The sequence below is a fragment of the Acinetobacter sp. YH12064 genome (assembly GCF_013419735.1).
Lineage (GTDB): Bacteria > Pseudomonadota > Gammaproteobacteria > Pseudomonadales > Moraxellaceae > Acinetobacter > Acinetobacter amyesii.
In genome coordinates this window covers 1-57,671 of record NZ_VOZP01000007.1, presented here as the reverse complement: position 1 = coordinate 57,671, position 57,671 = coordinate 1, and the positions used below count along the sequence as shown (strand labels likewise).

Sequence of the window (57,671 nt, the reverse complement as noted above, 5' to 3'; positions counted from 1 at the left end):
ATGTATCACCGGGTTGAATCGGCGGTTCTGCAAATGCTGCTGCGCTCATTAAACCTGAAATTAAACCTAAACCTAAAATTTTAGAATGCATAATCACTCCGTATATTTTTATCGCAATTTTTCGTATTTTTACCTTGTCATAATTCTTGAGGCGAATTCAATGAAACATACGCAACTGCTTCATGACCTCCTATAAAGAACTGCACAACTGCGACATAAAGTTACATCAACTGCTGCTTTGTTAAACAATATTTGTGTGATTGTTAAGCAAATTAAAAAAGAAAAGTGTACTAAAATTTGCACCCTTGCTAAGCTGCGGAAAAATAGTCCTTTTAGAAGTCATTGTTGTAAGTCATGGTCAAAAAGAAACGCAATTCAGCAAATCCGCTTTCACAGTTATTTGGGCAAAATGGCATAAAAGTGCTGTTGGGTCTGGTGGCAACAGGAAGCTTTGCTATTGCTTTCGGGCAAGAAAAAATTCAACAACTTGTTTCTATGAGCAGCACTTCAAATAGCGCCTGTTTGGACCAATTTTATCGTGAAGTGCCACCTTATTTGGTCCGTGAAAGCCTACATAAAAACAGTTTTCCACTGTGTTTTAATGGCTTTAATGTCATGTATTCAGGGATATCCAAGACACCGCTTTGGGTTGCAGAAGCATTAACCCCCGCACGCCTGAGTCAAAAAATTCCGCGTGAAGATAACTTTCATGAAGAGACTCGCGTGCCGTCTGAATATCGGGCTTTGCTTTCAGACTATAAATCTTCAGGCTATGACCGTGGACACATGGCGCCAAATGCCGATATGCCCAATAAAGCTGCGCAGTTAGACAGTTTTTCTTTGGCCAATATGGTGCCGCAAGCTCCAAAAAATAATCAGCAAGTGTGGCGTGAGTTAGAAGAAGCCACACGGGCGATAGTGACCAAACAAAAGCAAGATGTCTATGTGGTGACGGGGCCGGTATACAGTGCGAAAAAATTAAAAACCATCGGGCAAGGGGTCATCGTGCCGACCGCTACTTATAAGGCGATCTATTTGCCGAAAAAAGGTGTTGCAGGCGTGTACTATGCAGACAATACCTTGCGAGATACGGCACCGACAGTCAAAGTCATGAGTATTTGTGCGCTAGAAGAACTGACTGGAATTAATTTTTTTCCAGAATTAACCGAAGACCAAAAGCGTAATACCTACCGTTTGCCACTCAAAGCCACCCAAGTAAAAGCAAATCAAGATATCGCTTATTTGCATTGGGATGCTGAAAGCCAGTGTGCTGCAGATGTCGCAGAAGACAAGATTTTAAGTTTGAAAAAAGAGTTTAAATCGAGTGGTGGATCTGTGGGCGAGACATCCACGGCAAGTAGTGGAAATGACAACAATCAAGATGCCTTGGTCAAACAATTGATTGAAGAAATTTTGCAATATCTGCTACAAATTTTGAAATAATCAAGCAGATAATAGCGTTGAACTGCGAGCGATGAAGAGGATCATTGCTTGCAGTTGAAATCTTTTTCACGTATTTCTATTGCTGCATCACTACAACAAAAAAGAAGGATATCCAACATGTTTAAAGCATTTGAAAATGACACTGCGTCGCATGCAATTCATGACTTAACACTAGAAAATGGCCAAGATCGAATTAATATTTATGGCAACTTACAGGTGACGAAAGACCAAGCAGGTTTAGCTGCAGCGAAAGCTTTACAGGCATTTTTCAATGATGTGGTGACCACGCTTGAGGCAGAAACCAACTTAGCTGAAAAAATAGCGCAGGGCGGTGAAGACAACGAAGTGGAAAATCCATTTCTTTAATGCTGTGTTATCGGCTGTCGAAGGACGCAATGCTCAATTCGGGATGAATGAAAAAAAGCTCACAGGTTGTGAGCTTTTTTATGGTGTCTTTTTCTATTTATGCGTCTTTTGCCATCAGTTTATAGATGACCGCACCAATCACCGCGCCAATGATTGGGGCTACCCAAAACAGCCAAACTTGTGATAGTGCAGCAGTTTCAGCAAAGAATGCCACACCCATACTACGCGCTGGGTTGACCGAAGTATTGGTGACGGGAATGCTGATCAGATGGATCAATGTGAGCGCAAGACCGATCGCAATTGGGGCAAAGCCAGCAGGGGCGCGTTTATCTGTTGCTCCCATGATCACAATCAGGAAGCCAGCCGTCAGCACAATTTCAATAACTAACGCTGAGAGCATAGAGTATTTGCCAGGAGATAACTCACCATAGCCATTGGTGGCAAAACCGCCGACACCGGTAAATCCGGCCTGACCTTGTACAATGATGAATAGAATAAATGCGGCGAGGGTTGCACCCAGTAATTGAGAAATAATATAGGGAGCCAGTTCTTTTGCTTCAAAACGACCGCCTGCCCACAAGCCGATACTCACTGCAGGGTTAAAATGTCCGCCTGAGATATGACCCAGCGCATAAGCAGCCGTTAATACGGTTAGACCGAAGGCCAGTGCCACGCCAGCGAAGCCAATGCCAAGTTCAGGAAAGGCTGCAGCCAAGACCGCACTACCACAACCACCAAAGACCAGCCAAAAGGTACCGATCAGTTCTGCTAAATATTTATTCATTTAAAACTCCATTTGTTTTTGTCATTTGGAATAGATTTTCAATCTTTCACTCAGCATGAGTGCAATCTAGTTGTGAAGTGTTGTTTTATTCATTTATTGAATATGCATAGATTTAATAGATTTTGCTGAAAATCACAACATTTAAAATGATAACTGTGTCACATTTTTAACTTGCTGCTTCAGTTTGCGATAAGCGCCATTGCTGTGGGGTTAAGTTTCGCCATTGTTTAAACGCACGTTGAAACGCACTCTGTTCTGAATAACCCAGCAGTAACGCAATTTCTTGCAAACTTAAATGCGGGTCTCTTAAAAATTCTTCAGCCATCATGCAGCGGACTTCCTGCATACGTTGCTGATAGGTGCTGCCTTGTTGTTGTAAATGGCGTTGTAATTGTCGGACGGAAAGATTGAGTTGCGTAGCGACATGTTCAATTTGGAACTGATTTTTTTGCAAACCCATTAAGATGGCTTGCTGTAAGCGTTGGTCGATTTGCGTGGTATTCGGCAGTTTTTCTAATAAAGACTGTGCCTGTTGCATCAACAGTTTTTGTAAAGTCTGATCGCCTTGGGAAAAAGGGCGAGACAGTTCTTGAATGGGAACAATAACCTTCGACTTTTCTTGGGAAAATCGAACTTTACAGCGAAAATATTGTTCATACTGAGCGACATTTTTCGGTGCAGGATTATGAAAATGCACTTCGTGTAAATTGATATCTTCAAAACGCATGAATAATTTTAGAAACTGCAGCATTAACGCAATCGCAATTTCATCGGTCAATTGATTGGCCATATTCATGGGTAAATCATTCCAACCGATGGAGAAAAAATCATTTTGAATATCAATCAGCAATGGACTGCCATCGAAGATTAAGCGATGAAAATCATGGTAGCGGAGCAGCGCTTCGCCCAAGTTTTCACAGGACAGGGCAATATACGCAATAATGCCAATATGTTTGGGTTGCACATGTTCAGCAATTTCTAAACCCAGCGCCGGCTTTTGGATCTTTTGATCTAAATCCATCAATAAATCACGCCAAATGGCATAATCAAAACGCTCTAAGTTTTGAACTTTATTCAATTTTTCAGGAATGGCAATGCCTTGAGCTTGATGATAAGCATAGAGCAAATGGCCCAGTCCTCCATAGACCGATCCTGTATAGTCCTTGAGTTGTTGCATATTTTTTTAATTCTAAATTTTGTCGTGTTTTGTCAATAATATTAAAAAAAACGGTCAATATCTAGCCCTTTTCATTACCTATAGTGGAGCTAATAAAAGGAGATATTGGACATGTTAAAAGGTTTTATTGCAGGGTTGGTCGTCGCCAATGCCTTTGAATGGTTCGCACATAAATATGTTTTGCATGGGACACATCGGTCAGGCAAGCCACGTTTTAGTCCAGTACCGAAAAGCATGAAATCACATTGGGAACATCATCGTGAAGTTCGAAAAACAGATTTTTATGATCATGGCTATGTTGAAGGTGTACAGAACTGGCGCACGAAAAATGAAATATTGTCACTGGTGGCAGTTTCAGCCGTATTTGTCCCGCTATTTTATCCCATTTCCAAAGGAATGAGCTTGGCAGTGCTGTATAGTGCTTGCAATTATTATTATATCCATCGTCGCGCACATCTTGAGCCAGAGTGGGCAATGAAAAAGATTCCATGGCACTATGACCATCATATGAACTCAAATCAGGATGCCAATTGGTGTGTGACTAAGCCGTGGTTTGATTATATTTTAGGGACTCGGGTGATCTCATCGGCAAAATTACAGGAACAGAATCCACTGGGTGTGTTACTACCGACAGCGATTGCCAAGCCATTGTCACACTGGGTCAATCGGGTATTTCCTGCAAAGTGGGTGGCTGAGCGTGAAAAGCCTGCTGCACTTCTTGAAACGGTCTAATATGTATGCGCTATGGGTTTTGACAACAAGTGTTGCCATCCAATTGAGCTGTCGCAATTTGTCAATAAATTATGAATCTACTGTCAATCAAATGCACTGCAAATGCCCTATATTTAAATCATCAAAAGGCTTGTACACGACGAGTTGATTGATGAAGTTGCTATGTATATTTTTTCATTTGTTTTAAGTATCAGACCAAGTGCTGTAGTTTTTCTTGGTTTATAGGAGCCGACAAGGCTCCTTTTTTTATGTCTATAGTAAATGAATTGTATGGACGATGCTCTGCTACAACGTCAATGACGTGGCATCAAAGCAACAAGGCAAAAAAAAGAGCGAATCATCGCTCTTCTTCAATCTTCATTGAAAATGAATCAATTAAAGACGCATTTCAATGCCTTGTTCTGCAAGATATTTTTTCGCTTCAGGAATGGTGTGTTGACCAAAGTGGAAAATAGAGGCCGCAAGTACTGCATCTGCTCCACCTTTTAAAATGCCATCGGCCAAATGTTGGAGATTACCGACACCACCAGAAGCAATGGTTGGAATGGTCACACGGTCATTGATATTACGCATCAGTTCAATGTCATAACCCGCTTTGGTACCATCTGCGTCCATTGAGGTTACTAATAATTCACCCGCACCGAAGTCCGCCATTTTTACCGCCCATTCGATGGCATCGATGCCGGTTTCTTTACGACCACCGTGGGTGAAAATTTCCCATTTATTATCGCCGGTTTTTTTCGCATCAATAGCAACCACAATACACTGTGCGCCAAAACGCTGAGAGGCTTCTTGTACAAATTCAGGGTTATAGATGGCAGCAGAGTTAATCGAAACTTTGTCCGCACCCGCATTTAATAACAGGCGGATATCTTCTACTTTACGCACGCCACCACCGACTGTTAATGGCACAAATACAGACTCAGCCATACGCTCTACCGTACGGTAAGTGGTATCACGACCATTTGAGGTTGCGGTAATGTCTAAGAAGGTAATTTCGTCCGCACCTTGTTCGTTATAACGGCGTGCAACTTCAACTGGATCGCCTGCATCACGAATATCAAGAAATTGAACACCTTTCACTACACGACCGTTGTCCACGTCGAGGCAAGGAATAATACGTTTAGCAAGCATAATTTTTTCCAAAAATAACAGCCGATTATGAAACTTCGCGACTTAGATGCTACACCTTAGTAGTCGGAGCGGTTATTCTATCAAAAATATGTAAGTTTTTTCGCAGGTTTTCTATGTCGGTTTATACCACTTTGACTTTAAAGGAAGTTCAGGATTTTGCAGCACCTTATGGACTGGAGGTGATTGACCTGATTCCGATTCAAGGCGGTATTCAAAATACCAACTATTTTATTGTTTGCGAAAATGGCACGCAGTATGTATTAACCGTTTTTGAAGAGATGGACGAGCAAGGTGCAGGGGAGTTGGTGCCTGTCCTCGAACACTTGGGGCAGGCTGGTCTAGCTGTGCCTGTACCGCTGAATCATTCAGGTAAAGCGATTCATAGTTTAAAGGATAAACCTGCACAGATTGCGCCACGCATGCAAGGTCAACATCCCATGCCTGCGAGCTTAGCGCAAGCAGAGGCGATAGCTGTGGCTCAAGCGAAAATGCATGTGGCTTTACAAGACTTCCCTTTGGAACGTGCAGAATATCGTGATCATGCTTATTGGTTACAAGTTTCACGTAATATACGTCCAACATTAAATGAAGCAGATACCACGTTGCTTAACAATTTGTTGGGCTTATATGACATCTTAACGGCGATGTATCCAGACCGTCCTACCGGTTTTATTCATTCTGATCTGTTCCGTGACAATACTCTATTTGAAGGCGATCAACTCAACGGCATTTTAGACTTTTATGAGTTAAATAAAGACGAACTCTTGTTTGATATTGCTATTACTTTAAATGACTTTTGTACTGAATATCCGGATGTACATTTGAATGAAGACAAAGCCATTGCCTTTTTAAATGCCTATGAAAGCGTGCGTCCATTAACCGCAGATGAAAAATCATGCCTAGAGTTATATTTGGCGATGGCGGCGGGTCGCTTCTGGATGATGCGTTTACAGGTGGCACAGAAAAATGCTGCAGAAGGCCGTACAGGTGATGATATTTTGCAGAAAAACCCTGCTGAAATGCGTAATATGCTGATTGAACGATTAAAATTCGTCACTGCATAAATTTTAAAAACAACGAGAGGGAAAAGCATGCGTGATCAAGGACGCTTAGTAGAATGGTTTGATGATAAGGGCTACGGCTTCATTCAACCGAACGATAGCACCAAAGATCGCGTATTTTTGCACATTAAAGACTTTTCCCGTCCCGGCCCACGACCAATCGTGGGCTGCGCGTTGGATTATGCTGTGATCTTAGACGAACGCGGACGCTTTCGTGCACAGCAAGTGCATTATTTAAAAGCCTCACAAACCAAAGCTACACAACGCCCCAATAAAAAAAATGTGGTGCAGATGCCGCGTCAGGCAGAGCCGATGCAAATCTTGTGCATCATTTATATCCTCGCCTTGGCGGGTTTGTCTGTGGCGGGTTTACTCAGTGGCATGGTGCTGCTTTTTGTGAGTATTATCAATGTCCTGACCTATTGGTTCTACGCTCAAGATAAAGAAGCTGCGCAAATGGGGAACCGACGCGTGCCAGAAAATACACTGCATCTTTGGTCTTTTTTAGGTGGGTGGCCGGCGGCATGGCTGGCTCAGCAACGTTTGCGGCATAAAACACAAAAACAACCATTTCGAAAAATATATTTCTGTACTATAGCCTTTAACATATTACTGATTTTATGGCTGATTTCACCATTTAATATCCTGCATATCTAGGGTGAAATGATCCGCAAAATCATCATGACGGAGAGCGAAATGAATTATTCCATTGATAAAGATCCAAACCGCCTGCTCACGATTATTTTGTATATTCTTTATATTGTGGCGATTTTTTCTGCCGGCTTGCTTGCGGTCCTCGCGTTGATTATCAATTACGTCAAACGCAGTGATGTGCGCGGCACGATTTTTGAAAGCCATTTTACTTGGCAGATTCGTACGTTTTGGTGGTATCTCATTTGGAACATCATTGCTTTCGTGCCGTTTATTTTTCTGTTCTTTACTGGCAATAATGCCAATGCCTTTGCGGGGGTGGCACTGGGAGCAAGTACCTTCTGCGTCACGGTGATCGGACTGTCTTGGTTATGGATTGTGTACCGCGCGATTAAAGGTTTAATTCGTGTCAATGACAATCGACCGATGTATGAGTGAATACAGCAGCATAATGACAAGCGACCCATGGGTCGCTTTTATTTTTTCGTTTGACCATTCGATAGGCGGCATAAAAAAAAATGCTCTTTTATAAAGCATTTGCACATAAAAGTGCTTAACTTTGGTTATTTAAGCAAAATTGACTATACATATTTAAGAAATATAACTTACATTTTTAATAAAATAACTTTGCTTATTTAATTTTATTAATTTACATATTTATTTTTATTATTATACATTTTTAATAATACAAATTTACGTTTTTACTAAAATAACTATACATTAATGTATAGTTATTTATTTAAATTATTTTCTGAATTTTTATTTAACATTACAGCAGTTTAGGTATTAGCTATAGAATCGACCACGGCGACGGCGCATACCTAAAACGTGTATTGCGCGTACCAATACCGCATACGAAACAGGATAGCTAAATCGCTGTTCAAATAATGGAACCAGATCACTTATATTTTTAAATTTTGTATTTTTTACAAATACTTGAAATTCATTCCAGTCGCGAATGTGGCCCGGTGCACCACGGTTTTTTGCGGCTTTTGGGAGCAAACTTCCGGTCTCTTCCTCCAGGCGAATCCAAGCATCCAAGGTGACTCGAGAGATGTTAAACTCTTTGCAAACAGCCACTTTGTAATCAGTTTTTTTATACATCAGAATGGCTAATTTTCTAGTTTCTAAATCATACTTTGGCATTTTTTGAATCATCATTAAAATAATGAATGAATATTATATGGCATGTTGATTGCAAAAGAACCTGTAACGCAAATAAATATAGTTCAGGTGACGTGCATGGAAACTTCAGCGTCTGTTTTAAAAAAAATGTCTTTATGGCAAGTGGTGATTATTGGTGTCGCATATATGACGCCAATGGTTGTGTTTGATACTTTTGGCATTGTGTCCGGTATTACAGATGGCCGTGTGCCGCTGGCCTATATTTTGGCTTTATTTGCCATGCTCCTCACCGCATTTAGTTATGCGCGTTTTAGTAAGCATTCGGATAAACCGGGTTCTGCTTATACCTACACTGCAGAATCTTGCGGGCCTCAAACTGGCTTTTTTGTCGGTTGGTGTTCTTTACTGGATTACATCATGCTGCCATTGGTCAATGCGCTTTTGGCAAGTATTTATTTAGAAGCAGTGATTCCAAGCGTGCCGTACTGGGCATGGGTGATTTTGTTTACTAGCTTAGTCACGCTCATCAACTGCTTCCGTATCAATATTTTGGCCAATTTAAGCATGATCTTTGTCTGTGCGCCTGTACTGCTGATGGGCTTTTTTATCTATCTCGTCATTAAAGGTATAGGGAGTGAGCAAGGTTATGCGCATGTCTTGACGCTCGCGCCGCTATTTAATGGTGATACGTCAATTTTGCCACTTATCGCAGGGGCTTCAATCCTGTGCTTTAGCTTCTTAGGTTTTGATGCGGTGACTACCATGTCACATGAAACCAAAGACCCGAAACGCACAATTCCTCGAGCGGTTATCCTAACCACGCTTACGGGCGGTGTGATTTTTATTACAGCATCCTGGTTTGTGCAATTGTATTTTCCAACCAATGTCCGTTTTAACAACCCAGATGAAGCGCTCCCTGAGATCGTCCTGTACGTGGGTGGGGCGCTATTTCAATCAGTATTTTTATGCGCCCAAATTATGAATACATTTGCTTCTGGGCTTGCCACGCATGCCAGCGCATCACGCCTAATTCATATTATGGGACGAGACGGCATTTTTCATAAAGGCACATTTGGTCAAGTGCATAGCAAGTTAGGCACACCTTTATATGCAGTATTGCTGATCGGTCTGATTTCATTGGCAGCCATTCGTTTAGATTTAGCTACAGTGGTGAGCATGATTAGCTTTGGTGCCCTCATTGCCTTTACCGCCGTGAACTTCTCCGTGTTTATGAAGTTTTATGTACGTGATGGTCAACGTCATGGTCTTAAAAATATCTGCCTGAACATGCTGCTGCCGCTACTTTCAGTGGCAGCGATTATGTGCCTTTGGGTGAGCCTAGAACACAACGCCTTGGTTTGCGGAGGTATTTGGCTGGCAGTGGGCGTCGTATTGTTCGCTTATAAAAAGTTAAGAAAACAAAATATTGTGATTGGCAATGCATATTAAGAGGCTGAAGCCTCTATAGCGATCAAACAGAATTGAATTGATAAATAGGAATGTAAAAAAATGAATACAAAGCCAAAATTTGTAGACGATGTTGAATATAAAAACAGTGTAAATGTGCAAAGCGGTAAGGAGTGGAACTGGGTCAATCCTGCTCGCGGCAGTTTTGATTTTCCAGCCAATTATTATGAAAGCTCACTGCAAGAATGGCAGGCTTTTGATGCCCTTAATGCGGATGTTGAGTGTGATGTGGTGGTGATCGGCGGCGGCTTGTTGGGCACATCTACGGCACTGCATTTGGCGGAACAGGGTGTGGACACGGTGCTGGTGGAAAAAAACCGTATTGGCAGTGCTGCATCGGGGCGTAATGGTGGACAGCTAACTCCTGGGTTGGCGCGTTGGGAAGCGGGGGAAATGATTGAACACTTTAGTTATGAGGATGCTAAACGTTTATGGCACTTCACTTCGACTGAGGCCATGTCTTTAATTGACCAAATTGCGCAGAACTATGATTTAGATCTACAACGCAAACATCAGCACATTACCGCAGCCGTACACCCAGGGCATTTGGTGGGTTTAACTGAAGGTGCAGATGCGCGTAAATATTTGGGTGAAGACCATACCCAGATTATGGGCAAGCACGAGTTGTTTGAGCATGTGAAATCGGAAAATTATTATGGCGGTTTACTCGATACTCTCGGCGGGCATATTCATCCCTTGGCATTAAACCGTGGCCTTGCTTATGGTTTTAGCCAGCAAGGTGGCAAAATCTATGAGCAAACCGAAGTGCTGTCGGTGGATGAGCGTGAAGATGGGATTTACGTGACAACCACTGGCGGTGTGATTAAAGCACGTAAGAGCGCCGTGATTGGGGTCCATCATGCCTCATTTAAACTGCTGCAAAGCCATAATCAAACCACCATTCCATTTTATACTTATGTGTGTACCACAGCGCCCTTAGAGCTCGATCTTGCTGAAATTCTGCCGAGTGATGCGCCTGTGTACGATACGCAGTTTCAAATTGATTATTATCGCGGTGTATCTAAAAACCGTTTGCTATTTGGCGGTGAAGGGACGGGCTCTTGCTGGACGCCTGAAAAAACCCATGATTATTTACTGAGCCGAATCAAGCATGTGTTCCCGCAATTGACACAGGTTGAGCTGGACTTTGTTTGGAGTGGCACCACAGATTTAACCATGAATGGCGCAGCCGATAGCCGTAAGTCCGATGGGAAATATCCGATTTATGCGGTACAAGGCTGGAGCGGTCATGGCGTGGCGCAAACCGTGCGTATAGGCAAAGCCATTGCCGATGATTTTTGTGGCAATGCCGATGACTTTAAAATGCTCACCAGTATTCAGCATCAGGACATTTTGTTTGGTCGCGCACTTGCACCAATGGTGATTCCAATGGCGAAAACCGCTTATGGGCTGGGGGCAATGGTCAATCCGGGCAAGATGGTGTCCTTCTAAATTTAAGTCTTTTTTATGAAGGATATCGCTTAAAAGAGCCCTCATTATTGAGGGCGCTTTTGCGTGTTAAGGCATTTCTTCTGTAATTTTGTCTTTATTTTTCTTTAAGAATTTCGGCCGCCATTCACTCACAATCACACCGAGAACCACGCAAAGCCCGCCAATAAGGGCGAGCGGTGTTAAGCGTTCACCAGCAAGTCGCCCAATGATCGCGGCCCAAACCGGTTCACCTGCATAGATGATTGCTGCCTGTGCAGGATCAACCATACGCTGCGCCCAGTTCATCACCAGTTGAATCACGGCGCTGGCAAGCCCCAATCCGCAGAGTACAGCGATTAATGGCCATTCAAATTTTGGCAAAGTGGTTTCACCCACCAGTGGGGCAAAGCAAAAACAGAACAGAGAGGCAAATGCCAACTGTAGAACCGTCACTCTGCGCAGATTGACGCGGGGCGCAAAATAGCTGATCAAGATAATTTCAAAGGCAATGGCAATCGAACCGAGCAGCGTAATGATTTGTCCAAAGTTGAGCTGAATAGCGCCAAAACCATTACCCGTTAAAAAGACCAAACCGACAAAAGCCAAACTTACACCCAGCCATGTCATCACATGTGGTTTATGCCGAAAACACAGCCACATAAAAATCGGAACCAGCGGTACATACAGCGCTGTTAAAAAAGCCGATTCACTGCTGCTGATGCTTTGTAAGCCGACCGTTTGCGTCGCATAGCCGATCGCAATCACCGCGCCAATACTTGCGCCCGCAATGACATCGTATTGAGAAAAATGTCTAAGATATTTGAGCGATAACAGACTCACAGCCAGTGTAGCTGCGGCAAAACGTAGACCGACAAACAGCACTGGACTGCTAAAATTTAAACCGTATTGCACGGTGATAAAACTGGCGCCCCAAATCATGGTAATCAGGATGAGTGCGAGCTGCGGAAACTTGGCTTTCCAAGCAGATTGGACGGTTGGCATGTGTATTTGAATGTTCAAAGAGGAGAAATAAAAAAAGAGGCCCGAAGACCTCTTTTCTGCTCGGGTAAATTACAAGCTTTGTTGATCAAGCAGTAATTGAGCTTCACGAAGGTTCAATGTGCCTTCATAAATTGCACGACCGGTAATCGCACCTAAAATGCCCGGTTGGCCTTTTAAGTTACGCACGTCGTCAAGGTTGGTCACGCCACCCGATGCAATAACAGGTAAGCCTGAATATGTTGCAAGGTTTACGGTTTGTTCAACGTTCACACCTTGCATCATGCCATCACGTGCGATGTCGGTGTAGACGATGCTCGATACGCCGGCATCTGCAAAGCGTTTTGCCAAATCAGTAGCTTTCACGTCTGTGACATTTGCCCAACCATCTGTTGCCACCATGCCGTTCATGGCATCGATACCAACAATGATATGGCCTGCAAATTTTTTGCACGCTTCTTCAACAAATTCAGGCTCTTTTACCGCTTTTGTACCAATGATGACAAACGAGACGCCTGCATCAAGGTAGTGTTCAATGGTTTCAAGAGAGCGGATACCACCACCAATTTGAATTGGTAATTCAGGCTGTGCTTTAGCAATCGCTTCAACCACAGGCTTATGAATCGGTGTACCAGCGAAAGCACCGTTTAAATCTACCAAATGTAAGCGACGCGCGCCTTCATTTACCCAATGCTGTGCAGTTGCCACTGGATCGTCAGAAAATACGGTATCGTCTTCCATACGACCTTGTTTTAAACGGACACATTTGCCATCTTTCAGGTCAATTGCAGGGATGATCAGCATGCTTTCGCTCCTTGCTCAATCAAATTAAGAATGAATTTGTACCTAATCTTATCAAATAAACGGCTATTCACTAAATGCTAATATCAGAATTGATGAATTAAAAAAGCCTGACATAGGTCAGGCTAGTGCAAATAAAGGATTGGATTTTATTGTTGGTCTATAAAAATGCGCTGTGTATTAGCGTTTTTAGTCATTAAACATAAGCGGTTGTTTGTAATAAATCGCTGTTTACGGATTGAAGTAAGCTACCGACATCGTATAAGGCTTGATTGAGGACTGTGGTACTTTCACCGACCACTTGAACGAGATTACCTACCACAGGGAGTTCAGTGGCAATCGATGTAATCGGTACAATGTCATCCAGTAAGGCATCTAAAGTGCCTGAAACATCTTGCACGACACCACCCACACTTGCTAATGGATCATTCAGGACGGCTGTTAATAATTCGGTAGGATCAATACTGGCTACATAGTCGCCCGTTTCAGCCAACAAGCCAGTTAAATTACCCGCAGTTTCGCCTACTGCATCCAATAGACCGCCCAGCAATGGCAAGTCAGAAAGTGCGGCTGTGATTGGTGTAGCAACCCCACTGAGATGATCAACCAAACCTGCAACTTCCGTCACGGTTTGACCGACCACACCAGTTACGCCATTGAGAGTGGTTTGCACCCCACCAAGAAGATCACCCGTCGCCAGTTGATCGGTTACCGAATGTAAGCCTTCGCCTAAGGTGCCGACCAACTGATTTTCAACTGCGAGTACTTTTTCGATGGTCCCACCAATGAGCGGAAGCTCAGTCAGTGCATCCGTTAAGGGCGCTGTTAAGCTACTTACGGTCTCTAATACGCTGTCTACTGTATCCAAAACAGTATTTAAAACCAGTCCAACCGCTTTACTGATCCCTTGTAAAGTCAGGCTGAGTACACCGCTGATTTTTCCTGTAAATAAGTTCAACATGTCAGGTTCTCCAAGCTTTTAAATTATGATGTGTTATGTATTTGGCAGACTTGTTTTAGCAAAAGGAGATTGATGAAAACAAATTATGAAAGTATAGAAAGAATGAGATAAATCATGTAATTCTGCTAGAAAACACAGAGAGATCAAAACCTTAGCTGAATAAAAATATAAATGTATATTAATGTAATTAAAATGAGTTAAATCAAAGATATAAATGTACTTAAAAGGTGCGATTTTATTGTTTTTAGACTGTGTTGTGACTATTTTTAAGGCAATAACGTACTGTTTAAATCTCTAGTGCAAATAAACTGCAAATTCATTGGCACTCTTCAGCCGATCTTTGCACTTGGTCATGCCATAGATTGGGGCAATATCCAGTTACAGAGCAGTTACATCGCTGAATATAAATTAAATCATTAAAATAATTAAGGATTTATAAATTCATGTGCGGACGAATTCTTAGTTTGAGAGAAGTATTGGGAATGGTTTTGGGTAATAAGCCACGTTGTAATAATTCTTCAAAGACCAAAACAGGGGCATAGGCATCGGCAGCGGCATAACGAATTTGCTCCGGACTTAAGCGCTTTTTGGCCCAATTCGAGGTGCTGACCGATTTAGATTTTGGAAAATTCACACGAAAAAGCAGTGCCATGGCATTTTTTAAACCTAAAGGTTGGCTTAAGCCAAAAGAAGCAAAGCACTTGGAGAGTTCCAATACACTATTCAGTTCGATGCCTTTTTTACGAAATAAATGCGCATCATTTTTTAAGCCAAAACCCACTTTAATTTGATCACGATTACTCAAGATCGGTCTTAAAAAATCCCAAGTGCATTCGTTCATTTGAAACAACCATGCCTGTTGCGCCGTCGCGAGTTGGATTAAATGTGGGCCGGTAGAGACCTCACCTTTACGAAAAGTCGGCTTAGATTCAGAGTCGAAACCGAATAAGGCAGTTGTCTGTAATTCATCGGACCAGTGTTGGCATTGTTCGGCATTGTGAATGACATGGATCTGCTCTGGCACTAAATTTTGGAACAATGGAAAATCTTTAATCTGTTCTTTTGTTGGCAAAATAGGTGTCAGTAGAGCATCAGTCATTGTGATTCAATTCAAAGGCTTGTTGTTGCAGCCTAGAGCGTTTAGTAGGGAAATGCAAATACCGAGAAGTGGCGTTGAGCATGAGCCATTGACTCACCTGCCTGTCATAGCGCGTTGCTATGACAGTGACCAATAGGCTTAAAGTCAGTGACGACTTAAAATAGAAAACGCGCAGTAAATAATACATTTACCAAGATCAGTAAGAATAAACCGATAAAGAGAAAGGCGAGGACCACTTCCCATGTTTTGGATGTACGTGGCTCGCCATATTGATTGGCATTTGCAGACCCCGGGATGAGTATCAGCGCAATGCACATGACGATATTGAGCAACGGAATCAACTCTAAGAGTGCAAACCAGCCTGAGAGATTAAAGTCATGCAAACGACGCACTGAAAAAATCATCAAAGGGATCAGCATTAAAATATTTAGGATCAATCCAATCACTTGCGTCATTGGATTTTCAGCATGAGCTATTAGGGCATTGAGGGTATTGGGCATCATGCTGACGATCAGTAGCATCAATATGCTCAGCATGAGGCCATAGAAGACATTCCAACCGATAAAAGACATGCGATTAAAACGACCGTCACGGTTCCAACCAGAGTTTATATTGGGTGAATTATTCATATTAAATGATCTTAAATTATCGTAAAAAGTATAGTTATCATTCATTTTTAGCCGCAAAAAAATTGAGCTAAAAACGACATAAAAATGTGAAAAAGTACAGGATTTGATCCTGAACATAAAAAGCGCGTTGATTATAAAGGTAAAGTACAAAAAAAGCCCACATGTGTGAGCTTGTTTGAGTAGATGTATTGCTGTTTAGAGCGATCTAGGCGGCATTTAATGATTTATCATTATTGTTGTTGAATCGTGGTTTGCTGAGAGCGGATCACATAGTTTTGGTAAGACGGAATCATGATCGCAGCAAGTATCCCGACTATAAACACCACGATATACAAAACAGCCAGCACTGTTTCCCAGCCTTTGGTCGGGCGTGGTTGTCCAAAGCTATTACTACCGCTATTACCCGGTGCAAATAACACATAGAGCGCAAATAATATATTCACTACAGGAACTAAGATCAGCAGTGCAAGCCATCCAGAATGGTCTCGGTCATGTAAACGACGGATTAAGAAAATGACGCTGTAATAAATGACGATGGCATACATGATAAAGAAAATAATCATGAGTGGCGTCGACATTGCACCCTCAGTCAACGCATTTTGCGCACCGGGTATGAGCAGGCCGACTACAACAGCAATTAGCGTAAAAATAATGCCGAGAAGTAGATTCCATGCAAGATATGCGCGCCGGCTAAAGCGGCCACTGGCTTGGGTCGGTGAGTCAGATGTGAATGTATTCAATATTATTCCTAGGCTTTGGTATTTTTATAAGTAGGCAAATTCTAAAATGAATATGTAGAAAATAAAAGGATGAAAAATAAACAGTACAAAAAAGCCCGCAAGGAGCGGGCTTTTTTGCGGTGAAGGAATTTTAAATATCCCATTCCACAAAGTTTTTCAGCAATTGCAGGCCGGCTGTATGACTTTTTTCTGGGTGAAATTGTGTCGCAAACAAGTTTTCCTTGTGAATTGCGGTACAAAATTTCAAACCATAGTCACAGGTTGCAGCGACTATGCTTGAATCTTGCGGCTCTACATAGAAGCTATGTACGAAATAGAAACGAGCATCTTGCTCAATGTTTTTCCACATCGGGTGGATAGGGTCTGCCTGATGCACTTGGTTCCAGCCCATGTGCGGCACTTTTAATCCTTCTACATCAGGGAAGCGTTTAACCGAACCTTCAAAAATACCCAATGCATCTGCACCGCCATTTTCTTCGGAATGCTGCATTAGGGCTTGCATACCGACACAGATCGCAAGCACAGGTTTATTAAATGCCGCTTTACGGACCACTTCATCAATGCCTGCATCATGCATGCCTTGCATACAGTCACGCATTGCTCCCACACCGGGGAACACAATTTTATCTGCTTGTGCAATCAGCTTAGGATCATTGGTGACATCAACAGTTGCGCCCACGTGTTCGAGGGCTTTTGCTGCTGAGTGAAGATTTCCCATGCCATAGTCAAGAAGGGCAATACGGGTCATTACAATGTTCCTTTGGTAGACGCAACAGTATTTTCGGCACGCGGGTCAACTTCACACGCCATACGTAATGCACGGGCAAAGGCTTTAAATACGCTTTCAATTTGGTGGTGGCTGTTTTTACCTTTTAGGTTATCGATGTGCAGCGTCATTAACGCATGGTTCACAAAACCTTGGAAAAATTCAGAGAAAAGATCCACATCAAAAGTCCCGATGCGCGCGCGAGTGAATGGAATATCCATCCACAGACCCGGACGGCCAGATAAATCCACCACAACACGACTCAGTGATTCATCCAGCGGCGCATAGAAGTGACCGTAGCGACGTAAACCTTTTTTATTGCCCAGTGCTTGAGCAAAGGCTTGGCCAAGTGTAATCCCACAGTCTTCTACGGTATGATGATCGTCAATTTCAAGATCGCCATCACAATGAATATCAATATCAAACAGACCATGTCGCTTGATTTGATCAATCATATGATCTAAAAATGGAACACCAGTGTTTAAAGTGCCTTGACCAGTACCATCAAGATTCACACGAACTCGAATTTTGGTTTCGTTGGTGTTTCTTACCACTTCACTGATACGATCTGTCATAGACACGTTCCTCAAATACGTCAAAATGATTGATGTAAAAATATTTTCGCTGTGACGAAAAGTCACCGCATATTAGATTGCTCAGGAGGGTTTATCAATGCCTATTACCGTACATGCCTATACTTCTTTGGAAAATGATGAAGTGCGCAGCCAGCTTGAGCGACTGTATGACACCAGCCCTGAGTTTAGCGACGGTTCCGATGCGATTGAACAACTTGAGCAGAACTTAGCTCAGTATACCTTAGTTTATACTGCAGAATTTAATACAAAATTGATTGGCGCGATTTGGTGTACAGGCCAAGGTGAAAGCAAAACCCTTGAATATATTGTGGTACACCCTGCAAATCGTGGGCGTGGTGTTGCAGAGCGCTTGGTCAGTGAGGCTACCCGTATGGAAGAAGAAAAAGGGGTGAAGACTTTTGAGCCGGGTTGTGGCGCGATACATCGCTGTTTGGCGCACATTGGTAAAATTACTGCGGCTGAATAACTGGTCCCCCAATTGAAAGCAGCCATTGAGCTGCTTTTTTGTTGGATAAATACGTTGTCGTCACAGTAATTTCAGCTGTGGAAATTTAAAAGCACTCAAAAAATAAGCAAATAATGTGAAATATTGATTTAAAAATAAACATTTGCACAAAAAAGTGCAACGGATGCTTGACGCCATGAGACTGAAATTGTTTAATACGCCCCATCGGCGTGATAGCTCAGTAGGTAGAGCAACGGATTGAAAATCCGTGTGTCCCCAGTTCGATCCTGGGTCTCGCCACCATATTCAAAACTGATTTTTCAGTTTATCAATCCCTGATCCCATCAGGGATTTTTTTTGCCTAAAAAATATGCATACGAAAAATATTTTTATAAATATGATTGACTAATTGACTGAGATACGGCTTAATACACCGCATCGGCGTGATAGCTCAGTAGGTAGAGCAACGGATTGAAAATCCGTGTGTCCCCAGTTCGATCCTGGGTCTCGCCACCATATTCGAAAAAACCTCAAACCATTGTTTGAGGTTTTTTTTTGCCTGTTGTTTTTTCGGTTGTTTATCATTTACACAATTTAACTGCTACAATCTACCGAATATAATTTGACTAATAGTTAAAAAAATTTTTAAAAATAAAAGGTATGACAATGCATATGAACAAAATGTTAATGGCTTTAACTGTAATGACAAGTGCTTTATTAACAGCATGTGGTGGTGGAAGCAGTGGGAGTTTTAATTCATCTTATGAAAAAGAATTTACTTTTGGTACTCAAACCTATATTTGCCGCAGTGAAAAAGCAGCAAATGCATGCGGTAGTGCAAGTCGAGATTGTTCAGCGTGTGATCTTAAAACACCGTCTACAAATGTGATCACGGCAATATGTACTCAACCTGTAGCAAATACCCATAAAGTGACAACAGCAGGCTGTGTATTAAAGCTAACAAATGATACCCAGACAGGAATCTGTACATCAGAAGGATTAAGATTATTGTCAGGCAGTAATCGAACTAAAGAAGAAGTGAATCAGGGGGCATTATTTACAAATGGAAGTTTGAAAATCACGCTGGCGAATAACGTGACTGAAACGATTACGTGTAATTAATGCTGATGAAATTCATTGTGCCAATGTTGATTGGACTCGTCTGTTTTGGATTGGGCTATTTAATAGCCCCGTCTAATACTGTATCTGATGATCCTACAGTTATAGAAAGTAATAGAGATCAGACAGGGATTAGGTTTATTCAAAACCTTCAGCAGAATATACCTGAGCAGTCTGAAAATAATATCGAATTACAACAGCAACTTAAAAATCAAATGACTCAGGTGAATGCCGTCATTGATCAGGCGACACCACAACAGTTGGATCAATATTTAAAACAAGCTTTTCCCAGCTATGATTTATCGGCAATAAAAAACAAACGCGAATTTGCGAAGCATCTTGTACGCGAATTTGTTGATGCAACAAATAATCCTCATGAGCCTATGAGTGGACGAGCCGCGGTTATGGCACAGCAAGAATACGGGGTTGAAAATGTACTGCCGCGTGACATTTATGCAGAGCAGCAGTTGTTTGCTCACTTTGATACTTTAGGAAAAACTCCGAATAATGAGCAGGTTTTTGTACGTTGGAGCGATCAATCTACTGGAGAAGTGCTGTTTTTTATGCCTCAACGGATTAGTGCTCAGCGTGAACAGAATTGGGTCAGTTTTAGTCCTGTCGCTGGCTGGAAGCCAGGGCATTATGATGTGAAATATTATCAAATGAATGATCAATTAAGCCCGATTGCACAGACCAGTTTTTATATACAGCACGTGATTGAGTAAATATTTGAAGCTCAAATTTTATCGCTGAAGCTATGACTTAAGTGCTAGTTTCCGACCCTAAAAATTCGATTAAACTGATAAAAAAATAAACAATGAATCTCCGCAATGAAAGACCTTTTCTCTACAGGGAGTGCGCTGTATCAACAATCACGTCCAAGTTATTCTGCTGAAGTCGTCGATAGCATCTTGCAGCATGTTGCCGTGCGTGAACTGGCATGGGACTGTGGTGCAGGTTCAGGTCAATTTACCAAAGGTTTGGCGCCCTATTTTCAACAGGTTTTAGCGACAGATCTGAGTGCCGAACAATTGGCACAAGCACCCAATTTAGACAATGTACGTTATGAGCAAGCTAGCGCAGAACATTGTCCGCTTGCTGACCATTCAGTGGATTTAATCACAGTCGCGCAAGCGATTCATTGGTTCGATTTTGCTGCCTTTTATGCAGAAGTACGACGAGTATTGAAACCCCATGGTCACATCGCCATTGTGGGCTATGGTCTGATTCAATTTGAACATACGAAATTAAACCAACTCTTACAGGATCTGTATTTTGTCACGTTAAAGGGCTATTGGGACGTTGAACGTCGTTACATCGACGAAGAATATCGCAGTATTCCGTTTCCATTTCAGGAGTTAGCGACACCTCAGCTGTTTTTAAATTATAGGTGGAGTGCACAGCAAATTTTGGACTATTTGCAAACGTGGTCTGGGTTAAAACACTACCAAAAACAACATCCAACACATCAACCGTGTGCAGCTTTGCATGACTTCTTTAGCCGCCATCTGCAGCAAGAGTTTGCTTTGTCATTTCCTGTGCTGTTAAGAATCGGGACCGTATAAAAAAGAAAAAGTAGCCGCAATATAGATAGATAAAGGATGAAATCTTAAGTCTAGAATGAGCAACGTGAGGTTTAAATAAGCTGTACTCACGTGCCGTTTGTCGGGCTTAAATCTAGTAAATTGATTAATTGTTGTACAATAATGGCAGTGTAAATTTTTTCAATTTTCTATTTTTAAATCTCTCGGAATGAACATGATGAATCTCCCTAAATCTGTTTCCTTTTTGGTTTTTGTTAGTGCAGCAATGACGGCTATGAGTACTTTGGCTGCGGAAAAAGCCACTACAAAAGCTGAGGATACCGAACAACAAGCTATTCAGATGCCTGCTTTAACCATTATGGCAGAGCGTGAAATGCGTGCAGAGACGGGCATTGTTGAGTATCAAGAGCAGGTGGATCGCCGTAAAGCCTTACAGCAACGGGTGATGCAACTTGAGCGCGATACGCAAAACAAAGGTGTCGATGCAACAATCGTGTCAAATGTAGATGTCTTGCCTGCGACAGCAGTGCCTGATATGTCCAATTTATCACCTTTGATGCAGCAGCATGTTTTAGATATTGCCGCAGGTTTGCAGTCTTCTGACCCACGCAATGGTTTATATATTATGTTGCAACCCTTTGGGATCGACCGTAATGCAACCAATGTGCAAATCAGTCGTGATCAAATCAATCTTGGCAATATTGACCGTCAGTTAAATACCAATCCGATCAAGACCCCATAATCGAATACATCTCTATAGCAAATTGAAGGCGAAAATTCATGTTTTATCCATGAATTTTCGTTTTGATGACGTGCGCAATTTAAGTGTATTGACATTGATGTTTTCAAATAGCCTTCTTAAAAAGCATGGCTATTTTATCGTCAACCTTCAAACTTTTGGTTAAACTGAATAAAAGGGCATTCGGAGCTCATTATGCCGCGTATCTTTGTTGTCTTAGCCAGTGCTACGGTATTGGTCTTTGGATGGATGTTTTATCAATATTCAGTACAGCAAAAAGAAGCTGTGCAACTCTCGACCTATGAAACGGTTTTGCGCGAAAAAACCGAGCAAATTTTTCAGCAAGCTCAGCACTGGGAAGAGCCGATACAACTCAATGTGACAGATGCACGGCTAACGGGTGATTATAAAATCATGTCGGATTTTATTTTGAGCCAAATGCTGCAGCGTGCAGAAGCGCGAAATCAATATATTCGTGATCTTAAAGCACTGAATTGGGATAAATTTCTCGACATCGATCGCTTGTTGCAAGATAAAAAAAACCAATATCAAGAGACTGAGCAAATGCTGCAACAGGTGCATGCTGTGGTCGATGCTTATGAGCAAAAAACTACACAGCAAGAGGAAAATGGTTTAGCTCAGGCCAAACAGTTGGCGGTCAAACAGGTGTTTCGTCAGCAAATTGCCCAGAGTTTAAGAGACAGTCGTGATAGTGATGAGTCGCATGCTTTATTTGAGTTAGAAAAGCAAAGCTTGGCGAAGGCTGATGAGCTCTTTGCTGTGCTGAAAGCCAATAAATGGGAAAAGAAAAATAAATTATTTATGTTCTATGAAGATGCGCCTTTAAAGCAGTTTAATCAGCTTTATACAGAGATGTTAGCGCTCAATGCGCAAATGGATGAGATCCGCCAAAAGAACCGTTCAGAGTTGAAACAAAAGCTTTAACTGACTGTCATCACTCTTTCAAATTTGCACGATAAAGTGGCTTATAGCAGGGTTTTACATCATATAGAGGTCCATGCTCATGCGAACTATTCAGATTTTTGATGATATTCAGCAGGTCTATATCGACTTTATTGCGAACCGCCAATATCCACGTTTGGAAAGTTTAAACAATTGGGGCAAGAACCGTTTTTTCTTCAGTCAGTATTTTCGCATGATTGAAGATTGGCATCTGACTGAACAAATTGTGATTGAATTTAATCAACAATTTTATAGTTTGGATACAGGGACGGCCCCTGACTTTATGGATCAAGATAAATACATGGCTTGGTTGATGGAACAATTACAAATATTAAAATAAGTCCTTTTCATTCAAATTATTCAGCACAGCTTCAAGACATGTTATACAAGTGAAAGCCATCCTTTAGCGGATGGCTTTTTTGTTGCTATCGAGCATCAATTTGGGAGCTGAGTTCCGAACTAGCATGAATAACGCAAAAAACATTGGCTTTAAAAACAGTCTTCGATTGTTTAAATTGCAAATTTAATACAACTATTAATCAATAGTGTGACTTAAATCACTTAAAATACGCCGAAAATTTAAACATAAATTTTTAGCCAGCAGCCCATAACGCATAAGAAGCTGAGCTGTATTGAACTTGCAATCATTCTAACCTTAGACCGATTGGCTTTGAATGAAAGGTTTATCGCCATTTTTAGAGACGATTTTTTTAGCGTATGAAAAAATTAATACTGTTATGGCTTGCCATATGTGCGGTTTCATTGGTGTCGATAGGCTATACCTATGAATTATTCATTAGCCCTGTTTGGGTGGTAAATGTATTCGCGGCCTATGGCATGATTTTAGTGCGGAAGCATTTAAGCCACGATTTACTGATCGTGCTCTATGCTTTTAGTGCGATCTTTGTGGCTTCGCTGATGGTCGATCCCGCCAAAACTTTAGAAGATAAATTTCTCCTGTGTGCGATTTCGGCATTTCAAATTTGGGTATTTATTAAAGCCTATTTGGCACTGAGCCATTTAAAAAAGCGCCGCTTTAAACGAACCCTGATGTTAGCTGTTCCGAGTATCGTGGGTGCTTTTGCAGGCAGTCTGTTGTTCGTGGCATGCTTTCAGATGGACAACCAATACTTTGCCTTTGTTGATTATTTTCTAGAGCAATTTGCAACAAGTTTGGCTGTGGTGTGTTTATTATTTGGTGTTCAGCGCTGGATGAATGTACCGTGGATGGATTATGGCTATCTGATCGTGGCATTGGCCGTGCAATATGTGATCTCAAATGATCAGATCTTCTATGCTTGCATGGTCTTGCCTTTATTGATGTGTTATTACGCGATCAAATACGACCTCAAAACTTTTTGCTGGCTGATTGGCTTAATGACGCTGATCTGTGGCTGGTATGGTGCCATGCCATTGGCTGGGGAATATTGGTCAGATGCACAAGTACATATGCTTTCGCGGATCAGTTCTTATCGTTTGGCATTGGGTATTTATCTGATCATTTTTCTGTTTATTTGTGAGCTGTATGCACGAAATAAAAGCCTTTATTTGGCTTTGCAACGTGTGAGTTTTTGCGATGAGTTGACGGGGCTGAAAAATCGCCATGCCTTTAAAGAACAAATATTTATAGAGGGTGCGGTTGATAAAGGCTGTGTCATTTTGCTCGATGTCGATAATTTTAAAAAAATTAATGATCAATATGGGCACCAAATGGGGGATAGTGTTTTGGTGCATTTGGCAAAAATCTTAAAAAATTGTAGTCCACGCGCGAGTTTTATCAGTCGCTGGGGCGGTGAAGAATTTTTAATTTTGCTCGAAGGTGCAGATTTGGAGCAGGGTAAAATGTTGTGTGAAACAATTTTGGAACGCTGCGAACATGTACCGTTTCGAAAAGATCAATTAAGGCTTGATGTCAGCTTTAGTATGGGCTTGGCCGAGTTTCAACAGTTGAGTTTGTCTAATTACTCCACGACTCTACAGCATGTCGATGCCTGCCTATATCAGGCGAAATCACAAGGGAAAAATCAGTTTGTTTATCAAAAGATTATTCCGTTAGCAGAAAGCAGTATTGCAGTCTAAATGGGCAAAAAAAAAGATGCCGTGAAGGCATCTTTTTTAGCATTTAATCAATGATTAAGCTGCTTTTTTGAACCAAGAAAAGAACCCTTTTTTCTCAGCTTTTGCTGCTTCAGCTTTTTTCTCTGCACATTTTTTAGCGCAGTCTTTTTTCGCTTCAGCTTTTACTTCTTCAGTTTTAGTTTCAACAGCTTCTTTTGCATTAGTTGCTTTTTCTACAGCTGCATCTTTTGCTTCAACAGTTTTTGCAACGACAGCATCTTTAGTTGCTACAGTTTTTGCTACAGTCGCGTCTTTTGCTGCAACAGTGTTCGCAACAACAGCGTCTTTAGCCGCTACAGTTTTTGCTACAGTTGCATCTTTTGCTGCAACTGCAGTTTCTTTAGTTGCTGCTGCTTTTTCTACAACTGCTTTTTTCATGTCAGCATTTTTTGCTTTAGTAGTTTCTTTCACTGTTAAAGTTTTAGTTTGAGTCGCTTTTTCTGCAACAGCCACTTGAGTTTTAGCAGCATCTTTAGTTGCTTGAGCAGTAGCTACAGTTGCAGTTTTCGCTTGTGCAGCTTGAGCTTTTACAGCTTCAACAGCAGTCACAGGTTTTTGTTCTACAGCAGTAGTTGCCATAGCAGAAGTTGTAGCAGCAACTAAAGCAACAGCTAAAGTAGTTTTGATCGCGTTCATAGTCATCACTCTATAAAACTTAGTTAAAATAAGGCATTGTAAATTTTATGCCTTATCAACAGCGCTTAGGTTACACGGCACAGAGTGAGTGATTTGATTGTGTGAATATTCCACCAATGTTACAAACGAATAACATGGTGTTACGGAGAAAAACAAACAAAAACAGCGTGCATTGCACAGCATTCGAAATTTTCAATTCAAAGCTGATTTAAAATCACTGTTAAAGCCGTTATGGTGAATATACATTTCCGCCATTGGTATGGCATAAAAATAACGTCGCATGAGGGATAACGTCAGATGCAGCAGCTTATTTGTTATAAACAGCTCCCTGTGTGGACGCAGCAGTCGATTCCACAAGGTTTTAAACAACAGCACAATACCAAAGCAGGCACATGGGCAAAACTCACCGTGCTGCAAGGTGAAGTAAATTTTGCCATGTTAGATGCGTCTGGAAATGTCCTCTCGACGCATGTATTTAGTCCAGACCTACCACCGCCGTTTATAGAACCACAGGCGTGGCACAAGATTATCTCTGCGAGTGATGATGTGCAATGTCAGTTAAGTTTTTATTGTTTAGCACAGGATTATTTTTATAAGAAGTATCAGCTCAGCCCAACACATTCAGAGATTTTGGCAGCGACACCATATTTGCAAGGTGGTCGAGCTTTGGATGTCGGCTGTGGTCAGGGGCGTAATTCGCTGTACTTAAGTCAGTTGTCTGAGCAGCGTTTTGAGGTGGATGCATGGGATGTCAATCCACACAGTTTGCACAAGCTGCAAGAGGTGATCGCTGCGGAAGGCATTGAAAATATTCATGTACAGCAGCGTGATCTAAACGCTGACCCAAGCATTGCAGGTACATACGACTTTATTTGCTGTACCGTGGTGATGATGTTTTTAGAGGCCAATACAGTCAAGCCGCTGATTCAGCAGATGCAGCAAGCGACAAATATCAATGGTTATAAACTGATCGTTTGCGCGATGGATACGCCTGATCTGCCTGCGCAGCCTGACTTTCCTTTTGCGTTTAAAGCAGGGGAGTTAAGTGCGCTTTATGAGGGCTGGAATATTGTGAAATACAATGAAAATGTCGGTGAGCTGCATCGGGTGGATGAGCAAGGCAATCGGATTAAGCAGCATTTTGCGACTTTGTTGGCGCAGCGGGTTTCACAATAATTTTTGAAAATTTATTGATTTCACAATGGAAATTCCCTCTCCTTTTTAAGGAGAGGGCTAGGGTGAGGATTTTATTAAAAATGCCCCCTCATCCTAACCTTCTCCCAAAGGGAGAAGGAACGTTCAGTATGTATTTCAATACCTACTAAAGTTTGCTTTTAGATAAGTAGAATTTTAAATATTGTAAGTTTAATATGGCTATTTTATTGAATTTTATAATATTTAGAGGGTGTTGTGGATATAACTGAAAGTTTGAAAGGCATAATTAAAGATAGTCCTACAGCTCCATTCTTATTTATTGGTTCTGGTTTTTCTAGAAGGTATTTAGGTTTAGAGGATTGGAAAGGGTTATTAAGTAAATTTGGGGCAAAATTACCGACTGGATTTATTCGTTATGTAAGTGAAAGTAATGGTGATTTGGCTTTAGCAGCTGAAAAAATGGCTGAACCCTATTCTGAATATTGGTGGTCATTACCAACTTCCGAGGAAATAGCAAATCGCCCTGAATGGCATACACATATATCTTCACCACTTAGACATGATATTTGTGAGTATTTAAATGCTGTAATTTTGGATGAGAAGAAGCATCAAGAAGAATTAAATATACTTACTTCTAAAAAGACAATTATTGATGGGATTATTACAACAAATTGGGATTTGCTTTTAGAAAATATATTTATTGATGATAAATATAAAGTTTATATCGGTCAAAGCGATTTATTATTTTCAAACCCTCAAAAAATTGCCGAAATTTATAAAATTCATGGATGTTGTTCAGACCCTAAGTCACTAGTTTTAACTAAATCTGATTATGAAGATTTTCACAAGAAGAACCCTTACTTAGCAGCAAAACTTTTATCAATTTTTTTAGAGCATCCAATTTTATTTATAGGCTATTCTTTACATGATGAAAATATAAAATCCATCTTATGTTCAATTTCTGCAATGATGACTAATGATGAGCATAAGCAAAAACTTGCAAAAAATTTGATCTTTATAAATCGTTCACACGGTGATGAAGATTCAATTTCTAATACGCATTTTTCATTTGAAGAAGGGAAAAGTATCCCTATTACTCAAATTAAAACAAATGACTTTGGGAAAATTTACTTAGCATTACAGGATAAAGAAAGAAAAATTCCTGCTCATATTTTACGTATTTTTAGAGAGCAGTTTTATCAGATAGTACAGGGTGAATCACCTGAGAAGAAATTGTATTGCCCAACAGATATTGATGAGATAATTAAAGCTGGTAAAGAAATCGAATTCGTTGCTGGTTTTGGAGTTGCACAGAATAGTTATTTAGGTAAAGTTGGAATCAAAAGAATAGACTTAGAAATGGTGCTAAAGGACTTATTATTTGATGATTTAAAAATTGATCCTAATGATATGATTTCATGTTTATCAAGTTTAAGTTATGAAACAACGTATTTACCAATTCAAAAATATTTATCCCAGATAAACATAAATAAACATGATTTAGGTGAAAATTTAACTAAGTTTTCAAAAAGAGATATGAAATTTTTTAAAGGGAAAGTTGCTCAATCTTATCAAAAAAGTTTTAAAAAGAATAAATTTGAATCAATAAAGCATATTTTAGGAACAAACTATGCTGATACTGGAAAGGTGAATTACTTATGTTTGTTTATTATAGAAAATCCTAGCCAAGCTAATATTTTAGAATTGAGAGATTATCTAATTAGTAAGTTTAAAGATTTTAAAGAGAAAACAGAATTTAAAAATTTGCTTTGTATTTATGATTTACTTAAATATAAAAAAACCCCGCAATAAGCGGGGTTTCTTTTATCTCAGTATTTAACTAAACATTAAACACGTTCGATAATAGTCGCGATACCTTGACCAAGACCGATACACATCGTCGCAAGACCGATTTGCGTATCTTGCTGTTCCATGACGTTCAGCAAAGTCGTTGTGATACGCGCACCAGAACAACCCAATGGGTGACCCAATGCAATCGCACCACCGTTCAAGTTCACACGGTCTTGTTGGTCATAAATGCCTAAGCCTTTAAGAACAGACAAACCTTGTGCTGCGAACGCTTCATTCAATTCAAACGTTTGGATGTCAGCAATTGACAAGCCAGCACGTTTAAGCGCTTTTTGAGTTGCTGGTACAGGACCATAACCCATGATCGCAGCATCACAGCCTGCAACCGCCATAGAACGAATTACAGCACGTGGCTTAAGACCTAATGCTTGAGCACGTTCAGCAGACATCAGCAACATTGCAGAAGCACCATCAGACAAAGCTGAAGATGTTGCAGCAGTTACTGTACCGCCTTTCGGGTCGAATACTGGGCGTAAAGCTTGGAATGCTTCAAGGTTTGCATCAGGACGAATCACTTCATCGATATCGCACAGAATTTTGAAGCCATTTGCATCGTGACCTTCAACGCCCACGATTTCATTTTTGAAACGACCTTCTTGTGTTGCAGCCCAAGCACGGCGGTGTGATTCAACACCAAACGCATCTTGTTCTTCACGAGAAATACCGTTCATACGACCTAACATTTCAGCCGTTAAGCCCATCATGTTAGACGCTTTTGCATAGTGCTTAGACGCTTCTGGGTTGATGTCGATGCCGTGCATCATGCCAACGTGACCCATGTGCTCTACACCACCAATGATGAAGATATCACCTTGGTTGGTTGCAATTTGCGCAGCCGCTGTGTGGATTGCTTGCATAGAAGAACCACAAAGACGGTTCACTGTTTGACCTGCAACAGTCTTTGGAAGATCAGCCAATAACGCAATGTTACGACCAATGTTCATACCTTGCTCTAGGGTTTGGTTTACACAGCCCCAGATTACGTCTTCAACTTCATTGGTATCAAACTGGTTACGAGCAACAAGCGCACGTACTAATTCAGCAGATAAGCTGTCAGCACGTACGTTACGGAACATACCATTTTTGGTTTTACCCATTGCTGAACGTACGCCATCAACGATGACAACGTCACGTGGATTTAAAGTAGCCATTCACGTTGCTCCTTAACCGTAGAATTTTTTGTTGTTTGCAGCCATGTCACGCAACATTTGTGGCGCTTCATAAGCCTTACCTAAATACGCATATTTGTCGCAAAGCGCTACGTATTCAGCGACACCTGTTTGGTCGATGTAACGGCATGGACCACCACGGAATGGAGGGAAACCTACACCCATGATCATCGCCATATCTGCTTCAGCAGCAGTCGCTACGATATTGTCTTCTAGGCAACGAACAGTTTCGTTACAGAACGTCAGCATCATACGGTCAATGATTTCTTGCGCATCAAATTCACGTTTTTCCGCAGTTGCAACAGAAGCCACAAGTTCGTAAGCCACTGGATCAACCACTTTGGCTTTCTTACCTTTACGGTCAAGTTCGTATTTGTAGAAACCAACGTCGTTCTTTTGACCCAAACGTTTTGCTTCGTACATTGTTTGAATTGAACCTTTGAAGTCAGGCTTCATGCGGTCAGGGAAACCTTCTGCCATTACTTCCGCACCGTGTACGCCTGTGTCGATACCCACAACGTCGATGAGGTAAGCAGGACCCATTGGCCAGCCGAATTTTTCCATGACTTTGTCGACTTGTTGGAAGTCAGCACCGTCTTTCAATAGAAGGTCAAATGCACCAAAGTAAGGGAACAATACGCGGTTTACAAGGAAGCCCGGGCAGTCATTGACAACGATTGGGGTTTTACCCATCTTCTGAGCAAGAACCACAGTCGTTGCGATTGCCTCAGCAGATGTTTTCTCACCACGGATCACTTCAACCAATGGCATCATGTGAACTGGGTTAAAGAAGTGCATACCTACGAAGTTTTCAGGACGTTGTAGGTTTTCAGCCAAACGTGTGATTGAAATGGTTGATGTGTTAGACGCAATGATCGTGTTTTCACGAACATTCTTCTCAGTTTCAGCAAGTACGATACCCTTAACTTTAGGGTTCTCTGTAACTGCTTCAATCACGATGTCCACTTCTTTAAACTCGTCATAGCTTAAAGTCGGACGGATACGCGCAAGAGTTTCACCCATTTTCGCCGCAGTCATTTTTTTGCGATCAACTTGTTTAGTCAACAATTTGTTCGCTTCAGACATACCTAACGCCAATTGTGGGTTACCAATGTCTTTCATGATGATTGGTGTGCCTTTGCTTGCCGCTTGGTAAGCAATACCACCACCCATGATACCCGCGCCTAATACAGCGGCTTGGTTGACAGGGTGAGCACCTTTTTCATATTTCTTCGAAGTTTTCTTCACAATTTGGTCGTTAAGGAATAAACCAATTAACGCACCTGCTTGTGGAGTCACAGCCGCTTTAGCAAAACCTTGCGCTTCGATTTTCAATGCTTCATCACGTGGAAGGCTTGCACCTGCTTGTAATGAGTCTAGAAGAAGTTTTGGCGCTGGGTATTGTGCAGGGTTTGCTTTAGCAAGCACTGCACCTTTCGCTGTATTGAATGCCATCATTTGTTCAAGCATGTTCAATTTAACAGGATCTAATTTTTCTTGACGTTTTGCTTTCCAGTCTACACGGCCAGCAATCGCTTGTTTCACAAGGTCAATTGCAGCGTCTTGTAGTTTGTCTGCAGCAACAACTGCATCAACAGCACCGTCTTTGAGCGCAGCAGCCGGCTTTTTCGGTGCAGCCATTGCCATCCATTCAACCGCATTGTCGATACCAATCACGCGGCTTAAACGAACCGTACCACCAAAACCAGGGTAGATACCCAGTTTGATTTCTGGAAGGCCAACTTGTGCAGCTTCTGACATCACACGATAGTCACACACTAAGCACATTTCAAAACCGCCGCCCAATGCCATACCATTGATTGCAGCAACTTTAGGAACGTTTAGATCTTCAAACGCATTGAAGATGTCGTGAACAGGCAATGCCCAATCCACAATCGCTTGTTCGCCTTGAGCGAAGTTGTCACCGAATTCAGTGATATCTGCACCCACGATAAATGTAGATTTACCTGAAGTAACGATTAAACCTTTGATGTCACCGTTTGCTTTAACAGCGTCAATTGCAGCTTTAAAATCTTCAATTGTTGCGCGGTTAAACTTGTTGACCGACTCACCTTGTAAGTCAAAGCGGAATTCTGCAATTCCGTCCGAAAGCATTTGGACGGTAATGGCATTGCCAGCGTGGATCATGCCTGATCTCCTTTATTTTGGAGGACTTCTAAGTTGATGTTGTGAAGCGAGTACGCGGTTCCTGCGTACACTTTATGCCTCGCTAATCTTACGATAACTATATCTAAAAAGAACATAACAAGTTGTATCAAGCCGTGACGCTAGGGTCATCAAAATTTCTTTTGGAAATAGCCTTCGGGTCTGCCTTTAAACGCTATCGCTCTAATTAAATATGTTGAAGCTTATGTTTCAGTTCACATTTTTTTATAAATGTAAGCTATAGATTGAGATGCGAATGAAAAATTCAAGAAAAAAGCAAGTGTATTTTTCGGCAGAATGGTCAATTCACTTTTAACATTGTCATTCATCTTTGGTGAGACACAGTGTTCTATGCTGCTTATTTAAGCGTCACTGAGCACTATGCTATACTCGCCGCGTTCTCAAAAAAGTTAATTTTTCATTAAGCACAATGCTTATTAGCACCAGGTCCTCATATGATTAAGTGGATTATCCTGGCGGTCTTTGTCATTTCTGCGCTTTATATCCAGCAACGCGGTAAAGTCCGTCATTCATTTTATCGTCAGTTTTTTGATCATTCGACATTGCTCGCACCGATCAATTTTCTCATGTACATGTTTTCAAAAGTGCCGAGTCAACCCTATATCGACACGCAGCATTTTAAAGATTTAAAAGTCTTAGATGAAAACTGGGAAATGATTCGTGATGAAGCCAAGGCCTTGTATGAAAAAGGGGGCATCAAAGCATCGAGTACTTATGATGACCTTGGATTTAACTCGTTCTTTAAAACAGGTTGGAAACGCTTTTATTTAAAATGGTATGACTCAGCTCATCCTTCGGCTGCTGAACTTTGCCCAAAAACTACGGCCTTGTTAAAAAATTTACCCACTATTAAAGCCGCGATGTTTACTGAGTTGGCGCCCGACAGTCGTTTAGTTCGTCATCGTGACCCCTATGCAGGTTCATTGCGTTATCACTTGGGCTTACTGACGCCCAATGATGACCGTTGTTTTATTGATGTCGATGGTCAGCGGTACTCATGGCGTGACGGCGAGAGTGTGGTGTTTGATGAAACTTATATTCACTATGCTGAAAATAAAACGGATCAGAACCGGATCATTTTCTTTGCAGATGTTGAACGGCCATTAAAGTCAAAGTGGATGGAAGCTTTTAACCATTGGTTTGGTAAAAATGTCATGACTGCTGCAAGTTCACCGAATGAAAGCGGTGATAAAACAGGTGGTTTAAATAAAGTATTTGGCTATGTCTATCAAATTCGCATAAAAGCCAAAGCCTTGAAAAAAACCAATCGTTCACTGTATTACTTTTTAAAGTGGTTCCTGATGTTGGGGCTGTTCTTCCTGATTTTTGTACGTCCATATTTATTTTAAAAGTGGAATAAATATCGAAAAAATGCGCCCTTAGGGGCGTTTTTTTATGCTGACAGTCAGTGAAATATCAGTTATCGTGGAAGCAGAATAAAAATAATTATGCAGAGCAAATCAGCTAAATACAGGAATCGTGTTAGCCAAAATAAGCCAGAATCAGAATAAGCCAGAAAAAATGAGCCAATAGACGAGGAATATGATGTTGACGTCCGAACTTAAGCCCATGCAAAACCGTTGAGCTGAAAGAAAAGCGTCATCATCAATGATAGCCAAAACCCAAGGGTGAAAACGGTGGAAGCTTTGCATGCAGGCATGAAGACCTACTGCATAGAAACCCTGTGTAAACGCCTGAAGGGATTGATTTGGTGGGAAGGGGATCCGATTCATGAAAGCAACCAACCAAACATTGATGCATCAAATGCATATTTCGATGCAAGATATAGAACGACGTAAACAGTTGCTTGGCTTGACTGATTTAGAGCTGGCGGAACTGGCTTCGATTGGTGGAATTGTGGCGCCAATACTCGACAGTATGGTTGATGAATTTTATGAAAATCAGACCTCAATTCCAGAAATTGCCACTTTGATTGGTGATCTTGATACCTTGAAGCGTTTGCAACGCGCGCAGCATCAATATTTATTGGATTTATTTTCCGGGCGCTATGACAGCGCGTATGTGAATAACCGTTTACGGATTGGTTTGGTTCATAAGCGCATTGGTGTAGAGCCGAAGTTGTATCTCTCTGCGGTACATACCCTAAAGACCATGTTGTTTCGCTTAATTCAGCGTACCTTTAATGATACGGAACAATATCAGCGGATTATTAACACGTTGGAAAAGCTCTTTATGTTCGATACTACATTGGTGGTGGAAACCTATGTATGGAGTTTGATTAATGAGGTGAAGATCTCCCGTGAAAAAATGGAACAGTATGCGCATGCGCTAGAGTTTCGTGCACAAGAAATGGAAGAGCTTTCACAGCGCGATCCATTAACAGGACTGTTAAATGTCCGGCATTTATCGACCTTATTGACCAGTATTTTATATACCGCACAGCGTAATCATGAACCTGTGACAGTAGTGTTTATTGATATCAATGATTTTAAAAAGATCAATGATGAACAAGGTCATCCACGTGGAGATCAGGTACTACAAATGGTTGCTGCGGCCATAAAGTCGGTTGCACGTTCGGATGATCATTGCTTCCGTTATGGCGGAGACGAATTTTGTTTGGTCTTGCCCGGATGTAGTGAAAAGCATGTGGAAGGGAGTTTTATCCCGCGTTTATTAGAAGCGGTGGCTGAAATGGAAGCAAGCTTAAGTTTAAGTATTGGGTTGTGTCAAACAGACCATCAGCAAGGCTATGTAGATGCGATGAGCTTAGTACAACAAGCCGATGCTAAAATGTATCAAGAGAAAAAGAATTATAAACGTTTGCAGGAACAACCTATGTCGAAAGAAGCGTGATCTGAGCCTAGAGAATGTCAAAAATGACAATGGATGAATTGCAAAACTTGAGCTAAATGGGTCTTAATCTTCCTGGAAATAATGTGATAAATACGCTTATTTCCTGCAAAAAATAAAGCTGAAATAGCAGATGCATCCTTCAAAATCTTGTATAGAATAAAAGCTGTTGATGGGGGATAAGATGCAAGTTTTTCGTTCAAAAAAAGATTGGTGGGTGGTCGCATTTATTATTTGTATGAGTGGCTTGCTCATTCAATTATTACTGACGATGCAAGCTAAAGGTACCATGCAGCAATATCCTGTTCATACCGCCGTGTACGTGTTGACGGTGCTGATTTTATGGTGGCCTTTCAATACGCGTTATCAAATCACGAAAACACATTTGAATATCCGCAGCATGTTTGTGCGTTGGCGTATTCCATTGGTCGAAATTCAGCGCGTTAGTCCAAGTCAGGATTTATCTGCTGCGCCTGCGCTTTCGATTAAACGTTTAAAAATCGAATATGTGCAGGAGGGGAAAGCCAAATTTGTCATGGTTTCACCCAAAGACCAGCAAGCTTTTGCGCAGGCATTGGGCATCAACTTAAGTTGATTATCAATTTGGTTGCTTAAAATCAATAGAAAGCACGCGATCACGTGCTTTTTTATGAATTAAGTTCGTCGGTGATCACCAACTTGTCGTGTTGTGCATCTAAGTGTAATTGAGTTTGTTCAGGATACTGTAAAAAATACATCGCCAAAATTGGCTCAAGTTCTACTCGTATTTTTCGTGCTAAATGTCGTGCGCCATAACGAATATCATGGTTCTGATAAAAATGTGCTTTGGCTGCATCTGTGAGTTTGATACTGCGTTTTTGATGTTGTAGGCGTTGATTAAGTTTTTCCAGTTCAATCTCCACCAAACGGGGCAAGGCATCATCTTGAACGGGTTGATATTGCAGTACACGGTCAATACGGTTAATAAATTCAGGGTCAAATTGACGTTGCATAACTTTTTCAATGATGCTGCTGACCGGCACGCGCTTGAGACAAACCTTTTGTATTTTTTCGGGCAAAAAATTTAACTTATCTAGATATTGCTGTGCCGCTTGTGCACCGACATTGCTGGTCATAAAGATCATACAATTACGAAAGTCGATGGTTTTTGTACCTGAGGTTAGGGTTAATTTTCCGCTATCTAGCACATTCATTAAGCCGCGAAGCACTTCGGTTGACGCTTTTTCCAGTTCATCAAAAAGCACGATGCCCGGACGGGTATGACTACCTGCTATGGCAACTTCATCAAATAAACTATGGCCTTCTTTAGAACCGACATAGCCCGGAGGCGCACCAGTAATGGCAGCCGCATAATGTTCCTGTGCGAGCGTGTTCATATCAATACGGCAAAAGGCATCAGGTCGGCCATAAATCACTTCACTGATTAAACGCACAGTTTCGGTTTTACCAACACCTGTCGGTCCAAGCATTAATGTTACGGAGAGCGGTCGTTCAGGACTGGAAAAATCAGCCTTGACCACATGCAGCATTTTTTCAATTTCGTCTAATGCTGCTTCTTGTCCAATGATCCGTTGCTTTAAGCGTTGCATAACGTCATGCGGTTCAAAATGAAAACGCGGCTTACCCATCAAACGGTTTTTTTCAGCAGTGCTATGCGTCGAAGTTGTCGGGTGTACGACATGGATGGCGGGATTGGCGTTCGTCATGCATCATGTTCCTAAAGCGGGATGTTTTGAGCATAGCAAATTTAGAATTTTGCATTAATAGCTTTTAGCAATCAGATCATTGCTATGAGCAACAATAAATTTGCGGGATTGCTTGAAAATGCAGGTAAAAGCATCACATCATGTCAAAGAGCAATATCGAAGATGGAACAAGGCAAAAGTGAACGAAAACGCACGCGAACATATTGAAAAAATTCTTGCCAATATGACGACTCTACCCGGTGTTTACCGCATGCTGGGTAAAGGCGGTGAGTTGCTGTATGTGGGTAAAGCAAAGAATTTAAAAAATCGTGTGTCGAGTTATTTTGTGAAAACCATTGAGCATCCCAAGACGCAAGCCTTGGTCGCCCGTATTTATGATATTGAAACCTTGGTGGTGCGTTCTGAAACGGAAGCCCTATTGCTCGAACAAAACCTGATTAAGTTGCATCGTCCGCCGTATAACATCATGCTGCGTGATGATAAGTCTTATGTTTATATTTTTATCTCTGCCGATAAACCCTATCCACGAATTGCCGCAGGACGTGGGAAAGGTAAGCATCAAGCTGGTAAGTTTTTTGGGCCTTATCCGAGTGCTTATAACGCGCGTGATACTTTGGTGGTGCTGCAAAAATTGTTTAATGTGCGTCAGTGTGAAAATAGCTATTTTTCGCAGCGCAAACGACCATGCTTGCAATACCAAATTAAACGTTGTTCCGCGCCTTGTGTGGGGTTGATCTCACCCGAAGATTACAAAGAAGATGTCAATAACTCGATTCGGTTTTTACAAGGCGACACTAAAGAGCTTAATCAAGAGCTGATTGGGAAAATGGAAGCTGCGGCCGAAGCTTTGGAGTTTGAAAAGGCGGTGTTTTATCGTGATCGTATGGCACTGCTGCGTGATGTACAAACTCAGCAAGCGATTTATAAAGTCAAAGGTGAGGCCGATATCATTGCCATTGCATATCAAGCCGGTGTGACCTGTGTGCAAATCATGCATGTGCGCAATGGCAAAATGCTCGGCGGAAAGAGTTATTTCCCTGACATGTTGGGCGATGATTTGGGGCAAATGCTCTCAGATTTTATTGCCAATTTTTACTTTCAGGTGGCAGACGAAATCCCTGCGGAACTCATCATTAATGTCGATATTCCAGATCGCAAAGACATGGAAGATGCACTACATCAGCACTTTGATAAAAAAATTCAAATCAAACATAAAGTGCGAGAAACTCGTGCCGAATGGCAAGAGCTTGCACAAATGAATGTGCAGCATGCGATTAAAGGTAAACTGGCTGATCATTTTGAATTGAATGAACGTTTTCATCAGTTAGAACAAGTGGTAGGGCGACCAATTGACAGTATTGAGTGTTTTGATATTTCTCACACTATGGGGGAGGCAACTATCGCGTCTTGTGTGGTCTTTGATGCTGGCGGTGCAAGAAAGCGCGACTATCGCCAATTTTCCATCAATGACATTACCGAAGGCGATGATTATGCTGCCATGCGTCAAGCACTGACCCGCCGCTATAAAAAGCATATGTTGCCCGATTTGCTATTAATTGACGGAGGCAAAGGTCAATTACACATGGCGATGGAAGTCATGCAGGAGCTCGAGCTCGATGCCTTTATGGTCGGGGTGTCCAAAGGTGAGGGGCGTAAACCAGGTTTGGAAACTTTGCACTTTACCGATGGTGAAAAAATTCAATTGCCCGAAGACCATAAAGCCCTGCATTTGATTCAACAGGTTCGTGATGAAGCCCACCGCTTTGCTATTACCAAACACCGAGCGAAACGAGATAAAAAGCGCGGCTCATCGGTACTTGAGGTGATTCCGGGCTTAGGGCCAAAACGTCGTCGGGATCTGTTGACCCATTTTGGTGGCATTCAGGGGGTACTCAAAGCTTCGGAAAATGATTTAAAACTTGTACCGGGATTAGGCGATGTGATGGCGCGCACCATTTATAAAATCCTGCATGAATAGCGCGAACTAAGCCCAATCGATGACGCATCAAGTCTGAATTTGCCAAAATGCTCATTGACGCATGAGTCACTGATCATTCACATCATTTAATTTTTATACAATGATATAAAAATCAAAAATATGATCAGGGATGATGATGTCACTCGCACAGTTGTATCAACATATTGAACACAATGAATGGGTTGAGATTCCAGAAGGATGGTTGCAAGGGCGTACGATCTATGGCGGCTTAGTGGCTGGCATGATGATGCACAAAGCCGTTGCCATCATTGCAGATCCGCAGCGACGTTTACTCAGTTGTAATGTGACCTTTGTTGGGCCAGTACAATTGGCGCCCGTGCGTTTAAGTGCGGAAATTTTAAGACAGGGCAAATCCGTCACCACCATCGAAGTTCGAATTTGGCAAGATGATGCCGTACAAAGCATTTTATTGGCGAGCTTTGGTGTTCCACGTGAATCAAGCATTGTCGTCAATCAGGAGCGTCAAGCACCCGATTTTCCTGAAGTGAGCAGCTTAAAGATAGCCGAACATCATCCACTTGCACCCCAGTGCTTTCAGCAAATGGATTTGGCCTGGGTAGATGGGCAGTATCCGTGTACAGCAAGTCAAAAGCCTGACTTTAGTGGTTGGATGCGTTTTAATCCAGAACGCCACGATAACCGTAAGATGACCGTAGCTGATTTACTGGTCTCGATGGATATGTGGCCGCCCGGCGTGCTGCCTATGTACAAAACCATGGCACCTGCGAGTTCTTTAACGTGGACGTTGACCTATGTGCATCCCTTGCAATCGAACTTACATAATTGGTTTAAATATAAAGTATTTACCGATTATGCAGCGGATGGTTACGCTACGGAATATGCTCATTTATGGGATGAAAATGACCAGTTGATTGCGATTGCGCGACAGACTGTTACGGTGTTTGCCTAGTGACACTGCGGGGCATTTCGTATAAAGTGAGTGCAACTAACGATGGATAAATCCTCAAATTATTTTGCATTTTCATCGTGCATGAGGGGAAAACTGGGGTGTCTATGACAACAGGTCGAATCCTGAATATTCCTAATATTTTAACATTGGCACGAATTGCTTTAATTCCTGTGTTTTTGTTGGTGGCGTACTGGCCACCTGCAATGGGCGTGGGTGAGCATGCTGCAAGCATGTCACGTCATATATTGCTGACTGCTATTTTTGTGATCGCAGCTGTCACTGACTGGTTTGATGGCTACCTTGCAAGAAGTTTAAATCAGACTTCAGCATTTGGACGTTTTCTTGATCCTGTTGCAGATAAACTGATGGTCGCAACTGCGTTGATCGTCTTGGTGCAATGGCAACCTACCATTTCGATGGCCTTTGCAGCGATTGTAATTATTTCACGTGAAATCACGGTGTCTGCCCTACGTGAGTGGATGGCTGAATTAGGCGCGCGTACCAGTGTTGCGGTTTCAACCGTTGGTAAATATAAAACAGCATTTCAGATGATTGCGATTTCAGTGTTCTTGCTAAATTGGCAACCCCTAGAAATGTTGGCGTATGGATTGCTCTATACAGCCGTAGTTTTAACGTTATGGTCGATGTTTATATATTTGAAAGCCGCATGGCCGTATTTAAAGCAACCTTGATTTAAAGTAAGTTATTAAAAGCTCCGTGATCGGGGCTTTTTTATTGCCGAGTTTTTAGAAAAAATTGAGGGTTTGACTAGTTTGAACAGCGCTTCATTTGATTAGAGCTTGAAGTTAAATGTGAGACGTTGGCGCAAATTTTGGATAAAAAAATTCCCAGATTTTGGGGGAAATCTGGGAAGGAAAATCGGGGTTACTTATCGCTATTATGGAAGATGTTTCCATCTTCTTGATTGCTATTATAGGAAAGCAGATTTAGAAATACATGGAGTTTATTGTAGTGTAATGTTGTGTTTTATTGAGAAATGTATCACAAATTTACATTAAGAATTTTTGATACAAATTGGCCGATAACTTTGGTAGGTTTTGTTTGGATTTAAACAATGAAAATCGATATATGTGATGATAAAAATACATTTAACATTATTTAAATAATAAATGCATTTATTTAAGTTTAAATAAAATTGATCAATGGATAAAAGATATTTCAGCAATGATGAAGATCATTTCCCAATGAAAGCTTAAACAGACGTCATCTTTGTTTTGCGAAAATAGCAGTGCTCCGAAGCACAAAAAAGGAGCCTTTTTAGACTCCTTTTTGACATTTGAAGCTACGCGCTTCGCTTGTCTTGCGTAATTTTTAGAGCAATAAAAAAGAATCCCCAAGATTGGAGATTCTTTTCAATTAAAGCCTACGCACAGCATAGCTGCTTGTCTTGCGGCGTGGCGGAGCAGTGCTCCGCTTTATCACGCCTCAGGCTTTAGGCCTTCGGCTTTTTCTAAAGATTCATCATTGCTGAAGAATTTTTCACGTTGCTCTTCAAGGAACTTTTTCGCGTCAGCTTCAAACACGTTTAAACGTTTTTCATTGATCAACGTCGTTTGGTGTTTTAGCCATTCTTGCCAAGCTTGTTTAGATACCGTATCAAACAATTCTTGTCCCTTCGCACCCGGGAATGGTGCAAAGTCTAAACCTTCCATTTCAGCCTGATATTTACGGCAAAACACTTGTCGAGACATATCAATACTCCATTTAACTTGAAAAAGTTATGCGTAAAGTTTTTCTAAACGTGCATGCGCGCGTTCAATTGCTGCTTCAACTTGAGCAGGTGCAGTACCACCAATGTGGTTACGTGCATTGACAGATGCTTCAAGTGTTAATGCTTTTTCGAAGACATCGGCCTGAATCAAGTCTGAGAACTGTTGAAGTTGCTCAAGGGTTAATTCTGAAAGATCTTTGCCTTCTTGAACACCGAGAGCAACTGCTTTACCCACAATCTCATGTGCATCACGGAATGCCACGCCATTTTTAACGAGGTAGTCGGCAAGGTCAGTTGCAGTTGAGAAGCCACGCAGCGCTGCTTCACGCATGATGTCAATGTTTGGCACTAGTGCAGGAATCATATCGGCAAATGCCATGAGTGAGCCACGAACAGTATCGATTGCATCGAATAGTGGTTCTTTATCTTCTTGGTTGTCTTTGTTGTATGCCAATGGTTGACCTTTCATCAGGGTCAATAGGCTCATCAAGTCACCATATACACGGCCAGTTTTACCACGGATCAACTCAGGAACGTCTGGGTTTTTCTTTTGCGGCATGATTGAAGAGCCAGTGCAGAAACGGTCAGGGATGTTCACAAATTTGAACTGAGCCGATGTCCAAAGAATCATTTCTTCTGACATACGTGATAAATGCATCATGATGAGTGATGCTGCAGCATTGAATTCAATACCAAAATCACGGTCAGATACAGCGTCCAAAGAGTTTTCAGCGACAGCTTCAAAACCTAGTAATTCGGCAGTGAATGCACGGTCAATTGGGTAGGTTGTTCCTGCAAGTGCAGCAGAACCTAAAGGCATACGGTTGGTACGTTTACGGCAGTCGATTAAACGCTCTGAGTCACGTACCAACATTTCAAACCACGCCATTAAATGGTGACCAAAAGTCACTGGCTGTGCAGTTTGTAAATGCGTGAAGCCCGGCATGATGGTATTGGTATTTTTCGCCGCTAAGCCTAGGATGCCTTTTTGTAATTTTTTCAATAATTCTAAAATCGCATCGATTTCGTCGCGAACATACAGACGGATATCGGTTGCAACTTGGTCATTACGACTACGACCGGTGTGTAGTTTTTTACCTGTAATACCGATACGTTGAGTCAAGCGTGACTCAATATTCATGTGCACATCTTCTAGGTCAATGCGCCATTCGAAGTTACCCGCTTCAATTTCTGCTTTAATGGTGTTTAAGCCATTAATAATATCGTCACGCTCTTGTTCAGTCAGAACGCCGACTTTTGCAAGCATGGTTGCATGTGCAATTGAACCTGCAATATCTTGTTTATAAAAGCGTTGGTCAAACTGTACAGATGCTGTAAATTCAGCAACAAAAGCGTCAGTAGCTTCGGAAAAACGACCGCCCCACATGCCTGAAGTTTGGGCTTGTGACGGATTTGAGGAATTAGAAGATGTGGTCATGTCGGCTCAATAAGATAAAAAGCATAGAACTGAGCAAGAGTATAGCAAATTCGAACCCAGTTGCCGAAGGGCAAGTTGATCAAACTTTTAGACAAGGTTTGGGCCTATGACAATTTCTGTATTTTCAAGAAAAATGGGCCGCTGGCATTATTTGTGGGAGCTTTTTCTTGCGGGCAATATTGTGGCTTTGGTCTTGGCTTTGGCACAAGCTCATTCGTGGCATGCTTTAAGTTTTTCCAGTGTCATGCAGCATGTGTTGTTTATTAACTGGATTTTATTGGCATTTGCTGCATTTTCAGAGCTTTTGCAAAGTAAGACGTGTGGTTTAAGCATGAAAATGCTCATGTTTAGCGGGTTTGTTTTATTGCAAGCTTTGGTGTTATTCACCACCATAACTTTAAATGTTTTGATCTATTTTGGTGAAAATTTCAGTTTAGCTGGTTTGAGTGCAGACGTTTTAACTGCTGGTGTGGTTTTAAATCTGAGCTATGGTGTGTTGCTTGGGGCATTTTGTTTTCGATATTTATATTTAAGAGAACAGTGGGGTCGACAACATCATAGTGAATTAAACTCACGCATTCAGGCTATGCAAGCTCGGATTCATCCACATTTTTTATTTAATAGCTTAAACAATGTGATTAGCTTGATTGCGATTGACCCAGATAAAGCGGAGCAAATGCTACTGAATTTATCTCGCTTGTTCCGTGCAAGTTTTCAAGAATTGAAGTTAGTAAGTCTCAAAGATGAGATCGATCTGTGTCAGCGTTATTTGGCCATTGAACAAATGCGTTTAGGTGATCGGCTTAAGGTGGAGTGGAAACTAGAAGGTATTGAACAATACGCTCAAGTACAAATTCCACTATTAACTTTACAACCTTTATTAGAAAATAGTATTTTTCATGGAGTTGAAAAGATTTTGACAAAGAGTACGATAAATATATTGATTGAAATATTACAAAATCAAATTAATATCGTTATTACAAATCCCTATACACAGGATACAATTAAATTACGTCAGGGGAATGGTATTGCCATCGAAAACGTGAAACAGCGACTTGAGGCATATTATGGTCAGCATGTCACTTTTCAAACCTACGCAGGCGAGGGAATGTATACGACTGTGGTGCAATATCAATATAAATAGAAATCTCAGTTGACCAATAAAAATAAATGACGTTAACGAGATAAGGAGGAGAAATGGACATCCTAATCTGTGATGATGAGCCTCTAGCAGTAGAGCGATTGTCACGTTTAGTCACTCAACTTGGACATCAAGTGGTTGCGAAAGCTTCACATGGTCAACAAGCGATTGACTTGGCTCAAAGCCTCGAGCCTGATGTCATCTTACTAGATATACAAATGCCTGAAATGGATGGGTTGACTTGCGCGAAATTGTTGCGTGAATTAGACCCCATGCCCGCTATTATTTTTTGCACTGCATATGATCATCATGCACTTGATGCATTTAAATCGAATGCAGAGGGATATTTACTAAAACCAGTTATGCAACAGGAATTGCAGCAGGTTTTAGATCATTTAACTAAATTAACCCAAGCTCAATTGAGCACGATAAAACAAAAAGAAAATATGGACGAAATTAAAATCAGCCGCCATCAAATCGCGGCAAAGACCTATCGTGGTGTAGAGTTGGTACCTGTGGAAAATATTTACTATTTTCTTGCAGATCAGAAATATGTCACTGTTCGGCACAAAAATGGCAGCGTACTCATTGATGAAACGCTGAAAGATTTAGAGCATGAATTTGGTGATCGCTTTATACGCATCCATCGTAATGCCTTGGTGTCTGTGAGCTTTTTAGATGGTTTAGAGGTTGTAAGCTCAGGGCAATATCAAGTGCGTTGTCGAGATTTAGACGAGCGCTTGTCGGTCAGCCGTCGGCATTTACCGAATTTACGCGAGCGAATACAAAAATTATAGGGCAAGGGTTAAAGCACATTGCGAATTAAGCTTGCATTTTCAACTGAGCAAGTTAAGTTTAGAATAATAGCCCTATAGACTGTATTTTAAAATTTATGAATATCCTTAAGATCGCAACTCGACAAAGCCCGCTTGCACTTTGGCAGGCGGAACATATTCGTGCACGCTTAGAAGCACTTCATGCAAATTTGAAAGTTGAGTTGGTGACCTTTGTGACTCAAGGTGACAAGATTCTAGATACCCCCTTAGCCAAAATTGGGGGGAAAGGATTATTTGTAAAAGAATTAGAAGCGGCATTGTTGGATGGTCGTGCAGACTTGGCAGTTCATTCGATGAAAGATGTGCCAATGGCCTTGCCTGAAGGTTTAAGCTTGGCCGTGATTTGTGAGCGTGAAGACCCATTAGATGCTTTCGTTTCAAATACCTATAACAGTTTTGATGAGTTGCCACAGGGTGCGAAGGTTGGGACATCGAGCTTGCGCCGCAAATGCCAAATTTTAAAACAACGTCCTGATCTTGAGATTATTGATCTGCGTGGCAATGTGGGTACGCGTTTATCTAAACTCGATGCGGGTAACTATGATGCGATTATTTTGGCCAGTGCAGGGTTGAAGCGTCTGGGTTTAGGAGAGCGTATTCGTCATACTCTTGAGCCTGTTGTGAGTTTACCTGCAGTTGGACAAGGTGCATTGGGCCTAGAATGTCGTAACCAAGATCAAACTGTATTGGATTTAATTTTGCCCTTAATGCATACAGAGACCAATGCCTGTGTACGCGCAGAACGTGCATTTAATGCATATCTAGAAGGTGGCTGCCAAGTACCGATTGCAGGTTATGCAACCTTAGAAAATGGTCAGATTCATTTGGAAGGTCGTGTCGGTAGTGTTGACGGTCAAACCTTGTTGAAAGCACAGCAAGTAGGTTTTCCTGAACAAGCTGAACAGCTCGGTGTCAAATTGGCACAAGACTTGTTAGCCCAAGGTGCCGGTGAAATTTTAAAGGCACTGTATTAATACATGCTTTTTATCAATACACGTCCAGAAGATCGTGCAACGCAGCTTAGCTTGACGCTGCGCTCTGCGGGTGTTGCTGTGGCTGAGCTTCCATTACTTGAGCTCAAGCCACGGGCATGGTCAGAAGCATTGGCAGCGTGCTACGCCCAGTTGAGTGCTGCGGATGTATTGGTTGTGGTGAGCCCTTCTGCGGTTACCTTTGGAATGCAAGGTTTGCGTAAGGCAGGTATTTCATTAGAGCAGCTCGAACATATTCAATGGGTTGCCGTCGGTGATGCAACTGCATCAAAGCTGGCTGATTATGGTATTCACAGTGTCGTACCGCAGGTGGAAACCTCGGAGGGAATGCTCACCTTAAGCCATTTAGAACAATTAGAGGCCGGGGCTTGTGTAGCATTTTGGCGCGGTGAAGGTGGTCGTCAATTTATGATGCAGCAGTTGCTAGCACGTGGCATTCAGATTCTCAATTTTGTGCTATATCAACGGCATCTACCAGAAGAGACCATTCAAAAAGTAAAAACACTCATTTCTGAACATCAGTTGTCATCTCCATATTGTATGTTGATCACCAGTGAGGCCAGTTGGCTCAATTGGCTTGACTTGATTCAGTCGCATTTATCAGTGCTGAGTCATGCACATTTTTTAGTTTTAGGTGTAAGGTTGTTCGAGCTACTTGAGCAAAGTCGTATAACACTGAACAAAGATTTTAAAATTATTCAACTCGAAGATTTAAACGCGACACACATATTGCAGCATGTGCAAGTCGTGCAGGGAAATACATGAAGAAGTTGTTTGTCGTTGTGGTCATTGTCGCCGTACTTTGGTTGGCTAAACTCAGTTTTGATTTGTTTCAGGTCAATGCTCAACAAACCGAACTGATGCAACAACAAACTTTATTGCAACAGCGCAATGCAGGTTTGAATGATCAGGTCGTGGCTTTGAAACGCCAGTTGAATGGCACAGCCACCGAGATGTTGGCTGCAACGACATCGAATGCTTCGATTACTGCTGAGGCGACCCATAGTATTGAGCCAATGATTGTGGTGGGTCAGCAACTTGATTTGGTTGAATTTGCCATGCAGCAACAACAATTTGCTGTTGCTTTGGAAAAATTAAATCAATTAGATCAACAATTAGACCAGTTGAGCTTGGCACCTGCATTGCGCATGAGTTTGCATCAGGTGATTCAAAAAGATCGTGAGACCTTAAAGCAATATGTGACAGAGCGTCAGTTGCAGTCCGATAAAGTGAAAAATACTCTGCAATCGATCGATCAATTGTTAGAAAAAGAAATATTAAAGCCATACAGTTCAATAGAGCAGCAAAAAGATCTTTCTTTTTGGCAAAAATGGATTCAAGTCGAATCAGTCGAACAACCAAGTCCCGTATTAATGCAGCGTAGCTTGGTATTAAAAGAAATGCAGTTACGTTTAATTTTGGCTCAGCAAGTTTTAAATCAAGGACAATATCCTCAATTTCAACAAGAAATTACTGAAATTATGCAAATTATGCAGCAATTGCCAGATGCTTCATTAAAACCGATACGCCAACGTTTAGAACAATTAAAGGACATTCCGGTTATTTCTGTACCGCTTTTAAATACTCGGGCACTCATAGGATAATCGACTATGAAACATATTTTATTAGCCTATTTATTTATTGGTTTATTGGTTGTCGCCATTATTAGTTTGCTGAGTTTTGGATATGGTGCAGGTTATGTGTATTTATACTGGCGTGAATGGCAAGTTCAATCCAATATTTGGTTTTTAGCATTATTGCTAGCATTACTGAGTTTAGTCGTGCAAATGCTTTGGTATGCGGTTAAACGCTATTTAAGTCGAGAACAACGTAAATCTGAAACGGTCTTTAGTTTTAATAAACTACATCCCTATGAGCAATTGGCTGTCATTTGGCTTTTAAATGCGGCACAAGATCAAAAAAACTTTATTCAGCAAGCTTTTACTGAGTCTGGATTATTAAAAGGGGTGATCGATGCGCGTTTATATTGGATTCAGCAGCAATATGAAACAGCACTAAATGCATTAACTCAGACCAATCCAATGGCTTTTGAACTTGCAGAATTGCAACGGATTGAAATTTATTTATCCCAACAAGAGGGTGAAAAGGCTTTAACGCATCTTGAATTTTTGAATCAACATGAATTATCGCCATGGTTGCAAAAAGTCAGCACTGCCTATGAGCAGCGTTTAACCACGCTATGGGGCATGTTTGCGTTGCAGTTTCCTTGGTTGTATTTGCGTTCGACACGTTATGGACATTTAGATGAGCTGACAAAACAAGCTTGGTTGGAACAATTATTATCTGCATTTGATCAAGCTGATGTCGATGACTTACAGCATTTAAAGCAGCGTTATTTGGATTTGCAAGATCAAATCACAGAGCGTAAATATGCGGTCAAAGTGCTGTGGTTAAAAGTCTTGTCTCGTATGCCAGAGATGAGTCAGGAGCATGAGCAATTGGCCATTCATTTGCTAGAACAGCAATTTAATAAAGAAGTATTCTTTTTGTGGTTCCAGCAAAAAATGCTGAAGCAAAACCCTGACTATGTGGCTGTAGAACAGCAGATTCAACGTTGGGAAGAAAAGTATCCTGCGCTGCCTGTTTTTAGTTTTGCAAAATGGAATATTTACCAAGCGACAGCACGCCAAGCTGAAGCAGATGCATTGTTAGAATTATATCCAGATGATGTATTAATGAGTTATTTACGCATCAAGTCAGCCTTAAATCAGCAGGATGACTTGATCAAACAATTAAATTTAATTTTTGAAAATAATGCCAATTTTATGGAAATTCGAATATAAGGACATTATATGCAAGAAGATTTAGCTCAATATTCATTGGTTCATACTCAACACGTCGCTTGGGGGGATATGGATGCTTTTGGTCATGTAAATAACGTGCATTATTATCGTTATATGGAAAGTGCGCGGATTGGTTATTTAGATCAGTTAGATATATTTAATCAGTCTACGATTACGGTTGTGGCTTCAAGCCAATGTAAATATTTAAGCCCCGTGGTTTATCCTGATATTTTAAAAGTGGCAACGCGCGTTGAAGAATTAAGAAATAGTGCATTTCGTATGAGTTATATATTATGGAGTGAACAGCAACAAAAAATCGTTGCTACAGGCGATGCGGTTATTGTGTGCGTGGATAAAACTACCCTACAAAAAACCTCTATTCCAGAAAATATTAAAACCAAAATAAAAGCCTTAGAAAATTCAGTGGGAAATAATATTTAAATACAATTTAACTTTATATATTTTAAGGAGTCGTGTTAAAATATTGTAGTAAAATGAAAATTATTTATTGAATAAAAATTTTATTATAATATTATGAGTGAGTTTTCATAAGCATTATTAAAATGAAATTTCGGAGTTAAAGATTATGCCTGATATTAGTAATTTATCAGTTGAAGAGTTAAAGAAACTTCAAGTAGAGGCTGAAGCACTGATTGCATCTAAAAAAGATCAAGCGATTGAAGATGCGTACAACCGTATTGTTGAAATTGCAGAAAATTTAGATTTAAGCGTTGAACAAATCCTTGAATTTGGTTCAAGCAAACGTAAAAAATCAACTCGTAAAGCTGTTGAGCCTCGTTACCGTAGCAAAACTAATGCAGATGACACTTGGACTGGTCGTGGTAAACAACCGCGTTGGTTAGTGGCTGAGCTAGAAAAAGGCGCGAAACTAGAAGACTTCTTAATTTAAGAATAATTCATGAAATCGTCATATCCTGAGTTCAGGATAATTAAACCAGGCAAATGCCTGGTTTTTTTATCTCTTTGAATTGGCTATGCAGAAAAAGTATGCATAATGTGTCTATAAAGAAAAATGTTTAAATGATGGAAAAAAATTGATGGATCGGTTGTGGTGGGATGATCAATAAAACTAATAATATTCGGTGGCTCATTTTTGCTGCGATCAGTTTTTTAATTTTCGTTATGCTGCAAGTACCAGCAGCGTGGCTCATTACAAAGTTTTATAAAAATAACCAAATGCTACATAACGTCAGTGGCAATATTTGGCACGGGCAAGCAGATTGGACACGAGGAAATTTGAAAGGCTCGTTAAACTGGAACACGCGCCCGTGGGACTTGATTTTATTGCGCTTGGGTGCAAATGTTGAAATTCATAGTGGCAATACCAAACTGCAAGGTGTGATGGGGTATGGTTTTGGCAAAAGTATCAGCATCAAAAACTTAGAGGGTCAAATTGCCCCTGAAACCTTAAAAAGTTTTGCCGATTGGCAATGGCCAATGAATGCCATTCAATTAAAAGATGTGCAGTTTAAATATAAGCCACAACAGGGGTTTAGTCAGTCATCAGGCGAGATGCAGTGGGCAGGTGGGGATTTATCCTTTAGCTTTGCACAGCGTCAAGAGTCAATGAATGTGCCTGCCATCTTGGCTCAATTAAAAGATGATAATGGCAAATTGTCGATTGATGTTCGAGATCAACGTGAACAAAAAATGATGAATATGTCACTTGAGCCAGACCTCATGTTGGATGTGCAGTTAACCCAGCGCTTTTTGATGAATGTTGCTTCCTATGAAGGTAAGGCAGGATTAGATACGTATGTGATTAGTTCGCGTCAACCCCTATTGAGTGGGGTGAACTGATGGCTGACTATTTCGAAAAAATCCGCGAGATCAATTGGAAGCAAACAGATCGACTTGCACCTGTGGTCTTGGCTTTAATAATTTTGTACCTGTGCTGGAAGTTAGCCGCTTTATTTTGGTTATTGATTGCACCGCCACAAGCCATGCAGTTAGACCGAGTTGAATTGGGTTCACAGCAAACGCAAGTTCCTAATATTAGCTCTTTTGCCTTGTTTCAGGAAAACCGCAGTTCAGCAGCTGACGCGCAGTTAAATATGGTGTTACAAGGTGTGGTGGTTGGACAGCCAAGTCGCTACTCGTCGGCAGTGATTAAGGTCAATGAGAGTTCAGATCGCTACTTGGTTGGAGAAACCATTCAAGGTTCATCATATCAACTGGCTGAAGTTTATTGGGATAAGGTGATTTTAACGCAGGGTAATGGTGCACGGCGTGAATTGGCGTTCCAAGGTATTGAAAACGGATTAGATCAACCGATTGTCCCTACAGCCAATGCAACATCAGGCGGATCTTTGCAGAATAACAGCATGCAAAATACAACTGATCCTGCAAATTTAGGGCAAAGCACAACGCAGTCCGCGATTGGTCAGGCCGTACAACGCATGACTGAAAATCGTGAACAATATATGCAGGAAATGGGGGTAAATCCATCAGTTAATGGTGGGTTTGAAGTTTCAAATCGAACACCTGCAGCCTTAAGAAATAAATTGGGTTTGCAGCCGGGTGACCGCATCATGTCTTTAAATGGGCAGGCGGTCGGTGCAGGACAATCTGAGGCGCAATTATTAGAACAAGCCCGCCGTGAAGGGCAGGTGAAACTTGAAGTCAAACGTGGTGATCAAGTGATGACCATACAACAGGATTTTTAGTGATGTTTCATCACTTTATAGGGTTAGGAAACACAGGCGTATATGGCTTTATTTAATAATAACCGTTCAACTTTAGCTGCCTATGCCATGGTGCCCTTGGTTGCTATGGTCAGCACAGCAAGTTATGCACAAACTTGGAAAATCAATTTACGTGATGCAGATCTTACGGCATTCATTAATGAAGTCGCAGATATCACGGGGAAAAATTTTGCAGTTGATCCACGGGTACGAGGAAATGTAACGGTTATTTCCAATAAGCCTTTAAATAAAAATGAAGTCTATGACCTGTTTCTCGGTGTGTTGAATGTGAATGGTGTAGTGGCGATTCCATCGGGCAACACCATTAAACTGGTTCCAGACAGTAATGTAAAAAGCTCGGGCATTCCTTATGATGCGCGCCACCGTGCGTCTGGAGACCAAATTGTCACCCGAGTAATTTGGCTTGATAACACTAATGCCAACGACTTAATTCCAGCGTTGCGCCCATTGATGCCGCAATTTGCACATTTGTCAGCAGTGGCGGGGACCAATGCGCTTATCGTCTCAGATCGTGCAAGTAATATTTATCAGCTCGAAACGATTATTCGTAATTTAGATGGAACGGGTCAAAATGATATCGAAGCTGTGACGCTGCAATCGAGTCAGGCCGAAGAAATGATTGGGCTGTTAGAGTCGATGAGTTCGACCGGCGCATCAAAAGACCCGAAAGGTTCACGAATTCGTATTATTGCGGACAATCGAACCAATCGTATTATCATTAAAGGTGATACAGCGACACGTAAGCGTATTCGTAAGATTATTGAGACCTTAGATGTGCCTGCGGCAGATCGATTGGGTGGATTGAAAGTCTTCCGTTTGAAGTATGCAAGTGCCAAAAACCTGTCAGAAATCTTGCAAGGCTTGGTCACGGGGCAGGCTGTTTCGAGTACGAATTCATCGAATAGCTCAAATAGTAGCACGATGAACAGTTTAATGAATGATAGTAACAGTTCGAATTCACAGTCATTCAGCTCACAAAATAACACCAGTTCAGGTATTAACCTCAACAGTAATAACTCTTCCAATAATACGCAAAACGGTATCTCAAGCTTTAATGCCAATGGCGTCAGTATTATTGCCGATACCACACAAAATGCACTGATTGTGAAAGCAGATCCGCAGCTCATGCGTGAAATTGAATCTGCGATTTCTCAGCTCGATATTCGTCGTCAGCAAGTGCTGATCGAAGCGGCGATTATTGAAGTCGAAGGCACGGATACCGATCAACTCGGTGTGCAATGGGCGTTGGGTGATATCAGTAGTGGTATCGGCTTAATTAACTTTGATAACTTTGGTTCTAGTTTAAAGAATATTGCCGCAGGTTATTTAACTGGTGGCGCTGCGGGTGCAGGTAGCGCGGTGAGTGCGGGTACTTCTTTGGTCCTTGGTGATTATCGTGAAGGCAGTGATGGTTCACGCAAACTCTATGGTGCGATGATTCAGGCCCTAAAAGAAAAAACCAAATCTAATTTATTATCTACACCGTCTATTGTGACGATGGATAACGAAGAAGCCTATATTGTGGTGGGTGAGAACGTTCCATTTGTGACAGGCTCGGTCACCACCAATGGTGGTACAGCCAATCCATATACATCGATTGAGCGTAAAGATGTCGGTGTTACTTTGAAAGTTGTGCCGCATATTGGCGACGGCGGCTCTGTGCGTTTAGAGGTAGAGCAAGAAGTTTCTGATGTAAAAGACAATAAAGGCCAAGCGTCGGATTTGGTTACGACTAAACGTGCGATTAAAACCTCGATCTTGGCAGAGCATGGTCAAACAATTGTGTTGGGTGGTTTGATCTCTGATAATACATTGCATGGGCGTCAATCCGTTCCGGGGCTAGGGGCTATTCCTGTACTGGGTAAACTTTTTAGCTCGGAAGGAAAGTCCAACAGTAAACGCAATTTACTGATCTTTATTCATCCGACTATTGTTGGAAATTCTGCCGATGTGAAGAAAATGTCTCAGCAGCGCTACAGTCAGCTCTATAGTCTGCAACTGGCATTGGATAATGACGGTAATTTTGCGAAATTACCTGAAAATGTGGACGATGTGTATCAACAGCGCATACCTGTTTCAAAAGGTACAGCGCCAGCCCCTGTGTATAAGACGGTACCGACAGCACCACAAATGACACAGCCAGCGGCAGTGGTCTCCACGCCAGTCGCCATTGAACCTGCGGTGAAGCGCCAAACCATTACCGTACCGAATGGCAAAGTGGCGGGCATGCCTTAGGTTAGACAGCAGAGTGGTTTAGCTTTGAAACCACTGCATGCTATGATGAAAAAAACGAGCAATAGAGAATTAACTTCATGACTTGGAAAATTCAAGCAATTTCTGGTGATTTAACAGGACAAGAAATTAGTATTGAGCGAGATATGTTGGTGGGTCGTCATCAACAAGCAGATATTGTTTTGCAAGAATCTGATGTATCGCGTAAACATGCTGCCTTTGTACTGAAAGATCAGGCACTCTGGTTGCAAGATCTCAATTCATCCAATGGGACGTTTATTAATGATGTCCGTTTGACTGGTGAATCACTTTTAAAAGAAGGTGATATTGTACAGTTTGCCAGTGTGAAGTTTAGTTTATTGGCTCCAGCTAAAGCTGTTCAGATCCCAGCGGATATTGAACAAAGCGTTGAAGCGTTGCAAGCAGAAGAAATTACACCTGTTCAGCAGCCGTCTGAAGCTGTTGCAGTTTCTGAAACTGTGGCACAAGAGTCTGTAGCAAACACGTCTGAGACTAAGGCACAAGAGCCTGTTGTTAAAACCGCAGCACAACAAATGAATGATCAAGGTATGCCAGAGTTGAAAGAGCGAGATGGCTCGGTTCAATTGACTCGTGATGGTATGCCGACCAATGTAGGTGTGCCTAAACCTGCACCAATTCCTGAGGGAATTGACGTAACTGCTGTTCCGAAAAATGAAGCATGTGATGTAGAAATTCCAGCGACATGTGTAGAGCAAGAGCGTGAAGCGCAAAAAAATGCCTCTGTGGGCTTAATCTCAGTCATTGTTTTAATCATTCTTGCAATTATTGCATGGGTCTTGTTTAAATAAACCGAGACATTCCTCAAAAGGCATGCATGGGCATGCCTTTTTTATGGGGAAAATTTACAAAAAAATAGAGGGACATTATGTTTGAAGTTCGTTTAGCAGAACGCCAAATGATTTTATTTGATCTGGATGGAACGCTAGTCGATTCAGCATCTGACTTACATCGTGCGATGAATATGAGTCTAAATGCGTTGCAATTACCGTTGGTCACAGAAGCGCAGGTGCGAAACTGGATTGGGAAAGGAACTTCATTGTTTTGTCATAGCGTACTTGAATACTTGACCGGGAAGGTGGATGCCGCACAGCACCATCTTTTACTGGAAACTTTTCTAAAGATTTACAATGCAGATCCTTGTGTTTTGACGCAGCCCTTTGACGGCATTCTAGAGTTCTTGGATTGGGCAAAAGCAGAGCAGAAAATTCTGATTTGTGTGACCAATAAGCCAGAGCAACCGGCACGCAGTATTGTGCAGGCACTGGGCATGCATGACTACTTTGATGATGTGATAGGTGGAGATCGTTTTGAAGAGCGTAAACCACATCCCAAGCAGTTAGAGTATTGTGCGGAACATTATGCCTTGCCAAAACAGCAAATTTTGATGGTAGGTGACTCTGTCAATGATGTAGAGGCAGCACGTCGTGCGGGTATTGATTGTATTGTGGTCAGCTATGGCTATAATCATGGTGAAAATATTCGAGATTGTCAGCCGCAGCACGTGGTTGATAACTTAAAAGAATTATTGGGTTGAAATAAGTAGGGTTAAGGAAGTGAAAATGAGCAACTGTGTAGGTTTTCGATGGCGTCACTCAATCAGCATGAGAAGAAATTAACTGAAATTGACCACGCGAAAAATAGAGAAACCGAGATGACTACACAAACTCAATTTGAACAACTGAAATCTGCTGGATATAACTTGATTCCGGTATATCGTCAGCGCTTGGCAGATACAGAAACTCCGCTGTCTGTTTTTGCGCGATTAAAACAACATAAACAAGCCTATTTATTTGAATCTGTAGAGGGTGGCGAAAACTGGGCGCGTTACTCCATTATTGGCTTGGGCGAGTCCACCGTATTTTCGTGTAATGAAGGGCAGTTGACCGTTCAACATGCTGATGGCTCGGTTGAAAAACAACAATGTGCTGACCCATTTCAATACATTCGTGACTTCCAAGCACAATATAAAGTGCCTACACAGCAAGATTTGCCAGCGTTGCCGAGCTTTACCGGTGGATTGGTTGGATACTTTGGTTATGATGCTGTACGTTATATCGAACCAAAGCTCAATAACGTTCCAGAAGCTGACCCGGTCGGGATTCCGGATATTTGGATGATGCTATCAAAAACCGTCATCGTCTTTGATAACCTTAAGGATACCTTATTCTTAATTGTGCATGCCGATGTAAATGATGCTGAGGCCTATACCAAGGCGCAGCAACAATTGGATGGGCTAGAAGAACTTTTGGCAACCCCAATTGCACTCAAAGCAAATAAGCATACTGCACCACAGTTTGAATCCATCACCGGACACGATAACTTTATTGACTCTATTGCAAAAGTAAAAGAGTACATTAAAGCAGGTGATGTGATGCAGGTTGTGCCAGGTCATCGTATGGTATCCGATTTTGATGGTGAGCCTTTACAGGTCTATCGTGCACTACGTCACCTCAATCCATCGCCATATTTGTTCTTGGTGCAAGGGCAGACACTAGAAAATGACATTCCTTTTCATATTGTTGGTTCATCACCTGAAATTTTGTCTCGTTTAGAAAATGGTGTGGCAACAGTTCGTCCTTTGGCGGGAACGCGACCACGGGGTAAAACAAAAGAAGAAGATTTAGCGCTAGAAAAAGATTTGCTATCTGATGAAAAAGAAATTGCAGAGCATTTGATGTTGATCGATTTGGGGCGAAATGATGTTGGACGCGTTTCTAAAATCGGTAAAGTTCACGTGACTGATCAAATGGTGATCGAACGTTATTCGCATGTCATGCACATTGTGTCAAATGTGCAAGGTGAAGTACGTGATGATATCGATGCTTTGGATGTTTTTAAGGCAACATTCCCTGCGGGTACGCTTTCAGGCGCACCAAAAATCCGTGCTATGGAAATTATTGATGAAGTTGAACCAGTAAAACGTGGAATTTTTGGGGGTGCTGTTGGTTATTTAGGCTGGCATGGCGAAATGGACATGTCGATTGCGATTCGTACCTGTGTAATTCGTGAAAATAAGGTCTATGTTCAAGCTGGAGCAGGGGTGGTGTATGACTCTAATCCTGAATCAGAGTGGAATGAAACCCAAATAAAAGCTCGCGCAGTGATCAAAGCGGTTGAATTATCATCAAATGGATTGATTTTATGAGTTTTTCACGTTTTTTTTAGAAAAAACACTTGCAAGGATTTCAAGATTTGCTAAACTGCACACCGTTCCGATACGAAACGTACGAAACACTAAGAAACGCCGGCATAGCTCAGTTGGTAGAGCAACTGACTTGTAATCAGTAGGTCCACAGTTCGAATCCGTGTGCCGGCACCATCTTAGAAAGTTTGAGAGTGAGTAGAGAGAACAACACTGAAGTAAGTGTAAAATGGTGAGGTTCCCGAGCGGTCAAAGGGGGCGGACTGTAACTCCGCTACGAAAGTTTCGAAGGTTCGAATCCTTCCCTCACCACCAATTTTAAGACTTCAATAAGTGGTTTGTACCAACATCGTGCGGGAGTAGCTCAGTTGGTAGAGCGGTAGCCTTCCAAGCTACATGTCGCGAGTTCGACCCTCGTCTCCCGCTCCATATCTATTGAAGTGCTTATATTTGCTCTTATAGCTCAGTGGTAGAGCACTCCCTTGGTAAGGGAGAGGTCTCGAGTTCAAATCTCGATAAGAGCTCCAGATTTTACAGTTTAGCAACTTTAAGTGTTGCGCAAGATTCCAGAAGCAGGCTTTTTAGTCTGCTTTTCAAGTATTGGGTGTTTATTTTTTTTAGGCGATATGTCGGAGCTGGGTTTTACTCAGAATTGTGTTCGACGTAAACGAGGAAGAAAAGCATGGCTAAGGCTAAGTTTGAACGTAATAAGCCGCACGTTAACGTGGGCACAATCGGTCACGTTGACCATGGTAAAACGACTTTAACAGCTGCGATTGCAACTGTGTGTGCAAAAAAATTCGGTGGTGAAGCGAAAGATTACGCTGCAATCGACTCTGCACCAGAAGAAAAAGCACGTGGTATTACAATTAATACTTCACACGTAGAATACGATTCTCCAATCCGTCACTACGCTCACGTAGACTGCCCAGGTCACGCCGATTATGTTAAAAACATGATTACTGGTGCTGCGCAAATGGATGGTGCGATCCTTGTTTGTTCAGCGACTGATGGTCCTATGCCACAAACTCGTGAACACATCCTCCTTTCTCGTCAGGTAGGTGTACCTTATATCGTTGTATTCCTAAACAAATGCGATATCGTAGACGACGAAGAATTAATTGAATTAGTAGAAATGGAAGTTCGTGAACTTCTTTCTACTTATGACTTCCCAGGCGACGACACTCCAGTAATCCGTGGTTCTGCTCTTGCAGCGCTTAATGGTGAAGCTGGTCAATACGGCGAAGATGCTGT

The 57,671-nt window shown here is 41.6% G+C and carries 57 protein-coding genes, 6 tRNA genes and 1 pseudogene (1 of these 64 running past the window's edge); 45 read left to right on the top strand and 19 right to left on the bottom strand.

Going from position 1 to position 57,671, the window contains the following annotated elements; genetic code table 11:
* Nucleotides 1–91, bottom strand: the beginning of a protein-coding gene (locus FTU13_RS08600; RefSeq protein ID WP_180127345.1) for a hypothetical protein. It extends 626 nt beyond the left edge of the window; the window shows 91 of its 717 coding nt (coding positions 1–91); its start codon is at nt 89–91; its stop codon lies beyond the left edge, outside the window.
* 263 nt (nt 92–354) lie between these two features.
* Between FTU13_RS08600 and FTU13_RS08595 the strand changes: the two genes are divergently transcribed.
* Nucleotides 355–1,443, top strand: coding sequence for a DNA/RNA non-specific endonuclease (locus FTU13_RS08595; RefSeq protein WP_180127343.1), 1,089 nt, complete (start codon nt 355–357; stop codon nt 1,441–1,443).
* A gap of 117 nt (nt 1,444–1,560) precedes the next feature.
* Complete coding sequence (locus tag FTU13_RS08590) at nt 1,561–1,809, top strand: hypothetical protein (protein WP_078193158.1); 249 nt, start codon at nt 1,561–1,563, stop codon at nt 1,807–1,809.
* Between the two features lie 97 nt (nt 1,810–1,906).
* Here FTU13_RS08590 and aqpZ read toward each other — a convergent pair whose 3' ends face one another.
* Both aqpZ and FTU13_RS08580 read right to left on the bottom strand, forming a co-directional pair.
* Nucleotides 1,907–2,593 (bottom strand): aquaporin Z, encoded by a 687-nt coding sequence (aqpZ, locus tag FTU13_RS08585; protein WP_180063003.1) that lies wholly within the window; start codon nt 2,591–2,593, stop codon nt 1,907–1,909.
* Between the two features lie 166 nt (nt 2,594–2,759).
* The gene (locus tag FTU13_RS08580; protein WP_180127341.1) at nt 2,760–3,770 is read right to left on the bottom strand and encodes an AraC family transcriptional regulator; all 1,011 of its coding nucleotides are present in this window, start codon (nt 3,768–3,770) and stop codon (nt 2,760–2,762) included.
* 111 nt (nt 3,771–3,881) lie between these two features.
* Between FTU13_RS08580 and FTU13_RS08575 the strand changes: the two genes are divergently transcribed.
* A complete protein-coding gene (locus tag FTU13_RS08575; RefSeq protein ID WP_180127339.1) occupies nt 3,882–4,502 on the top strand; it encodes a sterol desaturase family protein in 621 nt (206 codons plus the stop codon).
* 375 nt (nt 4,503–4,877) lie between these two features.
* Here the strand turns inward: FTU13_RS08575 and hisF are convergent, their stop codons facing one another.
* The gene (gene hisF / locus FTU13_RS08570; RefSeq protein WP_373423585.1) at nt 4,878–5,639 is read right to left on the bottom strand and encodes an imidazole glycerol phosphate synthase subunit HisF; all 762 of its coding nucleotides are present in this window, start codon (nt 5,637–5,639) and stop codon (nt 4,878–4,880) included.
* A gap of 110 nt (nt 5,640–5,749) precedes the next feature.
* Here hisF and FTU13_RS08565 point away from each other — a divergent pair, with 110 nt between their 5' ends.
* Genes FTU13_RS08565 through FTU13_RS08555 form a run of 3 tightly spaced genes read left to right on the top strand, consistent with a single transcriptional unit; the run spans nt 5,750 to nt 7,786 of the window.
* On the top strand, nt 5,750–6,700 hold the full coding sequence (locus FTU13_RS08565; RefSeq protein WP_180106109.1) for a homoserine kinase: 951 nt from the start codon (nt 5,750–5,752) through the stop codon (nt 6,698–6,700).
* Nucleotides 6,701–6,727: 27 nt separating this feature from the next.
* Complete coding sequence (locus FTU13_RS08560; protein WP_180127337.1) at nt 6,728–7,354, top strand: DUF1294 domain-containing protein; 627 nt, start codon at nt 6,728–6,730, stop codon at nt 7,352–7,354.
* A 39-nt stretch (nt 7,355–7,393) separates the two neighbouring features.
* A complete protein-coding gene (locus FTU13_RS08555) occupies nt 7,394–7,786 on the top strand; it encodes a hypothetical protein (protein WP_168378990.1) in 393 nt (130 codons plus the stop codon).
* Nucleotides 7,787–8,134: 348 nt separating this feature from the next.
* On the opposite strand, the gene FTU13_RS08550 is transcribed toward FTU13_RS08555, so the two are convergent.
* On the bottom strand, nt 8,135–8,494 hold the full coding sequence (locus tag FTU13_RS08550; RefSeq protein WP_168378991.1) for a helix-turn-helix domain-containing protein: 360 nt from the start codon (nt 8,492–8,494) through the stop codon (nt 8,135–8,137).
* A 96-nt stretch (nt 8,495–8,590) separates the two neighbouring features.
* Between FTU13_RS08550 and FTU13_RS08545 the strand changes: the two genes are divergently transcribed.
* Nucleotides 8,591–9,922, top strand: coding sequence for an APC family permease (locus FTU13_RS08545; RefSeq protein WP_180050676.1), 1,332 nt, complete (start codon nt 8,591–8,593; stop codon nt 9,920–9,922).
* A 60-nt stretch (nt 9,923–9,982) separates the two neighbouring features.
* Nucleotides 9,983–11,392 carry an FAD-binding oxidoreductase gene (locus FTU13_RS08540; protein ID WP_180088796.1) on the top strand — a complete coding sequence of 470 codons (1,410 nt, stop codon included), beginning with the start codon at nt 9,983–9,985 and terminating at the stop codon, nt 11,390–11,392.
* 66 nt (nt 11,393–11,458) lie between these two features.
* Here the strand turns inward: FTU13_RS08540 and FTU13_RS08535 are convergent, their stop codons facing one another.
* From FTU13_RS08535 to hisB, 8 genes are all read right to left on the bottom strand, one after another.
* The gene (locus FTU13_RS08535; protein WP_180050682.1) at nt 11,459–12,373 is read right to left on the bottom strand and encodes a DMT family transporter; all 915 of its coding nucleotides are present in this window, start codon (nt 12,371–12,373) and stop codon (nt 11,459–11,461) included.
* Nucleotides 12,374–12,442: 69 nt separating this feature from the next.
* The gene (gene hisA / locus FTU13_RS08530) at nt 12,443–13,174 is read right to left on the bottom strand and encodes a 1-(5-phosphoribosyl)-5-[(5-phosphoribosylamino)methylideneamino]imidazole-4-carboxamide isomerase (RefSeq protein ID WP_078190493.1); all 732 of its coding nucleotides are present in this window, start codon (nt 13,172–13,174) and stop codon (nt 12,443–12,445) included.
* 193 nt (nt 13,175–13,367) lie between these two features.
* On the bottom strand, nt 13,368–14,132 hold the full coding sequence (locus FTU13_RS08525) for a hypothetical protein (RefSeq protein WP_180127335.1): 765 nt from the start codon (nt 14,130–14,132) through the stop codon (nt 13,368–13,370).
* A 433-nt stretch (nt 14,133–14,565) separates the two neighbouring features.
* On the bottom strand, nt 14,566–15,231 hold the full coding sequence (locus tag FTU13_RS08520) for a 3'-5' exonuclease (protein WP_180092800.1): 666 nt from the start codon (nt 15,229–15,231) through the stop codon (nt 14,566–14,568).
* A gap of 155 nt (nt 15,232–15,386) precedes the next feature.
* On the bottom strand, nt 15,387–15,860 hold the full coding sequence (locus FTU13_RS08515; protein ID WP_180092803.1) for a DUF805 domain-containing protein: 474 nt from the start codon (nt 15,858–15,860) through the stop codon (nt 15,387–15,389).
* 230 nt (nt 15,861–16,090) lie between these two features.
* The gene (locus tag FTU13_RS08510; RefSeq protein ID WP_180009276.1) at nt 16,091–16,600 is read right to left on the bottom strand and encodes a DUF805 domain-containing protein; all 510 of its coding nucleotides are present in this window, start codon (nt 16,598–16,600) and stop codon (nt 16,091–16,093) included.
* 130 nt (nt 16,601–16,730) lie between these two features.
* A complete protein-coding gene (hisH, locus tag FTU13_RS08505; RefSeq protein ID WP_180127333.1) occupies nt 16,731–17,348 on the bottom strand; it encodes an imidazole glycerol phosphate synthase subunit HisH in 618 nt (205 codons plus the stop codon).
* Entirely contained in the window at nt 17,348–17,941 is a 594-nt protein-coding gene (hisB, locus tag FTU13_RS08500) for an imidazoleglycerol-phosphate dehydratase HisB (protein WP_078190487.1), read from the bottom strand. The genes hisH and hisB overlap by 1 nt, the downstream gene beginning before the upstream one ends.
* 97 nt (nt 17,942–18,038) lie before the next feature.
* Between hisB and FTU13_RS08495 the strand changes: the two genes are divergently transcribed.
* The 10 genes from FTU13_RS08495 (at nt 18,039) to FTU13_RS08450 (ending at nt 24,851) form a co-directional block, all read left to right on the top strand.
* Entirely contained in the window at nt 18,039–18,428 is a 390-nt protein-coding gene (locus tag FTU13_RS08495; protein WP_078190486.1) for a GNAT family N-acetyltransferase, read from the top strand.
* 206 nt (nt 18,429–18,634) lie between these two features.
* A tRNA-Phe gene (locus FTU13_RS08490) sits at nt 18,635–18,710 on the top strand.
* A 137-nt stretch (nt 18,711–18,847) separates the two neighbouring features.
* Nucleotides 18,848–18,923 (top strand) — tRNA-Phe (locus FTU13_RS08485).
* 156 nt (nt 18,924–19,079) lie between these two features.
* Complete coding sequence (locus FTU13_RS08480; RefSeq protein ID WP_180025927.1) at nt 19,080–19,529, top strand: hypothetical protein; 450 nt, start codon at nt 19,080–19,082, stop codon at nt 19,527–19,529.
* Nucleotides 19,529–20,251 (top strand): hypothetical protein, encoded by a 723-nt coding sequence (locus FTU13_RS08475; protein WP_180101571.1) that lies wholly within the window; start codon nt 19,529–19,531, stop codon nt 20,249–20,251. The genes FTU13_RS08480 and FTU13_RS08475 overlap by 1 nt, the downstream gene beginning before the upstream one ends.
* Nucleotides 20,252–20,356: 105 nt before the next feature.
* Nucleotides 20,357–21,091: a class I SAM-dependent methyltransferase gene (locus FTU13_RS08470; protein WP_180127331.1), complete on the top strand. Its 735-nt coding sequence runs from the start codon at nt 20,357–20,359 to the stop codon at nt 21,089–21,091.
* Nucleotides 21,092–21,284: 193 nt separating this feature from the next.
* Nucleotides 21,285–21,812: a hypothetical protein gene (locus FTU13_RS08465; RefSeq protein WP_257226690.1), complete on the top strand. Its 528-nt coding sequence runs from the start codon at nt 21,285–21,287 to the stop codon at nt 21,810–21,812.
* 192 nt (nt 21,813–22,004) lie between these two features.
* Entirely contained in the window at nt 22,005–22,754 is a 750-nt protein-coding gene (locus FTU13_RS08460; protein ID WP_180101567.1) for a hypothetical protein, read from the top strand.
* A gap of 79 nt (nt 22,755–22,833) precedes the next feature.
* Nucleotides 22,834–23,112: a hypothetical protein gene (locus FTU13_RS08455; RefSeq protein WP_180116109.1), complete on the top strand. Its 279-nt coding sequence runs from the start codon at nt 22,834–22,836 to the stop codon at nt 23,110–23,112.
* A 377-nt stretch (nt 23,113–23,489) separates the two neighbouring features.
* Nucleotides 23,490–24,851, top strand: coding sequence for a GGDEF domain-containing protein (locus FTU13_RS08450; protein ID WP_180127329.1), 1,362 nt, complete (start codon nt 23,490–23,492; stop codon nt 24,849–24,851).
* 54 nt (nt 24,852–24,905) lie between these two features.
* Here FTU13_RS08450 and FTU13_RS08445 read toward each other — a convergent pair whose 3' ends face one another.
* The gene (locus FTU13_RS08445) at nt 24,906–25,526 is read right to left on the bottom strand and encodes a hypothetical protein (RefSeq protein ID WP_180127327.1); all 621 of its coding nucleotides are present in this window, start codon (nt 25,524–25,526) and stop codon (nt 24,906–24,908) included.
* Between the two features lie 297 nt (nt 25,527–25,823).
* Between FTU13_RS08445 and tehB the strand changes: the two genes are divergently transcribed.
* Both tehB and FTU13_RS08435 read left to right on the top strand, forming a co-directional pair.
* Nucleotides 25,824–26,702: an SAM-dependent methyltransferase TehB gene (gene tehB, locus FTU13_RS08440; protein ID WP_180127325.1), complete on the top strand. Its 879-nt coding sequence runs from the start codon at nt 25,824–25,826 to the stop codon at nt 26,700–26,702.
* Between the two features lie 234 nt (nt 26,703–26,936).
* Nucleotides 26,937–28,493 (top strand): SIR2 family protein, encoded by a 1,557-nt coding sequence (locus FTU13_RS08435; protein WP_180127323.1) that lies wholly within the window; start codon nt 26,937–26,939, stop codon nt 28,491–28,493.
* Between the two features lie 35 nt (nt 28,494–28,528).
* Here FTU13_RS08435 and fadA read toward each other — a convergent pair whose 3' ends face one another.
* Nucleotides 28,529–29,701 carry an acetyl-CoA C-acyltransferase FadA gene (fadA, locus tag FTU13_RS08430; protein ID WP_180036233.1) on the bottom strand — a complete coding sequence of 391 codons (1,173 nt, stop codon included), beginning with the start codon at nt 29,699–29,701 and terminating at the stop codon, nt 28,529–28,531.
* 12 nt (nt 29,702–29,713) lie between these two features.
* A complete protein-coding gene (gene fadB / locus FTU13_RS08425; RefSeq protein WP_180078002.1) occupies nt 29,714–31,867 on the bottom strand; it encodes a fatty acid oxidation complex subunit alpha FadB in 2,154 nt (717 codons plus the stop codon).
* A gap of 473 nt (nt 31,868–32,340) precedes the next feature.
* Between fadB and lpxO the strand changes: the two genes are divergently transcribed.
* From lpxO to FTU13_RS08410, 3 genes are all read left to right on the top strand, one after another.
* Complete coding sequence (gene lpxO, locus FTU13_RS08420; protein ID WP_180127321.1) at nt 32,341–33,255, top strand: lipid A hydroxylase LpxO; 915 nt, start codon at nt 32,341–32,343, stop codon at nt 33,253–33,255.
* A gap of 382 nt (nt 33,256–33,637) precedes the next feature.
* Nucleotides 33,638–34,720: a diguanylate cyclase domain-containing protein gene (locus FTU13_RS08415; protein WP_180127319.1), complete on the top strand. Its 1,083-nt coding sequence runs from the start codon at nt 33,638–33,640 to the stop codon at nt 34,718–34,720.
* A 181-nt stretch (nt 34,721–34,901) separates the two neighbouring features.
* The gene (locus FTU13_RS08410) at nt 34,902–35,312 is read left to right on the top strand and encodes a PH domain-containing protein (protein ID WP_180025935.1); all 411 of its coding nucleotides are present in this window, start codon (nt 34,902–34,904) and stop codon (nt 35,310–35,312) included.
* A gap of 52 nt (nt 35,313–35,364) precedes the next feature.
* Here FTU13_RS08410 and FTU13_RS08405 read toward each other — a convergent pair whose 3' ends face one another.
* Nucleotides 35,365–36,423 carry an AAA family ATPase gene (locus FTU13_RS08405; protein ID WP_180127317.1) on the bottom strand — a complete coding sequence of 353 codons (1,059 nt, stop codon included), beginning with the start codon at nt 36,421–36,423 and terminating at the stop codon, nt 35,365–35,367.
* A gap of 178 nt (nt 36,424–36,601) precedes the next feature.
* On the opposite strand from FTU13_RS08405, the gene uvrC reads away from it, so the two are divergent.
* From uvrC to pgsA, 3 genes are all read left to right on the top strand, one after another.
* Nucleotides 36,602–38,401, top strand: coding sequence for an excinuclease ABC subunit UvrC (uvrC, locus tag FTU13_RS08400; protein ID WP_180127515.1), 1,800 nt, complete (start codon nt 36,602–36,604; stop codon nt 38,399–38,401).
* Between the two features lie 136 nt (nt 38,402–38,537).
* Complete coding sequence (locus tag FTU13_RS08395) at nt 38,538–39,332, top strand: thioesterase family protein (RefSeq protein WP_180121162.1); 795 nt, start codon at nt 38,538–38,540, stop codon at nt 39,330–39,332.
* Nucleotides 39,333–39,436: 104 nt separating this feature from the next.
* The gene (gene pgsA / locus FTU13_RS08390; RefSeq protein ID WP_078190467.1) at nt 39,437–40,024 is read left to right on the top strand and encodes a CDP-diacylglycerol--glycerol-3-phosphate 3-phosphatidyltransferase; all 588 of its coding nucleotides are present in this window, start codon (nt 39,437–39,439) and stop codon (nt 40,022–40,024) included.
* Nucleotides 40,025–40,771: 747 nt separating this feature from the next.
* Here pgsA and FTU13_RS08385 read toward each other — a convergent pair.
* Nucleotides 40,772–41,044 carry an oxidative damage protection protein gene (locus tag FTU13_RS08385; RefSeq protein WP_078193129.1) on the bottom strand — a complete coding sequence of 91 codons (273 nt, stop codon included), beginning with the start codon at nt 41,042–41,044 and terminating at the stop codon, nt 40,772–40,774.
* Between the two features lie 27 nt (nt 41,045–41,071).
* Entirely contained in the window at nt 41,072–42,502 is a 1,431-nt protein-coding gene (gene argH / locus FTU13_RS08380; protein ID WP_171319324.1) for an argininosuccinate lyase, read from the bottom strand.
* Here argH and FTU13_RS08375 point away from each other — a divergent pair.
* From FTU13_RS08375 to FTU13_RS08285, 19 genes and pseudogenes are all read left to right on the top strand, one after another.
* Nucleotides 42,493–43,646: pseudogene (locus FTU13_RS08375) on the top strand (sensor histidine kinase). The gene argH and the pseudogene FTU13_RS08375 overlap by 10 nt on opposite strands.
* Before the next feature lie 53 nt (nt 43,647–43,699).
* Complete coding sequence (locus FTU13_RS08370; RefSeq protein WP_078193128.1) at nt 43,700–44,440, top strand: LytTR family DNA-binding domain-containing protein; 741 nt, start codon at nt 43,700–43,702, stop codon at nt 44,438–44,440.
* Nucleotides 44,441–44,535: 95 nt separating this feature from the next.
* Nucleotides 44,536–45,453, top strand: a complete 918-nt coding sequence (gene hemC / locus FTU13_RS08365; protein ID WP_218955124.1) for a hydroxymethylbilane synthase — start codon at nt 44,536–44,538, stop codon at nt 45,451–45,453.
* A gap of 3 nt (nt 45,454–45,456) precedes the next feature.
* Nucleotides 45,457–46,236, top strand: a complete 780-nt coding sequence (locus FTU13_RS08360) for a uroporphyrinogen-III synthase (RefSeq protein ID WP_180127315.1) — start codon at nt 45,457–45,459, stop codon at nt 46,234–46,236.
* Nucleotides 46,233–47,075 carry a hypothetical protein gene (locus FTU13_RS08355; RefSeq protein WP_180127314.1) on the top strand — a complete coding sequence of 281 codons (843 nt, stop codon included), beginning with the start codon at nt 46,233–46,235 and terminating at the stop codon, nt 47,073–47,075. The genes FTU13_RS08360 and FTU13_RS08355 overlap by 4 nt, the downstream gene beginning before the upstream one ends.
* Nucleotides 47,076–47,081: 6 nt before the next feature.
* Nucleotides 47,082–48,275 carry a heme biosynthesis protein HemY gene (locus tag FTU13_RS08350; protein WP_180127313.1) on the top strand — a complete coding sequence of 398 codons (1,194 nt, stop codon included), beginning with the start codon at nt 47,082–47,084 and terminating at the stop codon, nt 48,273–48,275.
* A gap of 9 nt (nt 48,276–48,284) precedes the next feature.
* Nucleotides 48,285–48,716 carry a thioesterase family protein gene (locus FTU13_RS08345; RefSeq protein WP_180127312.1) on the top strand — a complete coding sequence of 144 codons (432 nt, stop codon included), beginning with the start codon at nt 48,285–48,287 and terminating at the stop codon, nt 48,714–48,716.
* Nucleotides 48,717–48,858: 142 nt separating this feature from the next.
* Nucleotides 48,859–49,185, top strand: a complete 327-nt coding sequence (locus tag FTU13_RS08340; RefSeq protein WP_078190459.1) for an H-NS family nucleoid-associated regulatory protein — start codon at nt 48,859–48,861, stop codon at nt 49,183–49,185.
* 167 nt (nt 49,186–49,352) lie between these two features.
* Nucleotides 49,353–50,096 carry a type II secretion system protein N gene (gene gspN / locus FTU13_RS08335; protein WP_180127311.1) on the top strand — a complete coding sequence of 248 codons (744 nt, stop codon included), beginning with the start codon at nt 49,353–49,355 and terminating at the stop codon, nt 50,094–50,096.
* Entirely contained in the window at nt 50,096–50,962 is an 867-nt protein-coding gene (locus FTU13_RS08330) for a type II secretion system protein N (protein ID WP_180067030.1), read from the top strand. Before gspN ends, FTU13_RS08330 begins: the two co-directional genes overlap by 1 nt.
* A gap of 42 nt (nt 50,963–51,004) precedes the next feature.
* On the top strand, nt 51,005–53,236 hold the full coding sequence (gene gspD / locus FTU13_RS08325; protein ID WP_180127310.1) for a type II secretion system secretin GspD: 2,232 nt from the start codon (nt 51,005–51,007) through the stop codon (nt 53,234–53,236).
* A 77-nt stretch (nt 53,237–53,313) separates the two neighbouring features.
* Nucleotides 53,314–54,063 (top strand): FHA domain-containing protein, encoded by a 750-nt coding sequence (locus FTU13_RS08320; RefSeq protein WP_180127308.1) that lies wholly within the window; start codon nt 53,314–53,316, stop codon nt 54,061–54,063.
* Nucleotides 54,064–54,140: 77 nt separating this feature from the next.
* On the top strand, nt 54,141–54,809 hold the full coding sequence (locus tag FTU13_RS08315; protein WP_180127306.1) for a phosphoglycolate phosphatase: 669 nt from the start codon (nt 54,141–54,143) through the stop codon (nt 54,807–54,809).
* 117 nt (nt 54,810–54,926) lie between these two features.
* Nucleotides 54,927–56,420, top strand: coding sequence for an anthranilate synthase component I (gene trpE, locus FTU13_RS08310; protein WP_180127511.1), 1,494 nt, complete (start codon nt 54,927–54,929; stop codon nt 56,418–56,420).
* 98 nt (nt 56,421–56,518) lie between these two features.
* Nucleotides 56,519–56,594 (top strand) — tRNA-Thr (locus tag FTU13_RS08305).
* Nucleotides 56,595–56,648: 54 nt separating this feature from the next.
* Nucleotides 56,649–56,732: transfer RNA gene (locus FTU13_RS08300), tRNA-Tyr, on the top strand.
* 38 nt (nt 56,733–56,770) lie between these two features.
* Nucleotides 56,771–56,846, top strand: a tRNA-Gly gene (locus FTU13_RS08295).
* A gap of 23 nt (nt 56,847–56,869) precedes the next feature.
* A tRNA-Thr gene (locus FTU13_RS08290) sits at nt 56,870–56,944 on the top strand.
* A 155-nt stretch (nt 56,945–57,099) separates the two neighbouring features.
* A partial coding sequence (locus FTU13_RS08285; RefSeq protein WP_180127304.1) for a GTP-binding protein occupies nt 57,100–57,671 on the top strand: 572 nt, incomplete at its 3' end.

What these genes read in the sequence shown, in the direction of transcription:
- FTU13_RS08595 (WP_180127343.1), top strand. Translation starts at nt 355, where the DNA reads ATGGTCAAAAAGAAACGCAATTCAGCAAATCCGCTTTCACAGTTATTT.
- FTU13_RS08590 (WP_078193158.1), top strand. Translation starts at nt 1,561, where the DNA reads ATGTTTAAAGCATTTGAAAATGACACTGCGTCGCATGCAATTCATGAC.
- aqpZ (WP_180063003.1), bottom strand. Translation starts at nt 2,593, where the DNA reads ATGAATAAATATTTAGCAGAACTGATCGGTACCTTTTGGCTGGTCTTT.
- FTU13_RS08580 (WP_180127341.1), bottom strand. Translation starts at nt 3,770, where the DNA reads ATGCAACAACTCAAGGACTATACAGGATCGGTCTATGGAGGACTGGGC.
- FTU13_RS08575 (WP_180127339.1), top strand. Translation starts at nt 3,882, where the DNA reads ATGTTAAAAGGTTTTATTGCAGGGTTGGTCGTCGCCAATGCCTTTGAA.
- FTU13_RS08565 (WP_180106109.1), top strand. Translation starts at nt 5,750, where the DNA reads ATGTCGGTTTATACCACTTTGACTTTAAAGGAAGTTCAGGATTTTGCA.
- FTU13_RS08560 (WP_180127337.1), top strand. Translation starts at nt 6,728, where the DNA reads ATGCGTGATCAAGGACGCTTAGTAGAATGGTTTGATGATAAGGGCTAC.
- FTU13_RS08555 (WP_168378990.1), top strand. Translation starts at nt 7,394, where the DNA reads ATGAATTATTCCATTGATAAAGATCCAAACCGCCTGCTCACGATTATT.
- FTU13_RS08550 (WP_168378991.1), bottom strand. Translation starts at nt 8,494, where the DNA reads ATGCCAAAGTATGATTTAGAAACTAGAAAATTAGCCATTCTGATGTAT.
- FTU13_RS08545 (WP_180050676.1), top strand. Translation starts at nt 8,591, where the DNA reads ATGGAAACTTCAGCGTCTGTTTTAAAAAAAATGTCTTTATGGCAAGTG.
- FTU13_RS08540 (WP_180088796.1), top strand. Translation starts at nt 9,983, where the DNA reads ATGAATACAAAGCCAAAATTTGTAGACGATGTTGAATATAAAAACAGT.
- FTU13_RS08535 (WP_180050682.1), bottom strand. Translation starts at nt 12,373, where the DNA reads ATGCCAACCGTCCAATCTGCTTGGAAAGCCAAGTTTCCGCAGCTCGCA.
- hisA (WP_078190493.1), bottom strand. Translation starts at nt 13,174, where the DNA reads ATGCTGATCATCCCTGCAATTGACCTGAAAGATGGCAAATGTGTCCGT.
- FTU13_RS08525 (WP_180127335.1), bottom strand. Translation starts at nt 14,132, where the DNA reads ATGTTGAACTTATTTACAGGAAAAATCAGCGGTGTACTCAGCCTGACT.
- FTU13_RS08520 (WP_180092800.1), bottom strand. Translation starts at nt 15,231, where the DNA reads ATGACTGATGCTCTACTGACACCTATTTTGCCAACAAAAGAACAGATT.
- FTU13_RS08515 (WP_180092803.1), bottom strand. Translation starts at nt 15,860, where the DNA reads ATGAATAATTCACCCAATATAAACTCTGGTTGGAACCGTGACGGTCGT.
- hisH (WP_180127333.1), bottom strand. Translation starts at nt 17,348, where the DNA reads ATGACCCGTATTGCCCTTCTTGACTATGGCATGGGAAATCTTCACTCA.
- hisB (WP_078190487.1), bottom strand. Translation starts at nt 17,941, where the DNA reads ATGACAGATCGTATCAGTGAAGTGGTAAGAAACACCAACGAAACCAAA.
- FTU13_RS08495 (WP_078190486.1), top strand. Translation starts at nt 18,039, where the DNA reads ATGCCTATTACCGTACATGCCTATACTTCTTTGGAAAATGATGAAGTG.
- FTU13_RS08480 (WP_180025927.1), top strand. Translation starts at nt 19,080, where the DNA reads ATGAACAAAATGTTAATGGCTTTAACTGTAATGACAAGTGCTTTATTA.
- FTU13_RS08475 (WP_180101571.1), top strand. Translation starts at nt 19,529, where the DNA reads ATGCTGATGAAATTCATTGTGCCAATGTTGATTGGACTCGTCTGTTTT.
- FTU13_RS08470 (WP_180127331.1), top strand. Translation starts at nt 20,357, where the DNA reads ATGAAAGACCTTTTCTCTACAGGGAGTGCGCTGTATCAACAATCACGT.
- FTU13_RS08465 (WP_257226690.1), top strand. Translation starts at nt 21,285, where the DNA reads ATGATGAATCTCCCTAAATCTGTTTCCTTTTTGGTTTTTGTTAGTGCA.
- FTU13_RS08460 (WP_180101567.1), top strand. Translation starts at nt 22,005, where the DNA reads ATGCCGCGTATCTTTGTTGTCTTAGCCAGTGCTACGGTATTGGTCTTT.
- FTU13_RS08455 (WP_180116109.1), top strand. Translation starts at nt 22,834, where the DNA reads ATGCGAACTATTCAGATTTTTGATGATATTCAGCAGGTCTATATCGAC.
- FTU13_RS08450 (WP_180127329.1), top strand. Translation starts at nt 23,490, where the DNA reads ATGAAAAAATTAATACTGTTATGGCTTGCCATATGTGCGGTTTCATTG.
- FTU13_RS08445 (WP_180127327.1), bottom strand. Translation starts at nt 25,526, where the DNA reads ATGAACGCGATCAAAACTACTTTAGCTGTTGCTTTAGTTGCTGCTACA.
- tehB (WP_180127325.1), top strand. Translation starts at nt 25,824, where the DNA reads ATGCAGCAGCTTATTTGTTATAAACAGCTCCCTGTGTGGACGCAGCAG.
- fadA (WP_180036233.1), bottom strand. Translation starts at nt 29,701, where the DNA reads ATGGCTACTTTAAATCCACGTGACGTTGTCATCGTTGATGGCGTACGT.
- fadB (WP_180078002.1), bottom strand. Translation starts at nt 31,867, where the DNA reads ATGATCCACGCTGGCAATGCCATTACCGTCCAAATGCTTTCGGACGGA.
- lpxO (WP_180127321.1), top strand. Translation starts at nt 32,341, where the DNA reads ATGATTAAGTGGATTATCCTGGCGGTCTTTGTCATTTCTGCGCTTTAT.
- FTU13_RS08415 (WP_180127319.1), top strand. Translation starts at nt 33,638, where the DNA reads ATGAAAGCAACCAACCAAACATTGATGCATCAAATGCATATTTCGATG.
- FTU13_RS08410 (WP_180025935.1), top strand. Translation starts at nt 34,902, where the DNA reads ATGCAAGTTTTTCGTTCAAAAAAAGATTGGTGGGTGGTCGCATTTATT.
- FTU13_RS08405 (WP_180127317.1), bottom strand. Translation starts at nt 36,423, where the DNA reads ATGACGAACGCCAATCCCGCCATCCATGTCGTACACCCGACAACTTCG.
- FTU13_RS08395 (WP_180121162.1), top strand. Translation starts at nt 38,538, where the DNA reads ATGTCACTCGCACAGTTGTATCAACATATTGAACACAATGAATGGGTT.
- pgsA (WP_078190467.1), top strand. Translation starts at nt 39,437, where the DNA reads ATGACAACAGGTCGAATCCTGAATATTCCTAATATTTTAACATTGGCA.
- FTU13_RS08385 (WP_078193129.1), bottom strand. Translation starts at nt 41,044, where the DNA reads ATGTCTCGACAAGTGTTTTGCCGTAAATATCAGGCTGAAATGGAAGGT.
- argH (WP_171319324.1), bottom strand. Translation starts at nt 42,502, where the DNA reads ATGACCACATCTTCTAATTCCTCAAATCCGTCACAAGCCCAAACTTCA.
- FTU13_RS08370 (WP_078193128.1), top strand. Translation starts at nt 43,700, where the DNA reads ATGGACATCCTAATCTGTGATGATGAGCCTCTAGCAGTAGAGCGATTG.
- hemC (WP_218955124.1), top strand. Translation starts at nt 44,536, where the DNA reads ATGAATATCCTTAAGATCGCAACTCGACAAAGCCCGCTTGCACTTTGG.
- FTU13_RS08360 (WP_180127315.1), top strand. Translation starts at nt 45,457, where the DNA reads ATGCTTTTTATCAATACACGTCCAGAAGATCGTGCAACGCAGCTTAGC.
- FTU13_RS08355 (WP_180127314.1), top strand. Translation starts at nt 46,233, where the DNA reads ATGAAGAAGTTGTTTGTCGTTGTGGTCATTGTCGCCGTACTTTGGTTG.
- FTU13_RS08350 (WP_180127313.1), top strand. Translation starts at nt 47,082, where the DNA reads ATGAAACATATTTTATTAGCCTATTTATTTATTGGTTTATTGGTTGTC.
- FTU13_RS08345 (WP_180127312.1), top strand. Translation starts at nt 48,285, where the DNA reads ATGCAAGAAGATTTAGCTCAATATTCATTGGTTCATACTCAACACGTC.
- gspN (WP_180127311.1), top strand. Translation starts at nt 49,353, where the DNA reads ATGATCAATAAAACTAATAATATTCGGTGGCTCATTTTTGCTGCGATC.
- FTU13_RS08330 (WP_180067030.1), top strand. Translation starts at nt 50,096, where the DNA reads ATGGCTGACTATTTCGAAAAAATCCGCGAGATCAATTGGAAGCAAACA.
- gspD (WP_180127310.1), top strand. Translation starts at nt 51,005, where the DNA reads ATGGCTTTATTTAATAATAACCGTTCAACTTTAGCTGCCTATGCCATG.
- FTU13_RS08320 (WP_180127308.1), top strand. Translation starts at nt 53,314, where the DNA reads ATGACTTGGAAAATTCAAGCAATTTCTGGTGATTTAACAGGACAAGAA.
- FTU13_RS08315 (WP_180127306.1), top strand. Translation starts at nt 54,141, where the DNA reads ATGTTTGAAGTTCGTTTAGCAGAACGCCAAATGATTTTATTTGATCTG.
- trpE (WP_180127511.1), top strand. Translation starts at nt 54,927, where the DNA reads ATGACTACACAAACTCAATTTGAACAACTGAAATCTGCTGGATATAAC.